Genomic DNA, 53,036 nt, shown 5'->3' with positions numbered 1-53,036 from the left:
ATCCGGCGAGAGTGGCCGGCGTCGTGGTCAGGGTGCGGTCGATCAGGACCTGGACGACCTCAGGGAAGCGAAGGCTTCCGTAGGCCAGTAGCGGCGCCGGGTCCGCCGATAGCTGGGCCGTCCGGCCAGAGGCCAGCGAGGTGGGTCGGTGTGAGGGGTCGCTGGTAGGCGGCACGTAGGGTCTGCTTCCGGATCTCGGGGTCTGCCTGGTCTGCGAGGCTCACCCACCAGTCGATCCCGGCCGGGTACGACCATAAGTAGGAGCGCAGCAAGGGGTTCGAGCCTCGATCGGCGAGCATGTCACCGATGTCGTCACCGGTCCAGAACGGTACTCGGTTCTGGGTGTACTCCGTGCATTCGGCAATCGAGACCCCGTTGTTGATCGCCAGATGCACCTCGCCGCGGATGGGCTGGAGGTAGTGCGCCAGCCTGACGCGGGCAATGACCTGAGGGTCGTCCGGGCACTCGGCATGCCGCCCGGTGTTCGCGTAACCCCTGTTGCAGCAAGGCCATACGACCTCCGGCACGGCGGCGTGACTCTCTGGCTGAACTCCGGAGTGCCCTCCCCTGAGGTGGCGCGGCGGGCGGGACACAGCGTGGATGTGCTGCTCAAGATTTACGCGGGCTGCATCGACGACGGGGCCGGCGAAGCCAACGGGAAGATCGACAAGGCGTTGGCAGACTGACAACCACACATCTCACGACTGGGCCGGGACGGGCATACGTTCCGGCCCTTCGTCTGTCCTGGGACACAGCGCTTGATCGGGTCGGCCGACACCTAGGCCCTGACCTGCGGAAACGTTTCTCTCTCAGCACCCGGTCTGGGACACACATGGGACACAGGCAGTGGCTCAAGGCTGCTTTTGGCGGCATCCGGTGGCACTCACCGGCAGTTGGAGGGAAAGGTTAAACGCGCTGGTCAGAGGCCGAATTTGCGGTCTGACCTGGGTGCCCCCGAGAGGATTCGAACCTCCGACACACGGTTTAGGAAACCGATGCTCTATCCCCTGAGCTACGAGGGCGGCCCGAACAGCCTAGCGCACCCGCTGGCGAACGAGATCTGCCCAGGTCAGAGCGCTCCACGGATCACGGAGTCCTCAGACCTAGACTCCGCCCATGCCGAAGCTGATGGTCTACGCCGGTTCCGCGGCCCCCGATGCGCCCGGTACTCGTACGGGCGGCGTTCCGCTTGCCCCGGCGGGGTTCACGTGGCCTATGTGCGCGGCTTGCGGGGGGAACATGCAGTTCCTGGCGCAGATTGCGCTCGGGGAGGGGCTGTTGTCGGTGTTCATGTGCCAGAACGATCCGGGGTTGTGCGATGAGTGGGACGCGGTAGCGGGCGGGAACCGGGCGTTCGTGTTTACGGGGGAGCTGGCGGCTGTAGGGGTTCCGGCGGTTGGCGAGGTTCAGTTGGGTGAGGTCTCGGCCATCAAAATTGTGGACGTAGCTGCTCCCGACTACGACGAAGCTCGCCGGCGCTTCGGTAGCGAGGAGGGGGTAGGTCAGCGGGTGGTGTTGGGGCAGCTTGGCGGGGAGCCGAGTTGGCTGCAGGGGGAGGAAACGCCGGATTGTGGTGATTGTGGGAAGGCGATGACGTTGGCTGCTCAGCTGGAGGAGGGGCACCAGTACGAGACCGGCGCCAACTTCGGTGGGGGCTGCGCCTACGCCTTTCACTGCTCCGGTTGCCTGACCGCGGCCTTTCTCTGGCAGCAATAGGTCTTTGCGCAGGTCAGGGATGGGTGCACACTCAGCTCATGACAACGTCTGGGGAACGTTCGAAGTACGCCGTGAGCCTGGCCGAGCTGGAGAGCTCCGCCCGTGTGCCGCTCGAGGAGTGCGTGACCAGTGAGGTCGCGACGCATGCTGAGCCGGCGATCAACGAGTACGACCAGAAGCTGGCCTACCTTCTGAGCATCCAGCACGCCGGCTGAGCGGGTGGAAACGCCGCTTTGTGTACACATGGCACCAGGGGTACGTGATGTACGCAATCGGGTGATGGCTCGGCCCGCTCTGGGTTGACGTAGCGGCAACGTGGCCCGGCCAAGAGGGTTGAATCCTGCTCGTGGGGCGTGGTGGTCCAATGGGCATTGCCGTCGGTGCCGCGGGTTGGTGAACGGCTGGCTTGCTCGACGCCGAGGCCCGTCAGCTCGAAGAGGTGCTGCTGCGGTCCCGGGCTGATCGACCCGTCAGGGGACCGAGGGTGGGCGATCCGGAAGTTAGTCCGCGAGGTGGGCGAGGGCGGCGCGGACCATGGGCTCGGAGGGGATGTGGCCGGGCTCGGGCTGCTCGTTGAGCACGGCGCCGGGGATGCGGGCGGCGATGATCTCGGCGGTCGAGTAGGGCACCTGGTCGTCGAGGCGGGAGTGCCACAGGGTGACGGGGGTGGTCAGGGTCTCGAGTTCGAAGTCCCACTCGCGCTGCTGCAGCACGGCCTCGCGGCCGGGGCCGGCGGCGCCGTTGGCGCAGGAGTCGGTGAGCGGGCGGCGGAACGGGTGGTCCTCAGGCATGGTGGCCAGGCCGACGGCCATGCTTTCGAACCAGTAACGGCGGACGTCGGCCTCGGGTTGCTCGGCGAACATCTCGAACGCTCGCTGAGACTCTTCGGGGTAGAGCTCGCGGGTCTCGGCCTCGTTCACCTTGCCGAGGCCGGCCAGGACGGCGACGCGCTCGAGGCGGTCGGGCAGGCCCGCGGCCAGGGCGTAGCAGTAGGGGGCGCCCGCGGAGATGCCCAGCGCGCTGAACTTGGTCAGCTCCAGGGAGTCGGCCAAGGGGGAGAGCAGCGCAGCCCACTCGCCGATCGACTTCATCACCAGGGGCGTGGAGCGGCCGTAGCCCGGGCGGGCCACGACGATCAGGCAGAGCGATGCCTCGGCGGCGAGTTTGCCCCATTCCGGGGAGATTCCGGCCGATCCCAGCAGGCCGTGGTGGATGAAGACCGGCTTGCCCTGGGGGTCGCCGTGGCGTTCGTATTCCAGGGTCACGTCGTCACGGGTGAAAACCGGCATGCAGTCAACCTAGCTGGCGAGGGCCTCGGCCGCTGAGACGGGGCAGTTCAGAACTGTTCTGGATGAAGATCCGGATGTCGGGTATCAGAAGTCCTTCCAGGTCCAGCGGCCGCCCAGCAGGGTGCCGGCCGCCGGCAAGGTGCGCAGATCGTCTACCGGCAGGGTGCTCGGGTCGTGCTCCAGAACGATCAGGTCGGCGGGTTCACCGGCGGCAACTCGCCCCGAGCGCTGACGTCGAGGGCGACTGAGAGCGGCACCCGCTGCTCCGGATGCCAGGCCTCGCGCCCGTCGCGATTACGGCCGACAGCGGCGGCGATGGCCAGCCAGAGGTCGAGGGGAGCGACCGGAGCATCCGAGCCGAAGCGCAGTACGGCGCCGGCGTCGTGCAAGGGAGCGGAAGGCAAAAGCCCGGTCGGTGCGGCCTTTCCAGTAGTGGTCGGCCACGTCGCGGTCGTCCATGGCGTGTTCCGGCTGAATGCTGGCCACCAGCCCGAGAGAGCCGGAGCGGGCGAAGTCCTCAACCACCGCGCCCACCCCGGTGGCTCCTGACCGCCCAGGCGACCCGCCCGTCTCAAATTCGCCCTCTTGCGGTGGTCAATTCCCCGAAAGACGCGAAAAGCAAGGCTGAGTGCGGTTTGCGTGCCGGTTTGCCAGAGATTCGGCTGCGTACTTAAGGTTTGGGGGCGCAAGGTCCCGTGGTCGGCCGACTGGCAGACAAAGGAGTCACCAGATGCAGCGCTCAACTCGCTCCAGGCTCGTCGGTCTCGCACTCACCGCCCTGCTGGTGGCGGCCTGCGGCGGCCCGGCCTCGTCGGACAGCAGTGCCGACACCGGCACCCTCACCGCCGTGATCGGCTACGGCAACAACCAGAGCTGGGATCCCACCCAGACCGCCTCGGCGTTCTCGATGGCCGCCTTCACCAACGTCTACGAGCCACTGGTCTCGGGTGACCCGATCACCCGGGAGCCGGAGGCCGGCCTGGCCGCGGTGCCCACCGAGACCGACGGCGAGACCATCACCTTCGAACTGCGCGAAGGGGCGAAATGGTCCGACGGGCAACCGGTGACGGCGCAGGACGTGGTGTTCACCTACGACCGGATCCTCGATCCGCAGGAGAACGTGCAGCTGCGGGCCTTCTTCTCAGGCTGGCTGGAGGAGGTGGTGGCGGCGAGCGACACGAGTGTCGAGTTCCGGCTCAAGCGCCCCTTCCAGTACGCGCTGGCCCGGGTGCAGACCGCGATGATCGTGCCCAAGCACGTCTTCGACGGGAAGTGGGAGGAGGCGGCGGCCGGTAAGACGCTGGGCTCGGGCCCGTACAAGATCACCGAGCAGGCCGCCCTGGACCACACCACGTTCGTGAAGAACGACCAGTACAACGGCGAGCACCCGGCCCAGTACGACACCCTGGTCTGGCGCTCCATCGTCGATGCGGCGCCGCGGGTGGCGGCCATCTCCGGGGCCCGGCCGGGTGCCCAGATCGCCGACAACATCCCGCCGGCCAACATCGAGCAGCTGCGCAAGGACGGCCGGGAGGTCGAGGCGGTCCAGGGCCAGAACAACGTGTTCCTGATGTTCAACACCACCAAGAAGCCCTTCGACGACAAGCGGGTACGGCAGGCGCTGCACTACGCCATCGACAAGGAGAAGGTGGTCCAGGTCGCGCTGAAGGGCGAGGGCGTGGGCGCCACCTCGTACCTGAACCCGGAGCTGGAGGCCTATCAGAAGGCCGCCACCGACTTCGCCTACGACCCGGACAAGGCCCGGCAGTTGCTGCAGGAGGCCGGGGTCAGCAACCTCAGCATCACCCTCGGTTCCACCAACACCTCGCTGGTGGCCGACACGATCAACGTGATCAAGGAGGGCTGGGACGCGGTCGGGGTGAGCACCACGCTGAACCCGCAGGACACCAAGGCCCTGTTCTCCAAGCTCGACGGCGGGGAGGACTACCAGGTGGTGGCCGCCTCGGGTAACCCGCAGCAGTTCGGCAACGACCCGGACCTGATCCAGCGGTTCTACTACAGCCCCGAGTCGCTCTGGTCGAACACCTACGCCCGGTTCGCCGGCCCCGAGGCCGAGGCGCTGTACGCGCAGATGGACAAGGCGGCCTACGCGGCCGACGAGGCCACCGCCACCACCGAGAACAAGAAGGTGCTGGACGCGATCGCCGAGGAGGCCGTGCTCTACCCGGTGGTGTTCACCCGGCTGGTCACCGCCTGGGTGCCGGACCGGCTGGAAGGGATTCAGCCGCAGGGCTATCCGGGCATCAACCTGATCCGGGCCCAGAGAGCCGACGGGGAGTGACCGTTGTAGCGCGGATGCTGCTGCGGCGTCTGCTGCTCTTCGTCCCGCTGGTGCTCGGCGTCATCCTGTTCGTCTTCGTGGTGATGCGCTTCGCCCCGACCGACCCGGCCCTGGCCGCGTTCGAGGGGGGAAGCGCCACCTCGGAGCAGCTGGAGGCGTTCCGCGAGGCGAACGGGCTGAACGATCCGCTGCCGGTGCGTTACGTGGCCTTCGTGGGCGATCTGGTCCAGGGCGACTTCGGCACCTCGCTGATCACCCGTCAGCCGGTGCTGGACACCATCCGCACCGCGCTGCCGCTGACCGTGCAGCTCACCGCGCTCGGCATCGTCATCGCGCTCACCGTGGCCACCCTGCTCGGGGTCACCGCCGCGGTGTTCCGCGACCGCTGGCCCGACCAGCTGATCCGCCTGGTCAGCCTGGTCGGGGTGGCCGCCCCGCCGTTCTGGGTGGCGCTGCTGCTGATCCAGTGGCTGGCGGTGGGCCGGGGCCTCTTTCCCACCGGTGGCTACGTCAACCCCTCCGAAGGCCTCGGGCCCTGGCTGAATTCACTTGCTCTGCCCGCCTTCTCGCTCGCCCTGCCGGTGGCCGCCCAGATGACCCGGATCATCCGCACCTCGGTGGTGGAGGAGCTGGACAAGGACTACGTGCGCACGGCCCGCGGGCTGGGTCTGCCGCCGCTGGTCGTCATCGGCCGCAACGTCCTGCGCAACGCCCTGGTGAATCCACTGACCGTGCTGGGCCTGCGGATCGGCTACATGCTCGGCGGCGCGGTGGTGATCGAGACCATGTTCGCGCTGCCCGGGATGGGGCAGAACATGATCCAGGCGGTCGGCGACGGTGACATCGCCAAGGTCCAGGGCTTCGTGCTGACCATCGCGATCGGGTTCCTGGTGGTGAACCTGGTGGTCGACGTGCTCTACCTGATCGCCAACCCCCGGCTGCGGACCGCGTCGTGAGGCCGCGGCTGCTCGACCTGGCCCGCCCGGGGATCCGGTTGCGGCGCGGTGGTGCCTACGCGGCCCTGGCCGTGCTGGTGCTGCTGGTCCTGGTGGCGCTGCTGGCGCCCTGGATCTCGCCCTACGACCCGAACGAGATCAGCGCGGACACCGGCGGCCCGTCGGCGCAGCACTGGCTCGGGGTGGACGACAACGGCCGCGACGTGTTCACCCGGCTGCTGCACGGCACCCGCTGGTCGCTGGCCATCGGCCTGCTCGCCACCGCGTTCGCCCTGGCCTGCGGGGCTGTGCTGGGGGCGTTCACGGCCACCGCCGGCAAGCGGGTGGACGAACTGGTGATGCGGGTGCTCGACGTGGTGATGGCCTTCCCCGGGATCGCGCTGGCCGCGGTGCTGGTGGCGGTGTTCGGGCGGGACATCCCGGTGCTGATCCTGGCCATCGGCTTCCTCTACGTCCCGCAGGTCACCCGGGTGGTCCGGGCCAACGTGCTGGCGCAGTACGCCGAGGACTACGTGTCCGCCGAGAAGACCATCGGGGCCCGGCGTTTCTACACCCTGACCCGGCACGTGGCGGTGAACTGCGCGGCGCCGGTGCTGGTGTTCTGCACGATCCTGGTGGCCGACGCGATCGTGTTCGAGAGCTCGCTGTCGTTCATCGGGGCCGGCATCCAGCCACCCGAGCCGTCCTGGGGCTCGGTGCTGGCCGACGGCAAGGACCTGGTGCTGATCGGCGGCTGGTGGGCCACGTTCTTCCCCGGCCTGCTGATCCTGATCACCGTGCTGGCGCTGAACATCCTGGCCGAGGGCATCTCCGACGCCTGGGCGGCACCCTCGGCCCGGCCGCAGGCCCAGCAGGCGGCCGAGCAGGACCTGGCCCGCGCGGCCGCCGAGAACCGGCCGCCGCAGCTGCCGGAGCAGGCCCTGCGCGAGGTCGGGGCGCGGCTGCGGGAAAGGCACCGGGAACCGGGCGAGTTCGTTCTGGAGGTCGAGCACCTGTCGATCAGCTTCCCGCAGCGGCATCGCGGCAGCGCCGTGGTGCAGGACATCTCGTTCGGCGTGCGGGCGGGTGAGGTGCTCGGCCTGATCGGCGAATCGGGCTGCGGCAAGTCCCTGACCGCGCTGGCGATCATGGGTCTGCAACCGCCCGGAGCCGTACTGGGCGGCCAGATCCGTTTCCACCAGCGGGATCTGCGCACCCTGCCGGCCAAGGAACGGCGCCGGCTGATGGGCCGCGAGATCGCCATGGTCTACCAGGACGCGCTCTCCTCGCTGAACCCCGCGCTGACCGTGCGCAGCCAGCTCAAACAGGTCACCCGGCGCGGCGGCCGGCGCTCGCCGCAGGAGCTGCTGCAGCTGGTCGGGCTGGACCCGGAGCGCACCCTGCGGGCCTACCCGCACGAGCTTTCCGGCGGGCAGCGGCAGCGGGTGCTGATCGCGCTGGCCCTGGCCCGGGACCCGAAGCTGATCATCGCCGACGAGCCCACCACCGCCCTCGACGTCACCGTGCAGGCCCAGGTGATGGAGCTGCTGCTGAACCTGCAGGCCGAGCTCGGCTTCGCGCTGGTGCTGGTCTCGCACGACCTGGCGCTGGTGGCCGAGCTCACCGACCGGGTGGTGGTGATGTACGCCGGGCAGGTGGCCGAGACCGGCCGTACCGCCGACATCGTCGGCGGACCGCGGCACCACTACACCCGCGGGCTGCTGGCCAGCGTGGTCTCGATCGAGCAGCAGGAGCAGGTGCTGGCCCAGATCAAGGGCGTGGTGCCGGCCCCGGCCGACTTCAACCAGGGCTGCCGCTTCGCCGATCGCTGCCCGGCCGCGCACGCGGAGGTCTGCCCACTGCAGCTGCCGCCGGTCGAGGCCGAAGGCGATCACCTGGTGGCCTGCCACTACCCGGTGGGGGTGTCACGATGAGCGAACTCATGCAGCTGGACAACGTTTCGGTGGTGCACCGGATCCGCGGCAAAGGGCTCTTCGGCAGTGCCTCGGTGTACGCGCTGACCGAGGCCGACCTGACCGTGCGGGCCGGGGAGACGGTCGGCGTGGTCGGTGAATCCGGCTGCGGGAAGACGACTCTGGCCCGGGTGCTGGTCGGTCTGCAGAAGCCCACCGGCGGCACGGTCAGCTTCCGCGGTCAGCCGTTGTGGTCGATGTCGGCGGCCGAGCGGCGCAAGACGTTCGGTGCCCGGATCGGCACGGTGTTCCAGGACCCGTCCACCGCGCTGAACCGCCGGCTCAGCGTTCAGCGGATCATCGCCGACCCCCTCGTCGTCCACCGCCGGGGCGACCGCGCCGCCCGGGCCACCCGCGTCCGTCAGTTGATGCAGTTGGTCGGCCTGCCCGCCGCCGTGGCCGACGCCGTGCCCGCCCAGCTCTCCGGCGGTCAGCGGCAGCGGGTGGCCATCGCCCGCGCGCTCGCCCTGGAGCCCGATCTGCTGGTGGCCGACGAACCGACCTCGGCGCTGGACGTCTCGGTCCGCGCCCAGATCCTGAACCTGCTCGACCGTCTGCAGTCCGAACTCGGTCTGGCCATGGTGTTCGTCTCGCACGACATCCAGACCGTGCGCCGGATGTCCGACCGCATCGTCACCATGTACCTCGGCCGGATCGCCGAGGAGGCCCCGGCCGGCCAGGTCGAGACCGGCGCCCGGCACCCGTACACGCACGCACTGTTCTCGGCGACCCCGCGCCTGCTCACCGCTGCCCGCCCGATCCCGCTCAGCGGACGCGTCCCTTCCGCCACGAATCCGCCCTCGGGCTGCAACTTTCGGACCAGGTGCTGGCGCGCCACCGACGAGTGCGCGGCCGGGTTGCCGCCCCTGTCCACCGAAGAGGGCGGCAGCTACCGGTGCATCCATCCGATCCGTACGGCCGAGGATCTGGTTCAGACCAGGGACGGGGTGGGCGGCTGAGCTCGGTCAGCTGTTGGCTATCTGCTCGAACTGCTCGCGCAACGCATCCCCGCTCAGGCCGCGCATCAGGCAGAGGATGAGCAGGATCCGCGCCTTCACACCGGTCAGGTGCCCGCCCCAGATCAGGCCGCGCTCAAGCAGATCGATCTCACCGCCGGGGTAGCCGTAGGTCCGGCGCAACGTGGGCCCGGCTCCGGCCCGGCTGCACAGGACGACCGGCAGCGGGCAGTTCTCCACCGCGCTGACTGCTCGCGCGGCCACGTGCCCGCCACCCATCCCCTCCAGCACGACGCCGCCGTACCCGAACCCGGCCAGGCCCGGCAGAATCCGCAGGTCGTCGTCCACCCCGGTGCTGAGCAAAGCGACTTCGGGCGCGTCGACGTCCAAAGGCACCTTGAGGACGGGGGAGTCACCGGCCGACAGCGGCAGATGCACCTCACCCTCCCGTACCAGTCCGAGGGCACCCCATGGCGAGGCGGTGAACGCGTCCGCATGCACCGCGCTGTCCTTGCGCACCGTGCGACCGCTGAAGATCCGGTCCGCGAACACCACCAGCACCCCGCTGGCCCGCGGCGACGACGCCACGTGGACCGCGGCCACCAGATTCGCGGCGCCGTCGGCACCGGGGGTGTCCCGATCCCGCATCGCGCCGGTCACCACCACCGGGCGCTGCCGCCCGGCCCCGAGCACGTCCAGGAAGAAGGCGGTCTCCTCCAGCGTGTCGGTGCCCTGCGAGACCACCACGCCGTCCACTTCCCGAGCCTCGGCGATGTGCTCCAGCAGCGCGAACAGGTCGGCGAAGCCCAGCGAGGGCGAGGGCAGCAGCCGCAGCTCGTGCGGCACTACCTGCACGTCGGGCAGCCACGGGGCGAGCTGGCCGGCCAGCTCGTCGGCACCACTGCGCGGCACCACACCGGGGGTGTCCCCGGCCCCGGACGAGCTGATCGTGCCGCCCAGGGTGATCAGCAGAACCTTCTTCATGGCGGCAATCTGTCGGGTGTAAACCCGGTGCGTCGAATCGGGCGGGTGGGGCAGGCTGACCGGATGACTGCCGCAGCGCCGCAGCTGGCCGATGCCATTCGGGTGAAACTGACTTCCGAGGGCGTTCTCGGCGAACGACCGTTCGTTGTGGCGATCGACGGACGCTCGGGGGCCGGGAAGTCGACGCTGGCCGGGGCGGTGGCCGGGTTGCTCGGAGAATGTCTGGTCATCGACGGCGACGATTTCTACGCCGGAGGCTCGCTGGAGGAGTGGGCCGGACGTTCCCCGGCCGCCAAAGTGGCCGAGGTGATGGACTGGCGGCGCCAGCGCGAACTGTTGACAACGTTACGAGCGGGCAAGAACGGAACTTGGTTCGGCTACGACTGGGAGGCCTTCGACGGCCGCCTGAGCACCACTGCGACGGTGGCCGAGCCGGCCCGGGTGATCGTCCTGGAAGGTGCCTACAGTGCCCGCCCGGAACTCGCCGACCAGCTCGACCTGCGGGTTCTCGCCGAGGCTGACCTGCCCACCCGGCGCCGGCGGCTGCGCGAGCGCGACGGCGAGCAGTGGCACGACGCCTGGTTCGACCTCTGGAGCCAGGCCGAGGACTTCTACTTCGGCCGGATCGTGCCGGCCGCGGGCTTCGATCTTCGCCTGGCGACCTGACCCGGGCGGATCCGGGCACCGCAGCACTGCTGCACCTAGCTCGTTCCGTCGTTGCCAGCTACCGCGGGCCGCGTGAGAATTCAGGGAGCGCTGATGCGTACGGGCGCGTGCACCACGGCGAAGGCGCGCCCGTGACACTGGTTTCTGTCTTGACGGGGTGCGGCGGTGCTGATTCAGGATGTCGATTTCCAATGTCCGGAGCAAGATTTCAGGTCTGCTCCAGCCTCCGGATTGATCCCGGAGGCGCGCGGGCGCGGGGTTGAGGTGGTCCGGCTGCAGGAAGCCGACTGGCCGGCTCTGCGTGAGGCCCGGCTGATGGCCCTGCGGTCGTCCCCGGATGCCTTCTGCGGGAGCTACTCCCAGGAGCGGCTGGTGCACCGGCGGGCCTGGCGGCGCCGGCTGCGCACCGGTTCCTGGACGGTGGCCAGATCCGGCGGCCGGCTGGTCGGCCTGATCGGGATGCTGCCCGAGCCGGATCCGGTGGGCGGCCCCAACGCGCCCTTCGGGACCCGCTGCATCGAGTCGGTCTGGGTGGCCCCGGACTTCCGGGGCCACGGGGTGCTGAAGCAGATGCTGGCCTCGGTCGAGGAGCAGGCGCTGCGCCAGGGCGTCGGGGTGCTGGTGCTCTGGGTGCTGGAGTCCAACCCGGTGGCCACCGAGGTCTACCGGCGGCTGGGCTACCGGCACACCGGGATCGCCCAGCCGATCAGCGTGCGCCGGCACTGGGACGTGGAGAACCGGTTGATGAAGAATCTGCTCTGAGTTCGTCCTGGCCAGGTGCGGGTCCGGCCCGCACCTGGCCAGAAGTTAGTACGGCCTAAGCCTTCCCACGGCCATGAGTTCGTCGTCTCGGTGTCACTCGTTGATGTCTTCGTGGTCCCCGGCAACGGCCAGCCTGAAGGTCATGCCCACCAACGACTCCGTGTCCCGGCGCGGGATGCTGCGCGGCGCCCTCGGCGTCGCCGGCCTCACCGCCACCGGCGTCATCGCCCCGGCAGCCTCTTCCCCGGCCGCTTCGGCCGCTCTGATCAGCCGCGGACGGCCGGTCATCACGCACGGCATCCAGGCCGGCGACGTCACCTCGAACAGCGCTGTGGTCTGGACCCGTTCGGACCGTCCGGCGCGGATGTTCGTGCAGGTGCCCGGCGTCGGCACCTACCGCGGCCCGGTGCTCACCGGCAAGAGCGACTTCACCGGCCGGGTGCAGCTCACCGGCCTGCCCGCGGGCGAGGCGCTCGACTACCGCGTCGTCCTGGCCGACCCGGACGCCCATCGCCCGGTCGGCGAGCGCGCGGACGGACTGCTGCGCACGGCCGCCAGAAGGCCCAAGGACATCAGATTCCTCTGGAGCGGTGACCAGAGCGGCCAGGGCTGGGGTCGCAACCCCGACCTCGGCGGCTTCCCGATCTACCGGCCCATGCTGAAACGCGACCCGCACTTCTTCCTGCACTCCGGCGACTCGATCTACGCCGACAACCCGATCACCGGCGACGTCGCCCTGGCCGACGGCCGGATCTACCGGAACGTTCTGGACGAGAGCAAGTCTCACGTTGCCGAGACGCTGGCCGACTTCCGCGGCGCGCACCGGTACAACCTTGGCGACGAGGCGATGCGTGCCTTCCTGGCCCGCACCCCGATGGTCTCGCAGTGGGACGACCACGAGGTCAGCAACAACTGGTACCCGGGCGAGATCCTCGACGACGAGCGCTACACCGAGAAGGACATCGAGGTGCTCAAGCGCCGGGCCTACCAGGCCTGGGCCGAGTACCAGCCGCTCAGCCCGCGCACCGTGCGTGAGCACCAGATCTACCGCAAGGTCTCCTACGGGCCGCTGCTCGACATCTTCATCCTCGACATGCGCACCTACCGGGACAGCAACACCCCTGGCCAGGAGAAGGGCGGGATCTCGCCCGACGGAGGTATTCTCGGCACCGAGCAGGCCCGCTGGCTGGTCCGGGAGCTGGACCGGTCCAAGGCCACCTGGAAGGTGATCCAGGCCGACATGCCGATCGGCCTGATCGTGCCGGACGGTGACAACATCGAAGCGGTCGCCCAGGGCCGGGCCGGTAGGCCGCTGGGCCGCGAGCGGCAGATCGCCTGGATCCTGCGGGAGATCAAGCGCCGCAAGGTGAAGAACACGGTGTGGCTGACCGCCGACGTGCACTACACCGCCGCCCACCACTACGACCCGGCCCGCGCGGGGTTCTCCGACTTCGACCCGTTCTGGGAGTTCGTCAGCGGGCCGCTGCACGCCGGGGCGTTCGGGCCGAACAAACTCGACTCCACCTTCGGCCCGAAGGAGGTGTTCGTCGCCGCCCCACCGGCCGCCAACACCTCACCGCTGGAGGGCTACCAGTTCTTCGGCGAGGTCGAGATCGACGCGCACAGCCAGGATTTCACCGTCTACCTGCGGGACATCAAGGGTAAGTCGCTCTGGTCGAAGACGCTCCGGAGCGCCTGAGCGAGGGCCGGCGAGGTGGTCAGCGGATCCTGATCACCTCGCTGGTCGCCCGGGTGATCGAGTAGGTGCGGTTGCTGTTCAGCGGCGACTTGTTCACCCCCATCAGCGCGAACGTGTAGCGCGCCCCGCGGGGTAGGCCGGACACCGTGGTGTTCATCTGCGCGCATCCACCGACCGGCTTGACCGAGGTGAACTTCTTCGGGGGCTGCGGCACATTGCGCGAGTAGTTGAACTGGTTCACGTACTCCGGCACCGCCACCACCTCGTAGGTCTGGGTGTCCGGGTCGCCCATGTCCCACCAGCGCACCGACACGTTTCCGCCGCCGGTGGCCGTCACCGCGAAGTTGTGGGCGATCGAGACCGGGTTGTGCGGCTGCATGCAGTCGTCCGGCGGTTGCAAGCTCACCACCGGCATCGGGGGAGGCCCGTTGAAGAGCACGCGGTGCGGATGCTCAGGGGGAGCGATCCGGGGACGCGCGGGCTCGGTGGGCTTGGAAACCCGGGGAGCCTTAGGTACGCCGCGGACCTGCGACCACTCCGGCACGTCCTCGTAGTACATCCAGTCCACGACCTTGCCTGCGTTGAGCTGCTCAGGCTGGCCCGAATCGGCCTTCGCCTGGACCAGGGCGACGGTGTCGTGGATAAGGGGGTCGAGCGCCCCCGTGGTGAAGAGACCGCCGAAGACGGCCAGAAATCCGGCCGAGGCGGCTAAGAGTGTGGTCCGGTCCTTCTTGCGGGCGCGCGTCGGTCTCGTACCTGAACCCCCAGCAACGGACGGTGTGGGCGCCTTGGCGCCTCGGGTCGCTGGGGACGGCTGGTTGGCTTGGGACCCACTGCGGTGCGTACCCCGTCCGTAATTCTTCCCCCGTGCCACCCGCGCGCCCTCCCTGGCCGACCGTCTCTCCTTGCCTCACGCCTGCATCGGCAGGAGGGTGATGTACCTGGTCAGCGCCCCTGCGCTGTCACCCAGGCGGACGTCACCCGACCGGCGGTTCACCCGGTCTCAGGAATGGCGCGTAAGGTACGTCGACGCACGAACTCGCCGGATCTGATGACGAGAGGCAGGCATGAGGCCGACCCGGTACAAGCGCTCCTTGGCCGCGGCAGGTCTTGCCGCCGTCGCTGTGTTGGGTGGATCACAGGCCGCCGTCGCCACCACCACGCCCGAGGCCGAGCCTTCGGCCAGCGCCACCGAGACGCCCAAGAAGAAGGCGGCCAAGAAGAAGCCCAGCTGGAAGCTGCGCAGCGAGGTCAACTTCAACGGCTCCAGCCTGCCCGAGGGCTGTGTGCGCTACTCCGGCAAGTACGCGGCCGGCAGCAGCGCCTGGTCCGAGGACAACGCCACGATGAAGGACGGCATCCTCCGGCTGAAGGTCGAGAAGAAGAAGACCGACAAGCAGGACTACACCACCGGCGGGATGGGCTGCTGGAACTGGCCCCAGACCTACGGCAAGTTCGAGGTCAAGGCCAAGGTGCCGGCGGGCCAGGGGATCAACAGCTACATCACCCTGTCGCCGACCAAGGACAACAGCGCCAACGCGATCACCAGCCTGGAGCTGCTCGCCCCGGACACCGCCACCGCCTACGTCAGCAACGGCTACGGCAAGAACTCCGAGCAGGCGCACTCCGAGCAGGACTTCGCCAAGAAGTTCCACACCTACACGATCGAGTGGGCGCCCAAGCACCTGCTGGTCCGGCTGGACGGTGAGGAGATCTTCTGGTCGGACAACGCCTACAAGGGCTCGCGCTGGCTCAGCATGGCCACCACCACCGGTGACTCGCTCAGCGGGAAGCCGGACAAGAGCTCCAAGCTGCCGAAGAACTTCGAGATCGACTCGATGAAGATCTACGAGTACACCAAGGTGCAGCCGGAGCCCGGCGAGACCCTGACCGTGGGCACCGACACCGCGGTCGCGACCCCGACCCCCGAGGCCACTGCGTCCTCCGGGGCCACGCCGAGCGAGACCGCCTCGGCCACGCCGATCCCGGCCGAGAACACCTCGAGCGGCGGCAAGCTCACCGGCGGCATCTGGCCCTGGCTGATCGGCGGCAGCGTGATGGTCGCCTCGGCCGTGGCGATCCTCAGCTACCCGGGCCGGCGCAAGCCGAAGAAGACGCCCCCGCCCTCGGAGACTTCCTACTCCCGGCCTTACTGAACCGTCTCGGGCTCGACCGTCTCGGGTTCGGCCTCGAGACTGCCCAGATCGGCCTGGACCGGTAAGAGGTCCCGGCCGGTGGCGGTGACCAGCAGGCCACCCGCGCTCAGCGGCAGGGCCACGGCATCACCGCGCGTGTCGGCCCGGGCCGCGGGCAGATCGGTGCGCACCAAAGTCGAGATCACCCGGGTCCCGCCGACCGCCACCACCGCAGAACGCAGGGTGTGCCGGAGCACCGGCGAGCCGTCGCGGGTGATCACCGTGCGCCCCGCCCACGCGCCCGGCCCTTCGTAGGCCCGCCCGAGCAGCACCTGCTCCATCAGCCGGGCCTGCCCGTCGCCGGTCAGGCTCAGCGTGGTGCGGTTCTCGTGCTGCGCACCCTGACACACCACGGTCGGCTCGGTGGCCAGATCCAGCCAGCTGCCCTCGTCCACCCGCAGGTTCAGTTCCATCACCGAATCCGGGCGCAGCCGACCGGGCTGAATGATCGTCGCGCCCGCGCTGCGCACCTTCAGACGGGCCCCGGGCTGCACGTGAACATCCACCACCGCCCGGTCTCCGCCCAGTGGCCCGGCCGCCGTGCCGACCAGATGCACCACGCCCTGGCCGGTCTGCCGCGCCGCGAAATGCCCACCGCCCCGGATGCTCTGGACAACCGTTCGCCCGTCACGAGCAACCGCGACGATCTCGATCCGCGAATCCACTTAGGCGCTGACCGCCGCCGTACGGTCCAGCTGAGCCAGCACCCAGTCCGCCACCGCACTCGCCCGCGGGTCCTCGCGCAGCGACTGCAGCACCACCGGCTGCGACCCCCGGACCTTGTGCGCGTCCCCGGCCATCACCTCCAGGTCGGCGCCGACCAGCGGGGCCAGATCGGTCTTGTTGATCACCAGCAGATCGGCCGTGGTCACCCCCGGCCCGCCCTTGCGCGGCACCTTGTCGCCCCCGGCCACGTCGACCACGAAGATCTGCACGTCCACCAGGCCCTTGCTGAACGAGGCGGTCAGGTTGTCGCCGCCCGACTCGACCAGCACCAGGTCCAGCGGTTCCAGCCGCTCCACCAGGTCGTCGATCGCGTCCAGGTTGGCGGTGATGTCGTCGCGAATGGCGGTGTGCGGGCAGCAACCGGTCTGCACCGCCACGATCCGCTCGTCCGGCAGCACCGCGTTCCGCCGCAGGAAGTCGGCATCCTCGGTGGTGTAGATGTCGTTCGTCACCACCCCCAGCTGCAGCCGCTCGCCCAGCACCCGGCACAGCGCCGCCACCAGCGCGGTCTTGCCTGAGCCGACCGGCCCGCCGATGCCCACCCGCAGCGGTCCGTTCGCCCCGGAGAGGCGGCCCGGCCCGGACAGATGCTCGTGCGGATCCTCGCCCGGCAGTTCGTGGGGTAGCGCGGCCGGACGGGGTACGCCGAGCCGGGCGCCGCCGTGGGCGGAATCGGTGAGGTAAAGGTCAGGACGCAAAGAGGCGCTCCTCTCGGGCGGCGTGGCGCTCGGCCAGCAGATCCAGCAGGGGGTCGGAATCGTCGGGCAGAAGAGCAAGATCGAGAACGTCGGCCGCACCTTGGTCGGGCCCGGTGGACACGGCGGCGGGGTCGGCTTTCGTGAGGTCGAGTTGCTGGGGCGGGGTGGCCCCGATGGGCGGGCCGGGTGGGGTGTGGGCCGGAATGTTGTGGCCGGCTTCGGCGGTTTTCGTTCGGTTCGTTCCGGGGTGGCTTTCGGGTTGACCGGAATCTGGCGAACCCCAGCTGAGCAGGGCCGCAGCCGCGATCTGTTCGATGGCCGGGCCCAGCCTGACCGTGACCGCGGCGACCGAGACCGGGTCCAGGGCAAGCAGGCGCTGGGCGGCAGTGGAGGGCGCGCTGACCGAGAGGTAGGCGGCGGCCAGGGCGGCCCCCTGGGCCGAGACCCCGCCGGCGGCGCAGGCGCAGCCGAGCACGACCGGGTGGTGCGGCCGGGCACCGAGATCGGTCCAGCTCAGCGTGGTGGAGGGGGCGGCCCAGGCAGCCTTTGCGGTACGTAGCAGACCTCGGCCCTGGGCGCGGGAGGCGATGCGCTGGGCCGGTGAGGGGGTGCGAGCGTCGGCCTCGGCGTCGAGCTGGGCCAGGTGGGCGGGAGCCTGAGGCGAGGCGCTGAGCACCGTCGCAGCGGCGGCCAGACCAGCAGTGACCAGCCCGGTGGTGCGCAGCCGGCGCTCCAGGAAACGCTCCAGGCCGGCTACTTCGGTGACCAGGCCCTCGGTGATCGCCTGCTCGATCCCGCCGGAGTGCACGTGACCACCGCTGGGCAGCCGCTGATCGGCCAGGGCCAGGAGCGAGGCGATTCCGGGGACGAGCACCGCACCAGCCTAGATCGCCCGTGTTACAGACAATGTCGTTTCGGCCGGCGGTGTGTCCGGGTCGCCGATCGGCCGGCCGGCGTCCTGCGGAGGCCCCTGAGGAGTGGATCGTCGGGCGGGTCCTACGCTGACCGATGTGCCCGAAGTTCCTGATGACCATGAAGATCGGGCTCGAGGTCCTTGGCCCTGGCTGATTCTGCTCGTCCTGACCGGCGTGTTCTCGCTGCTGCTGTGGTGGGCCGGGTTGCCTTCGCCGGCCCTGTTCGGCTCGCTGGCCGCCGGGCTGCTGTACGCCCTGGTGGCGCCGCGGGTGCCTGAGCTGCCCGGGCCCTCGCTGACTTTCGCGCAGGCGGTGCTGGGGGCGGCGATCGGGGCGGCGCTCAATCCGGGCACACTCACGGCGATGCGGCAGGACTGGCTTCCGGTGCTCCTGGCCTGCCTGGCCACCCTGCTGATCAGCGTGGTGGCCGGGTACCTGCTCTCGCTGCGGCCGGGGGTTTCCCGGGCCACCGGGGTTTTCGCGATGATTGCCGGTGGCGCCTCGGGAGTGGTGGCGATCTCCCGGGACCTGGGGGCGGACGACCGGGTGGTGGCGGTGGTGCAGTACCTGCGGGTGCTGATCATCATGCTCGGGATGCCGCTGGTGGCTCAGACGATCTTCGGCCCGGGCGAGGGCTCGGCGGTCACCTACGGGATCGAGATCTTCGACCCGGACGAGGTCACGATGATCGGGCCGTTCATGGTCGGCCCCGGGGACCTCGGCCCGATCCTGGCCGGCCTCGCGGTGACGGCATTCTCACTGGTGATCGGGCTGGCCCTGGCCCGGTCGATCAGGATCCCGGCGGGAGCACTGATCTTTCCGATGGCGGTGGCCGCAGTACTGGCCGCCACCGGGTTCGGGGCGGATGTGCCGTCCTGGCTGCAGAGCGTCGGTTTCGCCCTGATCGGCCTGCAGGTGGGCCTGCGGTTCACCCGCGAGAGCCTGAAGGCCGTCCTGGCCCTGCTGCCACTGGCCACGCTCACCATCGTCGCGCTGATCGTGGCCAGCGCCGGGCTCGGCGTGGTGCTGGCCGACGTAACCGGGCAGAGCATGCTGGACGGCTACCTGGCCACCACCCCCGGCGGCCTCTACGCCGTCCTGGCCACCGCGGTGGGCAGCGGCGCCGACGTCACCTTCGTGCTCATGGTCCAGATCGCCCGGTTGTTCGTAATGCTCTTCTGTGCACCGCTTCTGGCCCGGCTGATCGCTGGTCCGAAAACCTGACAGGCCGGTTGCGCCCTAGGATGTTCGGGCCAAAGCTGGGTGACGGCTGTGTCTGACGTGACGGTAGCCGCCTACCGTCACAGGCATGCTGAGAAGACTCGGGGGAGTCTCGGTGATCGTCGCCGGGCTGGTCCTCACTCCACTGACATCGACCACAGCGCTCGCGGTCCCGCCGGAAGTCGTCGAGTCCGGCGCTGCGGACGTCACCACGGCCGCAGCCGACTGCAACTTCACGCCGCGCTCGGTGGTGCTCAAGGGCCGGCCCAAGTCCCTGAAATTCAGCGTGCCGGAGGCCACCGACTGGAACGTGCGGATTCCCGACGCCAATGTCGACGCCGCGCCCGGCCGCCGGGTCAAGACGTTCTACCCCAAGGACTTCGCGAACTCGGACGCCGGGCTGCATCAGGCCACGGTCAGCCGGGGTACCGAGAGCTGCGCCAGCAACTTCCGGCTCCGCCGCGGCAGCCTGCTGACCCTGCTGGTCACGCACAAGCACCCCTACCGGTTCGTCGGCGGCTCGGTGCAGCGGTTCAACCTCGGGCCCAAGGGTGGGCGCAGCTTCCTGCCCGGCGCCCGGGTGGAACTGCAGCGGTGGACCAAGGACGGCTGGGTGACGCACCGGATGCTGACCACCAACAAAAAGGGCATCTTCGTGACCCGGCTGAAGATCGGTAAGCGCGCCTGGCGCGCCAAGTTCACCTCGACCAGCACCACTCAGGGATCGGTCTCGCGCACCGCCCGCAACGAGAGCGAGCTCTAGAGCTAGGACGCGGCGCCGGTGATCTCCGCCGGGGAGGCACCGGCGACCGCGTTCTTCAGGGCCGGGGTGAGATGCTCCAGCACGTACTGCAGGCTCGGCGGGGTGACGAAGTACATCGCGCCGGACAGAACCGGGTCGGTGTACACCGTGCGCTGCTCCTTCACCACGTCCAGCGCGGTGTAGGTGGGCACCTTCTCCAACGCATCGATGTCCGAGGCCTTTTCCGCCGCGATGACCAGCACGTCGGTGTCGATCACGTCCAGTCGCTCGGACGAGATCGCCGCCTGCTCGCCGGGTTTGGCCAGGGCGGCCAGGTCCGGGTTGACGGTGAAGCCGAGCAGTGACAGGAAGTCGGTGCCCAGGTCGGCCGGGTAGACGTAGATCAGCCCGTCGTAGAAACCGTTCTGGCTGAAGGTGGCCACCTTCCCGGCGAACTCCGGATTGGCCGAAGCCGCCTGGGCGTAGCCGTCCTTCACGTCCTGAATCAGCTTCTGGCCCTCCGCTTCCAGGCCGAGCGCCTGGGCCACCAGCAGCGTCTGGTCCTCCCAGGGGGAGAAGTAGTCGGTGCCGCCCTTGACTCCCGCAACGGTCGGGGCGAAGGCCGAGAACTTCTCGAAGTCGGCCTCTTTCATGCCCGAGTTGGTGCCGATGATGAGGTCCGGCTGCAGCGCGGCCACCTTCTCGAACTCGAAGCCGTCGGCGGTGCTGAGCACGGTCGGCTCGGCGTCGCCGAGCAGGTCCTGGGCCCAGGGCCAGACCGCGTAGGGCTGGTCGCCGTACCAGTCGGTGACGGCGATCGGGGTCACGCCCAGGGCCAGCACGATGTCCTGCTCGGACAGGCCGACGATGACGACCCGCTCGGGCTTGGCCGGGACCTCGGTGGTGCCGAAGCGGTGCTCCACGGTGAGCGGGAACCGGCCGGCGGAACCGGATGATCCGGAAGGGCTCGAGGAGCCTGAAGAACCCGCAGCGCCCGAGGACGCGGAAGCGCAGGCCGCCAGGGCCGCCCCGCCGAGCACCGAGGCGCCGGCGAGCAGGGCTGAGCGCCGGGTGAACTCGGCGGAGCTACGCGCGAAGGGCGGACGGCGTTGCGTGGTCATGACGCGGAAGGTAGCAGACCGAAGGTAAGCCTCACCTAACTATTTCGCCGTACGGTCGCCTGCGCACGCCGCAAGACCCACCAAACCGGACAGTTGCCGCGTCCCAAAGTGAAAACCCGATCAGAACATGAAGTATCGCTGCGCCATCGGCAGTTTGGTCGCGGGCTGTTCCTCCCAGACGTCGCCGTCGATCCGCACCGTGAAGGTGTCCGGATCGACCTTGATGTCGGGCGTGGCGGTGTTCTCCGGCATGTCGGCCTTGCCGCGCTGCCGCACGTTCTCGACCGCGACCAGACGCCGGTCCACGTTCAGGCGCTGGGCCAGGCCGTCGTCAATCGCCTGCGGCGCAACGAAATGCACGCTGGTGGCTGCGGCCACCGGGGCAGCGGCGCCGAACATCGGGCGAGGCAGAATCGGCTGCGGGGTGGGGATCGAGGCGTTGGCGTCGCCCATCTGCGCCCAGGCGATCATCCCGCCCTTGATCGTCAGGTGCGGGCGGACCCCGAAGAACGCCGGGTCCCAGAGCACCAGGTCGGCCAGCTTGCCCTTCTCGATCGAGCCGATCTCCTGCTCCATGCCGTGCGCCACCGCCGGGCAGATCGTGTACTTGGCGATGTAGCGCCGGGCCCGCAGGTTGTCGTCGTGCACGTCGCCCGCGAGCAGACCCCGCCGGGTCTTCATCACGTGCGCGGTCTGCCAGGTGCGCAGCACGACCTCGCCGATCCGGCCCATCGCCTGTGCGTCCGATCCGATCATCGAGATCGCGCCCAGGTCGTGCAGCAGGTCCTCGGCGGCGATCGTGCTCGGCCGGATCCGGGACTCGGCGAACGCCAGGTCCTCCGGGATGCTCGGCGAGAGATGGTGGCAGACCATCAGCATGTCCAGGTGCTCGGCCAGGGTGTTGACGGTGTGCGGCCGGGTCGGGTTCGTGCTCGAGGGCAGGATGTGGCCGTAGCCGGCGACGGTGATGATGTCGGGCGCGTGCCCACCCCCGGCGCCCTCGGTGTGGTAGCTGTGGATCGCCCGCCCGTTGATCGCGGCCAGCGTGGACTCCACGTAGCCGGCCTCGTTCAGGGTGTCGGTGTGGATGCTGGCCTGTACGCCGGTCTGGTCGCAGACGGTCAGGCAGGCGTCGATCGCGGCCGGGGTGGTGCCCCAGTCCTCGTGCAGCTTGAACCCCGAGGCGCCGTTGCGCAGCTGCTCCCACATCGCCTCGTGCGAGACGGTGTTGCCCTTGCCCAGCAGTGCGACGTTGACCGGCAGGCCGTCCATCGCCTCGAGCATCCTTGCGAGGTACCAGGATCCGGGGGTGACCGTGGTTGCCTTGGTGCCCTCGGCCGGGCCGGTGCCGCCGCCGATCAGCGTGGTGATGCCGTTGCCGAGCGCCTCGGGCACGATCTGCGGGCAGATGAAGTGCACGTGGCAGTCGATCCCGCCGGCGGTCAGGATCTTGCCGTTGCCGGCCAGGATCTCGGTGTTCGGGCCGACCACCAGATCGGGGTGCACGCCGTCCATGGTCTCGGGGTTGCCGGCCTTGCCCAGAGCCACGATCCGGCCGTCCCGCACGCCCACGTCGGCCTTGATCACGCCCCAGTGGTCCAGCACCAGGGCGCCGGTGATGATCAGGTCGGGGGTGCCCTGGGCGCGGGTGGCCCGGCCCTGGCCCATTGACTCGCGCAGCACCTTGCCGCCGCCGAACACGGCTTCCTCACCGGCCCGGCCAGGTCCGCCGCAGAGATCCTCGGTGGGGGAGATGAACAGGTCGGTGTCGGCCAGGCGGACCTTGTCGCCGACGGTGGGGCCGTAGAGCTGGGCGTAGCGGGCGCGGGAGAGGTCCAAGCCGGATCTGCCTTCCTTTGAAACCAGGGGACGCCAGTGGCGCCTTGGAGCAGGACTGTCGCCGACGTCCGTTGGTTGCCGAACTACCGGCGGACGTTCGTGGCGCCTTCGAGCGGGACTGTCACCGACGTCCCTAGTTGGCTTTTCAGTCGAGCGGGCCGGGAGCCGGGAGACTCAGCCCCGGCACCACCCGCGAGCCCGCGATCGGCACCAGGGTGACCTCGCGATCGACGCCCGGCTCGAAACGCACCGCAGTACCGGCGGCGATGTCCAGCCGCCGGCCGTGGGCCAGCTCGCGGTCGAACTCCAGGGCCGCGTTCGCCGAGGGGAAGTGGAAGTGCGAGCCCACCTGAACCGGCCGGTCACCGGTGTTGACCACCCGGATCGTGATGCGCTCGGCACCCTCGTTCAGGGTGATCTCACCGTCGGCCGGGATCACTTCACCGGGAATCATGCGCAGCTCCTAGGCGATCGGCTGGTGCACGGTGACGAGCTTGGTGCCGTCCGGGAAAGTGGCCTCCACCTGGACCTCGGGCAGCATCTCGGGCACGCCCTCCATCACGTCGTCGCGGCCCAGCACCTCCCGGCCGGCCTGCATCAGATCGGTGACCAGACGGCCGTCGCGAGCGCCCTCGAGGATGAACGAGCTGAGGATCGCGACCGCTTCGGGGTGGTTCAGCTTCAGGCCGCGGTCCTTGCGCCGCCAGGCAAGATCGGCTGCGTAGGAGAGCATCAGGCGTTCCTGCTCGTGCGGGGACAGCTGCATGAAGCGGTTCCGTTCGGTCTCGGACGGGTGAACTTCCTGGACTGCCGGGCACGATAGCGAGTGTGTGTTACAACCAGGCGCATTCGGCGGCCCGGGATCGGCGGGTGGCCACCGACGTCCTCAGGTTCGCCGGGCCCTGCCTCCCGGGCCCGGGCTCACAGAAAACTATGTGAAACTTGAACTTGTTCTGGGGTCCGTGCTGGTGTAGCGGTAGCGTGGCCGCGACTTACGTGCACGATCCGGAACTGAGGCTCTTCGCCGCGCGTATGCACCTTGTCGACGACCAGCTCCCTTGTACCCGAGAGGCACCACACCGTCATGACCAACGCCAGGAAAGCCCGGCAGGCCACCGCGGAGAAGGCGGCGAAGCTGCGCGCCGAGCAGGCGGCCAAGGAGAAGCGCCGCCGGATCGGCCTGGTCGCCGGTGCGGCCGCGATCGTGCTCGCCCTCGGTGGCGGGATCACGGCGATCGTGATGACCGCGCAGTCCCAGCAGAAGGAGGAGGACGCCCGGCTGGCCGCGACCAAGCTGGACGGCCTCAAGGAGTACGAGGACCTCGACGCCAACCACGTCGAGACCCCGGTCACCTACGAGCAGACCCCGCCGGTCGGTGGCAACCACAACCCGACCTGGCTGAACTGCGGCATCTACGCCGAGCCGGTGCCGAACGAGAACGCGGTGCACGCGCTGGAGCACGGTGCGGTCTGGATCACCTACCGCGACGACGTGCCCGAGTCCCAGGTCGAGCAGCTGAAGGACGAGGTCGGCAACCAGACCTACATGCTGCTCTCGCCGTACCCGAGCCAGGAGAACCCGATCACGCTCTCCTCGTGGGGTACCCAGATGTCGGTGGACACCGCTGACGACCCGCGGATCGAGAAGTACATCAAGGAGTACAAGCAGGGCCCGAAGACGCCGGAGCCGGGTGCCGCGTGCACCGGTGGCGTGGGCACGCCGGAAGGCTGATCCGCGTGGTGGTGTCGGGTGAGGCCGGCCCGGCCGAGGTGACGCAGGATCCTGAGCCGGACGAGCCGTCACGGGAGTTCTGGCTCAGCGGGCGGGTCCTGATCCGGATGGCGATCGGGGCGCTGGTGCTGCTGGTCGCCACCCTGCTGCTGGTCACCTACATCCAGGGCCCGGCCAAGCCCGCGGACAACTCCGCGGCGGCCGGGTTCGCCCGGGACATGATCGATCACCACGCCCAGGCGGTCGACATGGCCACCATCGTCCAGCGCCGCACCCAGGACGAGGACGTCCGGTACCTGACCACCGACATGGCGCTGACCCAGTCCAACCAGATGGGGCAGATGCAGGGCTGGCTGAACGTCTGGGGCCTGACCGTGGGCCGCAGCGGGGCGCCGATGGAGTGGATGGAAGGGCACGAGGCCGAGCACGAACTGGCCGGCCTGGACCCGGAGGACATCCCGGAGGCGGGCAGCAGCCTGATGCCGGGCATGGCCACCCAGGCCGACGTGAACAAGTTGCGCACGCTGCCCACCGGCGAGGCGGACGTGCTGTTCCTGCAGCTGATGATCAAGCATCACCGGGGCGGGGTGTCGATGGCGCAGGCCGCGCTCAAGCTGACCGACGAGCCGGTGGCGGTCAACCTGGCCCAGACCATCGTCAAGGCCCAGCAGTCCGAGATCGACCTGATGGAGAACATGCTCGCCGAGCGTGGGGCCGAGGCGAGCTAATACCGTTCGTCTCATGGCGACTCCTGAGTTCATCCTCGCCCTGCGCGAGAAGATCGGGCACGACGAGCTGTGGCTGCCCGGGGTGACCGCCCTGGTGCGGGACGCCTCGGGCCGGGTGCTGCTGGGGCAGCGTTCCGACAACGGGTTGTGGACGCTGCCCAGCGGGATCTCCGAGCCGGGCGAGGCGATGGCCGCCAGCTGTGTCCGGGAGGTGCTGGAGGAGACCGGGGTCACGATCGAGGTGACCGGGCTGATCTCGATCAGCACCACCGAACCGGTGATCTACTCCAACGGCGACCGCACGGTGTACGTGGACCACTTCTTCGCCTGCCGGCCGACCGGTGGGCAGGCGCAGGTGGGCGACGACGAATCGCTGGCGGTGGGCTGGTTCGACGTCTTCTCCCTGCCCGAGCCGTTGGCTCCCTCGGTTCCCCGGCTGCTGGCCGAAGCGGAGAAGTTCGAGGCCACCGGCCGGACTCTTTTCGACGGCTAGGCCCCAGGAACACGACCTGGCACTCTGGGGGGCTTGTCTGCCAGGGCCCTTGTGCCGCACCGTGTGATCACGTGCGATGGGGCGCCCGTGTGCGGCCGCCTGGGGCGAGAAGCCGTATTCGGCGTCCCTTGTCGGAGGGAGCTGGCATGTCGGACCCGAACAGTAACCCGCTCAACCAGCCACTGAACGTCGAGATCGCGCCTTATCAAGGCGGTGACGATCTGCTGAGCGGCTTCGTCGTCAGTGGACGCTGGCCGTCCTCCACCCGCGAGTGGGCGCAGTTCCTCACCTTGGCGGTCCGGCTCGCCGCGGTCCCCGGGCTGGTCCCGACCACCACGGTTTTCCGGGCGGTCGAGGACACGCCGGACGGGCCGATGCCCGGTGCGGTCGGACTGGTGACGTCCGCGGGACCGGTACTGGGTAACGGCGCCCCGGCGCCGGGCGAGTTCCGTCGCCAGACCCCACCGGCGTTGCTCCTGCTGCACCCCCCTTCCGAGAGCCGGCCTTCGATTCCGGAGGCTTCGGAGGCGGCGTCGGGCTGTGTGCTGCTTCCGGGCATCCCACATCTGGGCCTGGATCACCGGGCCTCGTGGGTGGAAGCAGAGCGTGACGGAACGATCACGAGATTGGTCAGCAAGGTCGGAGTGGACCCGGCGCAAGACCCTGACACTGCAGTCTTGGCGATGTTGTTGGCCGCCTGAACGATGTCGCTCCGGTCACACCCCCGGCCCGCCGCCGGCTCGGTAATCGGCCTGTGACCAGGCTTGTTACTCGTCTGTCCGGTGGGCCGGGGCGGTCCTGCGATCGGCTGCCGGGAGCACCGGGCTTCCGGCGCGCCGGGGGCGGGTTCGGCTTCCGGAGTGCCGTGCGAGCTAGCGTTGGGTGGTGCCCGAGCAGTCCGCCGGGGGGTCGCTGACCGAGCGATCCCTGACGCCCCAGATCGAGCGCCCGGTGGAGTCGTCGGGCGCTCCTGGCGCCACCCCGGAACGCGTCGTGGCCGCCGCCGAGGCCTGGCGCCGCGCGCTGGCCGGATCGGGCCTGCCCGACACCCTGCTCACCACCGGCCCCGAGGCCCGGGCCTCCTGGCTGGACCTGACCCACGCCCACCCCTCCGGCCTGGCCCAGCTGTTCGCCGGCCGGCCGACCCGGCTGTCCGCGCTGTTCCGGGAGCCCGAGGCGCACGACGTGGCCTGGAACCAGGTCCGGATGATCCGGCGGGCGGCGATCGTGCTGTCGGCCCAGCGCGGGGTGCAGGCCTCCTGCCTGTCGATCGGGGTGGCCACCTGGCGCCCGGCCGGATCCGCCTCGGGCGAGCTGGTCAACGCCCCGGTCGTGCTGCGCGCCTGCTCGATCCGCCCGCGTGGCGGGGAGAGCGACTTCGACCTGGACCTGGACGACTCGGTGCTGATCAACCCCGAGCTGGTGCGCACCCTGGTCGAGGACTACGGCATCGAGGCGGACGGCGCCGAGCTGGCCGCCGCGGCGCACGGTGAGAAGGGGTTCGACCCGCGCCCGGTCTACACCTGGCTCGAGCGCAACTGCGCCGGCCTGGACAGCTTCGCCATCGAGCGCAGCCTGGTCCTGGCCACTTTCGCGGCCGGTTCCGGGGCGGTGCTCGCCGATCTGGACGCCGCCGTGCCCGCGATCGCGGCGAACGAGCTGCTCAGCTCGGTGGCCGCGGCCGGTGCCCCGCGGGTGGTGCGACTGCCGGACACCGACGAGCCACCTTCGCTCATCCCGCAGCAGAAGCCGGTGGTGGGTGAGCCCGAGTCCCGCCGCCTGGCCGTGGTCGGCCGGCTGGGGCCGCGCGGGGCCCGGCCGGTGAGTCCGCCGCCCGAGGCCGACCCGGCCGACGAGCTGCTGGTGCTGGACTGCGACCCGGCCCAGACCGAGGCCGTGGCCACCGCCCTGCGCGGCGAGCACCTGGTGATCGAGGGCCCGCCCGGCTCCGGCGCCACGCACACCCTGGCCGCTGCGATCGCCGGACTGGTGGCTGCGGGCCGCCGGGTGCTGGTGCTCAGCCCCCGCCGGGCCAGCACCGAAACCCTGCTGAGCCGGCTGCATCAGGCCGGCATCGGCGAGCTGGTTCTAGACCTGAGGGACTCGCCCGGCGGACGTCCGGCCACCCGCACCGGTGCGCTGACCGCCACCCTCACCTCGGCGTTGACGGCCGCCACCAACGGCACCACCGGGCAGCTTCCGCCGCTGGGCAAGGCCGCGCTGGACGACGAGTCGGCCGAAGCCATCCGCCAGGCCCGGGTCCTGCTCGACGGTGACGTCATCGCCCTGCACGAGGTCCGCCAGCCGTGGGGAGTCAGCGCCTACGACACCATGACGGCGCTGGCTGAGCTCCCGGGCTCGGCCCGCGGGCAGGTTCGGCTGGGCGTTGAGGTGCTGAAGAGCCTGGACGGGGCCACCCGCGAGCGGGTGCGGGCGCATCTGCACGCCGCGGCCGCCGCCGGGGCCTTCACCCTCACCCGGGTCGACACCCGGTGGTACGACGCTCAGGTCACCACCAACACCGACGCCCGCAAGGCGCTGGAGGCCGCGCTCGTGCTGCGGGCCGGCCTGCGTCGCACCCGGATCGCGATGGACGGGGTTACCGCGGCGGCCGGGCTGCGTCCGGCCACCAGCGCGGAAGAGTGGCTGCCGCTGCTGAACCTGCTGCTCGGGGTGCGTTCGGTGGTGGATTCGATGCTGCCCCAGCTCTTCGACGCGCAGCTGGACGACCTGGTGGTGGCTACCGCCCCGCGCGGTGAACGGCCCACCGACGGCCCGGGGCGGCTGGAGCGGCGGCGGCTGAAACGTCAGGCCCAGGCGCTGGTCCGGCCCGGGGTCAGCGTTCCCGACCTGCACCGCACCCTGCGCACCGCCCAAGAACTGCTCTCCCGCTGGCAGAATCACGCCCTCACCCCGTCCAGCCCGAGCGTGGTGGTCGGGCTCACCGAGACGGCGGCCAGCGTCACCTCGGCGATGAATGCGCTGGCCGTGCTGGCCGGGACGTTCTCCGGCACACCGGCTCCCCAGCTGGGCTCGATGCCCCTGGACGACCTGGAACAACGCGTCGCCGACCTGGCCACCGACACCCAGGGCATCCTCGGCCAGCCCCGCCGGGCCCGGCTGCTGCAGGCCCTGCGCGACGCCGGGCTGGGCGACCTGGTCGGCGACCTGAAGGAACGGCGGATCGGCCCGGACGCCATCGACGCCGAGTTCGACCTGGCCTGGTGGTCCTCGGTGCGCGAGCGCATCGTCCAGTCGGACGAGCGGCTGGCCAGGCACGACCCGCAAACCTTGCGACGGGCCGCCCACACCCTGCGCACCGCCGAACTGGCCCGCGTCCAGGCCGGTTCCGCGCTGGTACGCACCGCCGTCACCAACCGTGCAGCCAAGGCCCTGACCGCCCAGCCCGAGCAGATGCGCACCCTGCGGACCTGGCTGACCCGCGACGACGCCCGGCCCCGCCTGTCCGACTTGGTACGCCGCTGCGGGGACGTGCTCTCCGCGCTGACCCCGGTCTGGGTGATGAGCCCGGACACCGTGGCCGCCTGCCTGGCCCCGGCCGATCCGAAGGTCAGACCGGTCGTGGACACGGTGGTTGTGGACGACGCCGGGCACATCGGTCTGCCCGAGGTAGTAGCTGCGCTCGCCCGCGGCGGTCAGGTGATCGTGGCCGGTGACCGCCGCCGGCTGGCCCCGCCGGACGGCAGCAAGTCGGTGGTCGAATCCCTGGCCCCCTTCACCAAGGTCTGCCGCCTGGACCGCGACCACCGCAGCAGCGACGGCCGCATGCTCCTACCCCTGGCCCCGCGATATCCCGAGGGCTGGCAGCAGACCCCGGGCACGGGCGTCCAGGCGCCGCTCTTCCTCGAGGCCGTGGCCGACGGCATCGCCATCCCGCCGCCCGGTGAAGAGCTGCCGGTCAGCGCGGACAGCGAGGTCGCCCGGGTGATCGACCTGGTCGAGCGGCACGCCCTGCAACAGCCGGAGCTGTCGCTGATCGTGATCACGCTGAGCGAACGGCACGCCGAGCGGATCGAGGAGTCGCTGCGGATCAGCCTGCCCGAGCGGCCGGTGCTGGCCCAGTGGCTCAGCCAGCAGCGCCGCACCGGCCTGGCCGAGCCCTTCACGATCCGCCCGGTGCAGCGGCTGCTGGGGATCGAGCGCGACACCGCCATCGTCTCGATCGGCCTGGCCCGCACCCCGCACGGCCGCGTTCTGCACCGCTTCGGCGTGCTCGACGGGGACAAGGGGGCGGCGGCGCTGACCACCGCGGTCAGCCGGGCCCGCTACCGCACCACCGTGGTCTGCTGCTTCACCGCCGACGACCTTCTGGTTGACCGATTGCGGACGGCGGGCGCGCGTTTGCTGCGCGATGTCCTGTTGGCCGCGGGTGGGCGAAACCCCGGCAGCGTCGGCCGGATGCCGAAGAACTCGGACGCGCTGGTCACCGAGCTTCGCGAACGGCTGTCCGCGGCGGGGCTGCCGGTACGGGACCGAGTGGGTGACGGTGCCTGGCCACTGGATGTCGCCGTGGCCGATCCGCGGGTGCCGGGCCGGATGCTCGTGGCCGTGGACCTGGACGGGCCGGCGTTCGCCTCACGCAACACCCGGGAGCGGGAACGGCATCGCCCGGCGCGCTGGGAACGGGCCGGCTGGGCGTACTGCCGGATCTCCGCGATGGACCTGGCCGCCGACCCCGACCGGGAGATCGCCCGGGTACGCGAGGTCTGGGAGGCCGCGATGGCCCAGCCGCTGCCGCCCGAGGCGTACGAACTGCCCGCCGGGTTGTCGCTGGACAGCCTCGACGTGGTCGAGACGGTGAATGCGGGCCTGCTGGAGGACGCGGTGCTGGCGGCCGCTTCCGGATCGGTAGGTGACGCTGTGCTGAACGCTGGGATACCGGATGGCACGGTGCCCGAAGCCGGGGCGGGACAACCGGTACCGTCTGATTCCGTGGGCATTTCTCTGGGACCTGAAGACGACGAACCCGCCTTCCCGGACCGTTCGGACGACGACCGGGACGAGGGCTGGGGCGAAGAGCGCTCCGGCTCGCGCGACGACGACCTGATTCGTGAGCGGCCGCCGCACTGGGGGTGATTTCTCCGGATTCGGCTGCAACCGGGGTTCCGCCTCGGGCGTGAGTGCTGTTGTAAGCAACGCACGCCCGATCCGGAGGAACCCGAAATGCTGATCTCCCGCCGTACCCAGGTCGTCGCCGCGGTTACCGGGGTGCCCGTCGTCGCGGCCGGTCTGTGGCTGGCCGCCAGCGGTCCGGCCCAGGCCGCGGAAAAGCCTTCTTCTTCTGCGGTTTCCGGGGCCTCGGCTGCTCCGGCTGCGGCCAAGCCGAACACTGAGGACCCGGTGCTGATCAAGGCCGGCAAGTTCCAGGGCAAGGACCGGATCCTGACCGTCGAGAAGGGCGGCAAGGTCTCGCTGAAGCGCTCCACGCCGACCAAGTCCAACGGCCTGTCCACCGAGGGCACTGCGATGAAGCTGACCAAGGTCGGCAAGAAGTACCAGATCATGAGCCTCAACGACAGCCACGAGATCGATGCCTACTGCCTGCAGGAGAAGCAGAACGGCACGGTGAACATCGCGCTGTGCGACGCCAAGAAGAAGAACCAGCTCTTCACCCTCGCCCCGGCCGGGAAGAAGTTCACGATCGACGGCAAGTGGGGTCACCTCGAGGTCTACAAGCGGACGATCTCGCACCTGCCGGGTGAGCACGCCGGCCCGGCGGCCAAGTTCTCGATCGTCGCCCAGTAGTCCTGGTCCGAGTTCTCTCCGACGCCGGTCTGGGCCCGGCTCAGGCTCCGGGCCCAGATCCGGCTCAGGCACGGCCCAGACCTGGCTCGGGCTCCGGGTTCAGACCTGGCTGAAAAATTTCTTGGGTTCTTCCGAACTTTCCCGCCGAAGGCCGCATCGAACGTAGTGAGAAGCAAGCAGAAGAACTACTTCGCTTCAACTGCAACGGATTCGGCGCCCCGAGGCGTGGTTGTGGTTGACGCCAAGTGCCAGCCGACCCGGAGGAATCATGTTCACCGCCCGCCTTTCCCGCCGTAGCAAGGTCGCCACCGCCGTCCTGGGCGTCCCCGCCGTCGCCGCCGGGATGTGGCTGTCCGCCGGTACCGCCCAGGCCACCTCGCAGGCCGAGCCGATCAGCGGCAAGCCGGTGCTGATCAAGGCCGGGACGTTCCAGGGCAAGGACCGGATCGTCTCGATCGGTGGCGACGGCAAGGTCGACCTGAAGCGCTCGAAGCCGACCAAGTCCAACGGCCTCTCCAGCGAGGGCACCACGATGGTGCTGAAGAAGGTCGGCAAGAAGAACCCGATGTACCAGATCATGAGCTCGAACGACAGCCACGAGATCGATGCCTACTGCGTGCAGCAGAAGAAGAACGGCAGCCTGAACATCGCGGTCTGCGACAAGAAGAAGGCCAACCAGCTGTTCGACTTCGCGCACAGCGGTGCCGAGTTCTCGATCGAGGGCAAGTACGGCTACGTCCAGGCCGCCAAGCGCAGCCTGCGGCTGTACGACGACAACAAGGACTCGATGACGTACTTCTCGGTGACCAAGGTCAAGTAGTTCCCTCCAGTGGGGGGCGCGGTGCCGGATCGAGGCGCCGCGCCCCCCACTGCTGTTTGCCCGGATGAGGGTGGGACTCAGCGCTGCGGACCCTGCTCGATCGGCCGGTCGCGCAGCAGGTCGCGGATCTCCTGGAGCAGCAGGATGTCCTCGGCGGGGGCGGCCGGCTCGGGCTCTTCACCGCGGCGACGGCGCTCCATCAGCGCGTTCATCGGGGCGATGATCAGGAAGTAGACCACCGCCGCGACGAGCAGGAAGTTGATCGCCGAGGTGAGCAGCTCGTTCACCTGCACCTCGGTGGCCGGATTGCTCGGCCGGATCCGGAAGTTGAGCCCGCCCACCTCCTTGGAGCCGAGCGAGGCGATCAGCGGGGTGATGATGCCGTCGGTGAACGCACTGACGATCTTGCCGAACGCCGCGCCGATCACCACCGCCACGGCCAGCTCGATCACGTTGCCGCGCAGGATGAAGTCTCTGAAGCCCTTGATCATGTCTGCTGTGCCCTTCGAGGGGTGGGGGAAACGGGGCAGAGGCGAGGTTAGTGCGGCCCGGGTGAGGTTGCCCGCCAGCGACGTCACCGGTGCGGTTCCGGAAGGTGAACGCCGCGTGAGCGATCCCGTACCGAACCAGTTGGGCTGCCCGAACCGATCGGCCTGCCGAACCGGATGGGCTGCCCGAACCGGCTGGGCGGCCGAACCGGTTGGACGGCGGAACCGGCTGGGCGGCGGAACTGGCTGGGCGGCGGAACTGGCTGGGCGGCGGAACTGGCTGGACGGCGGAACCGGCTGGGCGGCCGAACCGGCTGGGCGGCCGGATCGGCCTTGCGGTAGGCCCCGGTCTGCCGGATCGGCCTTGCGGTGGGCCCGGTCTGAGAGGGCAGCCGAACCCCGGGCACCCGGGCGACACGATCGAGGCCTGAACCAGCACCCACCACGGCAGCACCACCAACCAGTGCCCGCTACGGCAGCACCACCACCGAGACCTGCGCCCCGGTGGTTGCCCCCACCAAGCCGCTGACCTCCGACGCCGGAACCGCCAGTACCAGCACCCCGCCGTGCTCCTCGCCCGAATAAACGCTCAGCACCAGCGCATTTCGCGCAGCCTGCTCGGTGCTCGACGGACTCAGCGAAGAACTACCTCCTCCCGCTTCGGCCGACCAACTAGCCGCCGTACTGGCCAGCACATTTACCCGGTCTCCGGGACGCACCAGCGCAGCACCCGCCGGATCGCTCAGCCGAATCGGTACGGCCACGCTCTCGGCCGGTAAGCCCCGCAGGATCCCCGGGCCCAGCACCCTGGTGTCGGTTATCGGCTCACCTTCGCGAACCGGCGTGGCCAGAACCCGGCCGACCACCGAGTCGAGGCCCGGCAACGACTGACCCGGGCCGTTCTGCTCAACCGTCCTCAGATCCTCGGACGTGAGCCGGTGCCCGGCGGGAAGATCCTGTGCAGCAACAAGAACCGTGACCAGCTCGGGCGGCGCCGGGCCGGCCGCGCGGACGGTGAACCAGATCGCGAACAGCAGCACCCCGACCGTGAGCTTGGTGCGGTGCCGGGCAATCGTGAGGCGGGTCGTTCGGCTGCGCCCGCTGCCCAGCCGCGGCGGATGGCGGAGCTCGCGATACTGCCGCAGCGCGTCCGAGCCCTCAATTCGGCGAAAGGCCTTGCCAAGAAAGGTGTTCTCGCTCCGCCGACCTGGTGGAGAGCTGCTCGGCGGCGGGTTCCAGTGAGGTAGGCCATCGTGGCTGGTCGAAAACTCCTTCTGGGGCTTAAAGTTCGGCTCGAAGAGAGGGATCTCTGGCTCGGGTAGGGTGGCGATGGGATGAGCGGGGAACGCACCTGGCGCCGGAGCCGTACGATGCGGCGGAAACCACTCCAGCGGAGTCGGATTCGGTTCGATCGGATCCGCGCGTCGAGAAGCGGATTCCGCCGTTGGCTCGGGTATGAAGGCACCGGCTGAGCTAGAGCTGGACGTGCCCGTCGATTCGGAGGCGAATGTTCCCGCCGCCCGTGCCGGATCTGGTTCCGCGGCTTGATCGCCCTGGTCAACAGGGGCGTCGCTGGCTGGTCCGGATAGCAGCGTGCCTAGCGAAAACGCTTGTGGCGCATCACTAGCTGACTCCACCGGCCGCCGGGCCCTTCGACCGGTACGCCGGGCATCGCCGCCCGCCACCACCCCGGTCGAACCAACCGCAGAAGCGGGAGGCCCGAACCGGCCGGGCACCCAGCCGCCGGAGAGCAGTTCTTCGCGATCGGGGGCATCGGCTGGCATGCCGGTAAAGCTAGCCAGCCCCAAGTGCCCGAATCAGATCAGCCGAACCACCTGTGGACAAACCGGCCTTCGTGCCTGCTGTGGAAAACACAAAAGCGCCGACCGAGGTGATCGCTCACCCCGGTCGGCGTAGATCCAGAACTCAGGCCGCGCTACCGCTGGAGGCGGCCGAACCCGAAGAGCTGCTCTTGCTCTCGCCCGACGAGGACGACGAGGACGTTGACTTGCTCTCCGAGGACGAGCTCGAAGAGCTGCCCGAGTCCGAAGAGCCGGTCGACGAGGTCGCCGAGGGGGAGGTCGAGGTCGACGAACCGCGCGAGTCGTTGCGGTAGAAGCCCGAGCCCTTGAACACGATGCCCACCGAGTTGAACACCTTGCGCAGCTTGCCCGAGCACTCCGGGCAGGTGGTCAGCGCGTCGTCGGAGAACGCCTGCTGCGCCTCGAAGCCGTGGTTGCACTCGGTGCACGCATAGACGTACGTGGGCACGTCGTCCTCCTGATTAGCGGCTGGCACTCTCTAGTCTTGAGTGCCAATAGTAATGCACCCGCGGGTGTCGCCCGCACGGCTGACCGGGGGAGCCACCGGAACCGAGGAGACGGACTGCAATGGCGAACGAGGCTGAGATCCAGGCGATGCGGCAGGCGATCAGGCTGGCGGCCCGGGGCCTGGCCACAACTCTGCCCAACCCGGTGGTGGGCTGTGTGCTGCTGGACCCGGACGGAACGGTGGTCGCCGAGGGCTGGCACGAGCAGGCGGGCGGACCGCACGCCGAGGTGATGGCACTGAGGGCAGCCGGGAGCCGGGCACGGGGCACCACGGCGGTGGTCACGCTGGAGCCGTGCAACCACACCGGACGCACCGGCCCGTGTTCTGAAGCATTGCTGGCCGCGGGCGTCCAAAAGGTCGTTGTTGCAGTTCCGGATCCGACCGACGCCGCTTCCGGCGGGGCCGCGCGGTTGCGGGCCGCGGGCCTCGAGGTCGAGACCGGAGTGCTGGCCGAGGAGGCCGAGCGAGGTCTGGAGCCGGGCGAGGGCAACGAGGTCTGGCTCACCGCGGTCCGTAAGCAGCGGCCATTCGTGACCTGGAAGTTCGCCGCGACGCTGGACGGGCGGGTGGCCGCGCAGGACGGCACCAGTCAGTGGATCACCAGCGTGGAGGCCCGCAGCGACGTGCACCGGCTGCGTGCCCAGGTGGACACCATGCTGGTCGGGGTGGGTACCGTGCTGGCCGACGATCCGCTGCTGACGGTGCGCGATGCCGACGGCAACCCGCTGGCCCGGCAGCCGTTGCGGGTGGTGGCCGACACGCACAACCGCACGCCGGCGAACGCCCGGATCCGCGGGAACGACGCCCCCACCTGGATCGCCACGGGCGCGGAGGTGGGCACGATCGAGAGCCGATTGAGGACGGTCGCCGCACCGAACGCGGCTGGCTCGCCTCAGGGGAGTGGCGGGCAGGAACTGGGGACGAGCGGCGCACCTTACGCGGGCGGCACCCCCTACGGCGGTGGGCGGCGGGAGTTGGACCTGCACGCCCTGATGCGTCAGCTGTATGCCCGCGAGTGCAGACACGTCTTGCTGGAGGGCGGCCCGCGGATGGCCGGGGCGATGGTCGAGGCCGGACTGGTCGACCGGGTGATCGCCTACCTGGCCCCGTCCTTGCTCGGCGCCGGCCCGAACGCCCTGATGGACGCCGGGATCACGACTATTGCTGACGTCTGGCGCCTGGATCTTGTGGACGTGCGCCAGGTCGGAGGCGACGTACGAGTGCTTGCGCGGCCCCGGGCACGGTGACCCCGGGGGCATCCGGCGGGAAGTTCGGGCGGGCGGCCGCACCGGTAGCAACCCCGCCCGTGCCCGGCGCCCCAGCCGAGCCCGAACCATTGCCAGAACTGATGGGCCCACCCGGGTTCGCCGAGACGCGGGCCCGGGTGGTGCGTCCGGCGTCCTTGCCGTCCTTGGAGTGCCAGGCCGACAGCTTGCCGCCCAGGCTGACCGCCTTCAGCCGGTCCTCCGTGGCCTTGCGCACCGCCGCCGGCGTGACCACGATCAGGTCGTCGCGATGCCGCAGCGCAGTGCGGTTGTCCGGCACGATCGCCTCACCGTCGCGCAGGATCAGCGTGACGTTGGCACCGGGCGGCAGCCGCAACTCGAAGATCTCCACGCCGTGCAGCCGCGACTCCGGCCCGACGTGCGCCTCCAGCACCTCCGCCCCCTGCGCCCCGAGCGGCACCGACTCCACGTCCAGCCCGACCGTGGGCGAATCGTCCGAAAGCCCTAGCCGTTTGGCCACCCAGGGCAACGTGGGGGCCTGGACCAGGGTGAAGATCAGCACCAGGCAGAAGACGATGTCGAAGAGCTGATTGGCGTTCTCCACCCCCTGCGCCACCGGCACGGTCGCCAGCACCACCGGGACCGCTCCCCGCAGCCCGGCCCACGACAGGAAGGCCTGTTGCCGCAGGGGGATGCGGAACCACGACACCGCCAGCAGCACCGACAGGGGGCGGGCCAGGAGCAGCAGCACCAGGCCGATCAGGAAGGCCGGGCCGAGCGCGGCGGGCAGCCGTTCCGGCGAGGCCAGCAGCCCCAGCAGCACGAACAGGCCGATCTGGGCGATCCAGCCAAGCCCTTCGGCGAAGCCGCGCACCGCCACGCCGTGCGGCAGCCGGGAGTTACCGATCACCAGCGAGCACAGGTAGACCGCGATGAAGCCGGAGGCATGAATGGTGGCCGCCGCACCGTACGAGCCGACCGCGAAGGCGAAGACCGCGATCGGGTAGAGCCCGGAGGACGGCAGGGCCACCCGGCGCAGCACCACCGCGGCCAGCCAGCCGGTGCCCAGCCCGATCAGGGTGCCGACCACCAGCTCGAAGCCGGCCTCGTAGAGCAGGTAGCCGATGCCGTGGGAATGCTCGCCGTGCGCCACCGCGGTCAGCGCGATCACGATGATCACGACCGGGGCGTCGTTGAAACCGGACTCGGCCTCGAGCATCCCGACCAGGCGGGGCGGCAGCGGTACCCGGCGCAGCACGGAGAACACGGCGGCGGCGTCGGTGGAGGAGATCGCGGCACCCAGCAGCAGGGCCAGCGGCCATTCCAGGCTGAGGATGTAGTGCGCACCGACCCCGGCCACGGTGACCGAGACGCAGGTGCCCAGGGTGGCCAGCAGCGCGGCCGGGGCGACCGAGGGCCTGATCGTGGACCACTTCGTGGTCAGGCCGCCCTCGGCGAGGATCAGCACGAGTGCCGCGTAGCCCAGGACCCAGGCCAGCTCGGCGTTCTCGAACTGCAGGCCGAGGCCGCCCTCGCCGATGATCAACCCGAGCGCCAGGTAAAGAAGGAGTGACGGGAAACCGGTCCCCACGGAAAGCCGCACCGCAGCCACCGCGACGAGCAGAACGGCCGGACCGGCGAGCAGCGCTAGGTTGAGCTGCTCAATCGTCAAATTATTGGCCCTTCGTGGCGCACAGACACTTCCCAGGCCGTCATCAGCCTGGGCCGATCCTATCGGTCACCGACCGTCGTTCCACGGACCGCAAGTGCAGTCAATCCCCGAACAGTGGCTATTGTTCCTGCCGTGACCCGTCGCCGTGCCCTCCGTTTAACGGCCGTCGGCTCCGCTGTCGTTGCCGTGATCGCCGTCGTAGTCGTCGCCGTGCTGCTGGTGACGGTGGTTCGCCGGCCGCTGCCCGATCGCGGCGGTGAGGTGTCGATGCCCGGCCTGACCGGGAGCGCCACCGTGATCCGGGACGAACGCGGTGTGCCGCAGATCTTCGCCGACAACGCCGCGGACCTTTTCCGGGTCCAGGGCTACGTCAGCGCGCAGGACAGATTCTTCGAGATGGACCTGCGCCGGCACATCACCGCCGGGCGCCTGAGCGAGCTGGTCGGCGAGAACGAGGATGCGCTGACCGCCGACAAGCTGGTCCGCACGCTGGGCTGGCGGCAGGTGGCCGAGCAGGAGTACGAGAAGGCCACCGACTCCACCAAGGCCTACCTCGAGGCCTACGCGGCCGGGGTGAACGAGTACATCAAGGACCGGTCCAAGGCCGAGCTGAGCGTCAGCTACTCGATCCTGGAACGCAGCAACAGCCTGGCCGACATCGAGCCCTGGACCCCGGTCGACTCGGTCGCCTGGATCAAGGCGATGGCCTGGGACCTGCGCAGCAACTACGACGAGGAACTGCAGCGCGGCCAGGCGATCAACACCGTGCGCAACGTCGAGCGGGTCGAGCAGCTCTTCCCGGACTACCCCTACAACGAGCACACGCCGATCATCGACGGCCCGGCGAACGCCGGTAACCAGCCCGGATCCGGCGCCAACAACCGCGCCAACGCGAACAACAACGGCGCCGCCGACGCCGACGCCGACGCCGACGGCAACAACGGCGCAACCGGGGACGCTCCGGCGAACGGCTCGCAGAGCACGCCGAACCCCTCGGACTCGGCCACCCCGAACGGCACCGGCACCCCGACCGGCGAAGCAGCGGTCGAGGAGACCTCCGCCTCGCTGATCCCGAAGCACACCGGCAAGCGCGCCGACAGCAGCACCCCGCTGGCCACCCCGGCCGCGCAGCAGGCGCTCAGCGCCGCCACCAATGCGCTCGACAGCCTGCCCAGCGTCCTGGGCGGTTCCGACGAGGGCAACGGCTCGAACTCCTGGGTGGTGGCCGGCGACCTGACCGAGACCGGACTGCCGCTGCTGGCCAACGACCCGCACCTGGGGGTGTCCCAGCCGAGCATCTGGACCCAGGTCGGGCTGCACTGCAACAACCCCTCCGAGGAATGCCCGTTCGACGTCTCCGGCTACACCTTCGCCGGCCTGCCCGGCGTGGTGATCGGCCACAACTCGCGGATCAGCTGGGGTCTGACCAACCTGGCCCCCGACGTCAGCGACTTCTTCCTGGAGAACGTCAACGAATCCTCGTACCTGGTCGACGGCCGCAGCGAGCAGCTCGAGACCCGCACCGAGACGATCAAGGTGGCCGGCTCCGACCCGGTGACCATCACCGTCCGTAAGACCAAGCACGGGCCGCTGGTCTCCGACGTCCTCACCGACGTGGCCAAGGCCGGCCAGACGTCTCCCGTCCCGGGCGAGAAGGTGCTGCGCGGCAGTACCTACGCGGTGGCGCTGAACTGGACCGCACTCACCCCGGGCACCGCGATGGACGCGATCCTCGAGCTCAACGTGGCCCAGGATTTCAGCTCGTTCCGCAAGGCCGTGCAGCGCCTGGACGCCCCGGCCCAGAGCGTGATCTACGCCGACGTCGACGGCAACATCGGCTACCAGGCCCCCGGCCGGGTGCCGCTGCGCGGTCAGGGCGACCCGCAGGCCAAGGTTCCGGCCGACGGCACCTGGCCGCAGATCGGCTGGGACTCGCGCTACGACTGGGACGGCTGGGTCAAGAAGAAGGACCTGCCCTGGGTGGAGAACCCCAGCAGCGGCTACATCGTCGCCGCGAACCAGGCGGTGACCGGCCCGGACGGCACCGCCCAGCTGACCACCGACTGGGACTACGGCTACCGCTCGCAGCGGATCCAGGAGCTGATCGAGCAGGCCCGGGCCGAGCGCCCGATCACCGTCGACGACATGCGTGAGGTCCAGACCGACACGTACAACCCGATCGCCGAGCTGCTGGTGCCGGAGCTGCTGGAGCTGGCCCCGACCACCGACGAGTTCACCCAGAGCGGGGTCGAGCTGCTCGAGGGCTGGGACTACCGCCAGCCCACCGACTCGGCCGCCGCGGCGTACTTCAACACCGTCTGGGCCACGCTGCTTGACCTGACCTTCTCCGACGAGCTGCCCGAGGGCTTCCGGCCGGACGGCGGCGACCGCTGGTTCCAGATCGTGCGGACCCTGATGGAGGACCCGAAGGACGAGTGGTGGGACGACGGCCGCACCGACGACGTGGTCGAGTCCCGCGACGAGGTGCTGCGCCGGGCGATGACCACGGCCCGGCTGGATCTCACCCAGCGGCTGGGCAAGGACCCGTCCAAGTGGCGCTGGGGCAAGCTGCACCGGGTCACCCTGGAGCAGTCCCCGCTCGGTGCCGACGGGGTCCCGCAGATCATCAAGAAGCTGGTCAACCGCGGCCCGTACGAGGCCCCCGGCGGTTCCTCGATCGTCAACGCGTTCTCCTGGGACGCCTCGGCCGGTGACTTCTCGGTGACCGCGGCGCCCTCGATGCGGATGATCGTGGACATGTCCGACCTGGACAACTCCCGCTGGGTGAACCAGTCCGGGATCTCCGGGCACCCGTGGGACAAGCACTACGACGACCAGATCAGCGCCTGGCTCAAGGGCGAGGACTTCGCCTGGCCGTTCACCGCCGACGCGGTGCGCGCCGCCTCCGAGGAAGAGCAGACGTTCAAACCGGGTAGCTAGAAGAACAGAGTCCGGGACGGGGTGAGCACGCCGGCCACACGCTGGTCGTGGGGTTCGGCGGGTACCTCGTCCACCAGTTCGTCGTCGTGCACGATCGCGATGACCAGGGCCTTCGGGCTCAACCGGGTCAGCGTTGCGTCGTAGTACCCCCGTCCGCGCCCGAGACGTAGGCCGGTTCGGTCCACGGCCATCGCCGGGATCAGTAGGACGTCGGCCTGGGTAGCGGCGTCCGGTCCCAGCCGTTCCCCGGTCGGTTCCAACAACTTGAGGTCCCCCAGCCCCGAGGGGGCCGGGAGGTGCCCCCAGCCCGTGGGCGCCAGTCCTCCGGCGTCCAGCGCCCAGTCCAGAGTGGGTCGGCTCGCCGACTCCAGAACCACCGGCAGCAGTACACGCACTCCCATTGCACGCAGCCCAGCGCGCAGTTCACCGGTGCCGGGCTCGTCCGGTAGCGAGGCGTAGACCGCCACACAGGACGCCCCCCGCACCTGTGCCAACTCCAGTGCGGCCCGGGCCACGGACGTCTCAACTTGGTGCTTGTCGGCCTCGGGCCGCCGGGCCCGGGCCGCTCGCACGCGCTGACGCATCGCCTTCTTGCCGACGTCCGGGGTCACGATCGCTCCTCGCGCTACTCTCGGTGTGTACCCGTTTACGGGCGGTTGTCTTCAGGGTCCGACTGGCACCACCTTGCACCACCGTCTCGACCGGCCCTTGAGCAACTGGCGTAGTCCGGCGCAGTACCAGGGCATGACCAAGATGGGACCACATGACCAGGCCGACGGAGCCGACGGAGAATTCGACCCAGGCCCGGATGGGCCGGTTACGCAAACGTCTGGCCGTCGCCCTGGCCGTGGTCGCCGTGGTCCCGTTGCTGGCCGGCGCCGTTCTGCTGGGCCTGCTGGCCCCCGCCCACGCTCGGTCGGCGGCCACCGGCGCCGCCGCCCGCGACGCGGACGCAGCTGCCGTGACCCTCTCCGGCAGCTGCGATGCGCTACGGGCCAGCACTCGCGTCGCCGCCGGCGAAGTCGCCGCCTTTGCCACGCGCAACGCCGGCACGGTCACCCGCGAGGCCGCCCAGACGTTCGCCGACCGCGCCGTGGCCCGCCGGCCCGGCAGTGCGGTCGCCGTGTTCGACGCCCAGGCCCGACTGCTGGCCGGAGCTGGGCCGTTGCCCGCCCGGGAAATTGCCGAGAGCATCGGCGCGCAGGGTTTGGACACCGGCCCTTCGTGCGCCGCCGGCCGGGCCGCCACCGTGGTCGACGACGCCGGGCTGGCCGAGATCTCGCCGGTCCTGATCAACCCGGCCGGTACTACCGCCAAGGTGGACGTGGCCAGCGTGGTGATGTGGCTGCCGCTGAACCAGGCCTCGCTGTCCACCCTCGGCGCCCGGCTCGGCACCTCGAGCGAGCTGAGTGTGCTGGCCGCGGCGGGGCAGCCGGTGGTGCTGGCCTCCACCGTCGACGGGCCGGACCTGGCCCGGCTCCTGCGCCGCCTGCCCACCAGCGGCGCCGCCGAGGGCACCTACGAAGGGCTCGGGTACCGCCTGACCGAGGCCGGTCCCGGCGTGCCGTACCGGGTTCTGGCCACCAACCAGGTCGGGGGTAGCGGGCTGCGGCTGCTGGGCTGGGGGTTGCTGGCGCTGGCCCTGGTCGCGCTCGGGCCGCTGTGGTTCGTGCTGGTCCGGCTCACCCGGCCGGTCAGCGACGAGCTCGACGCGGTCGGCGACGAACTGGAGGCCGGGCGCCTGGCCCTGGCCGACAGCCTGGACCGCTTCGGCGAAGTGCTGGCCCACACCCACGACCTGAACGAGCTGCTCGCCACCGTGACCGGCGCGACCCTGTCCGGCACGAACGCGGCCGCGGCGGCGATCCTGCTGGTGGCCGACGAGGTGGATCCCTCGCCCCCGGTCGTGCCGAACGGCCGGCGTAGTGCCGAAGCCGGTCGCCGGGGTTCGGACCAGGCCGAGGCCCGGCCCGGCGACCGGCTCAGCGTGCACGCCGAAGCCGGCCGGCCGGACACCCGGGGGGAGCGGGCCCGGGCGGTCTTACCAGCCTTTGCTGAGCGACACTTCGCCGAACTCATGGCCAAGCCACAGGTTTTCGAGCCCACGCTGATCGACCTGCCCGGCGCGGGCCCGGTCGCGGCGATCGGCGTGGGGGTGGATTCGCTGCCGGTGGAGAGCTCCGCCGAGCGGGTCGCCGGGCGCCGTCGGCTGATCGGGGTGCTGGTGGTGGCCCGGGGTGAGGGCGGCCCCGCGTTCGACGCGCTGAACCTGACCCGGCTGCGCGCGCTGGCCGCCCAGACCGGCTCGGCGATCACCAACATCCGGCGCTATCTGGAGGTCCGCCGGCTGTCGATGACCGACACCCTGACCGGCCTGGGCAACCGCGCCCAGCTGGTCAGTGCGCTCTCCCGGGAGATCGCCGCGGCCAGCCGGGGAGAGGGCGTGCTGACCGTATTGATGCTGGACATCGACCATTTCAAGCAGGTCAACGACACCTGGGGGCACGGCTTCGGCGACGTGGTGCTGCGCGACTTCGCCGACCGGCTGCTGGCCTGCGTGCGCGAGGCCGACACGGTGGCCCGGTACGGGGGCGAGGAGTTCGTGGTGCTGCTGCGCGACACCGACGTGGACGGTGGGTGCCGGGTGGCGGAGCGGGTTCTCGATGCGGCCCGGTCACGACCGTTCGAAGAGGCGGATGTGAGCCAGCCGGTCACTGTGTCCATCGGGGTGGCTGCCTACCCCCGGGACGGACGGAGCGCGGATGACGTGCTGCAGGCGGCCGACTCCGCTCTGTACGCGGCTAAACGTGATGGTCGTAACCGTTGGAGAGTCGCCGAACCGAGTCACAACGCGCCGATTCCCTCGTTGCCTGGGTAGGTTTTGACCATGACGGAACCGAGCATCTCCGCTGACCTCGCGCCTCTGGGCGACGGCGCCCCCGGGCCCGCCGTGGTCAAGGCCGTGATTCCCGCCGCCGGCCTGGGTACCCGCTTCCTGCCCGCCACCAAGGCCACTCCCAAGGAGATGCTGCCGGTCGTCGACCGGCCGGCCATCCAGTACGTGGTGGAGGAGGCGGTCCGGGCCGGGCTGTCCGACGTCCTGATGATCACCGGCCGCGGCAAGCGGTCCCTGGAGGACCACTTCGACCGGGCCTGGGAGCTCGAGGCCGCGCTCGAGGCCAAGGGCGACAAGGACCGGCTGGAGCAGATCCGCGAGTCCGCCTACCTGGCCGACATCCACTACACCCGCCAGGGCGACCCGCGCGGTCTGGGCCACGCCGTGCTCTGCGCCGACCACCACGTCGGCGACGACCCGTTCGCCGTGCTGCTCGGCGACGACCTGATCGACGAGCGCGACGAGCTGCTCACCCGGATGATCGGCGTGCAGCGCCGGACCAAGGGCAGCGTGGTGGCGCTGATGGAGGTCGACCCCTCGCAGGTGCACCTGTACGGCTGCGCGGCGGTCGAGACCACCGGTGTGGACGACGTCGTGCGGGTCACCGGGATGGTCGAGAAGCCCGACCCCAAGGACGCCCCGTCCAACCTGGCCGTGATCGGCCGGTACGTGCTGCACCCGCGGGTCTTCGAGGTGCTGAAGGAGACCAAGCCCGGCCGAGGCAACGAGATCCAGCTGACCGACGCGCTGCAGGACCTGGCGCAGAGCCCGGACCAGGCCGGCGGCGGCGTGTACGGCGTGATCTTCAAGGGCCGCCGCTACGACACCGGCGACCGGCTCGACTACCTCAAGGCCGTGGTCCGCCTCGCCACCGAGCGCGAGGACCTGGGCCCGGACCTGCGCTCCTTCCTGCGCGAGTTCGTCGCCGAACTGCCCGCCGAATGATGCGCTCGGTCGACGAGCATCTCGCGGCCTGCCTGAGCGTCCTGTCGCCGCTTCCGGTGGTGGAACTTCCACTGCTGGAGGCGGTCGGCTGCGTTCTGGCCCAGGACGTGGTCTCGGCCATCGACATGCCGCGCTTCGACAACTCCTCGATGGACGGCTACGCGGTCCGGGCCGCCGAGGTGGCCCGGACCCCGGTCACCCTGCCGGTGCTGGGCGACATCCCGGCCGGCCGGGGAGACGCCCTGGAGCTCGCGCCCGGCACCACCATGCGGATCATGACCGGCGCCCCGGTACCGGCCGGGGCCGACGCCGTGGTTCAGGTCGAGGCCACCGACGGGGGCACCGAGACCGTCCGGATCGACCGCTCGTCGCAACCTGGGCAGTTCATCCGCCGGGCCGGCGAGGACGTGCGCGAGGGGCAGACCGTGCTCACCGCCGGCACCCCGCTGACCGCCCGGCACATCTCACTGGCCGCCTCGGTCGGCGCCGAACGGCTCAGCGTTCACCCCCGGCCGCGGGTCCTGGTCCTGCCCTCCGGCAGCGAACTCGTCCCGCCGGGAAAGGCGCTGCAGGCCGGGCAGATCCACGACTCCAACGGCTACGGCCTGGTCGCCGCCGCCCTCGAGGCCGGAGCGGTGGCCCGGCACGGCGGCATCATGGCCGACACCCCGGAGCAGGTCGGCCCGGCGCTGGAAAAGGCCGCTGCCGAGGCCGATCTGATCATCACCACCGGTGGGGTCAGCGCCGGCGCGTACGACACGGTCAAGGCCGTGCTGCGGGAACTCGGCACGGTGGAGTTCGTCCCGGTGGCCATGCAGCCGGGCAAGCCGCAGGGCTTCGGCACGATCGGGCCGAAGCGCACGCCGCTGTTCACCCTGCCCGGCAACCCGGTCAGCTCGCTGCTGTCGTTCCAGGTCTTCATCGTGCCCGCGCTGCGCCGTCTGGCCGGCCGGCCCGATGCCGAACCGCCGCACCGCAAGGCCACCGTGGTGGAGGGCTGGCGATCCCCGGCCGGTCGCCGTCAGTTCACCCGCTGCCTGCTCACCGTCACCGCGGCCGGGCCCACCGTGCGCCCGGTCGGCGGGCAGGGCTCGCATCTGGTGGCCGACCTGGCCGGGGCGAACTGCCTGGTCATCGTGCCGGAAGAGGTCACCGAGGTGAGCCCGGGCGACGAACTGGTCTACATCGTGCTGGAATCTGGCTCATGATGTGCCGGTGACTTCGCAACACCAGATTCCCCGGCTCACCCACGTCGACGACACCGGCGCGGCCCGGATGGTCGACGTCTCGGCCAAGCCGGTCACCGCCCGCGAGGCCACCGCCAAGGGTGTCGTCACCTGCTCCCCGGCCGTGATCGAACTGCTGCGCGGGGCGGGCGTGCCCAAGGGCGACGCCCTTGCCGTGGCCCGGATCGCCGGCATCCAGGCGGCCAAGCGCACCCCCGACCTGATCCCGCTGGCCCACCCGATCGCGGTGCACGGGGTTCAGGTCGACCTCGAGGTGCTCGACGAGGGCGTGGAGATCACCGCCACGGTCCGCACCGCCGACCGCACCGGCATCGAGATGGAGGCCCTGACCTGCGTCGCGGTCGCCGCTCTGGCCCTGGTCGATATGATTAAAGCGGTTGACAAGCTGGCCGAGATCGGCCGGATCCGGGTGGTGGCCAAGAGTGGTGGACGTTCCGGGGACTGGCGTCGTGACTGAGTCACGCCGCGCCCTGGTGGTCACCGCGTCCAACCGGGCCGCGGCCGGCGTCTACCCTGACACCAGCGGCCCCCTCCTGGTCGAAGGCCTGAACCGGCTGGGTTTCTCGGTCGACGGGCCGAAGGTGGTGCCCGACGGCGAACCGGTCGGCCAGGCCCTGAAGGCAGCCGTCACCGATGGGTACCACGTCGTCCTCACTACTGGGGGCACCGGCCTCACCCCCACCGACCGCACTCCCGAGCACACCCGTCCTCTGCTGGATCTGGAGGTGCCCGGGCTCGCGGAGGCGATCCGCAATCGTGGCGCAGCACAAGGGGTGCCGACCGCGATACTCTCCCGCGGGCTGGCCGGAGTGGCCGGTCGCACCCTGATCGTCAATCTTCCCGGTTCCCGCGGCGGCTGCCGCGACGGACTGGCCGTGCTCGAAGGAGTCCTGGTGCACGCCGTCGACCAGATCCACGGCGGCGATCACCGATGAGCGAACTCGGCGCCGGCGTCGGCTGGCCGATCGAACTGTCGGACGGCCTGATCACCCTGCGGCCGCTGCGCCGCCGGGACGCCCGGTCCTGGAACGCGGTCCGCTCGGCGAACGCGGAATGGCTGGCTCCCTGGGAGGCCACCCACCCCGAAGGCGGCGGCCGCCCGCTGACCTTCGGCGCGATGGTCCGCAGCTTCGATCGCGAGGCCCGCGCCGGGCGGATGATCCCGCTCGCCGTGCAGGTGCACGACCGGCTGGTCGGCCAGGTCAGCGTGAGCGGCATCGTCTGGGGTTCGCTGCGCTCCGGGCAGATCGGTTACTGGGTGGACCGGAACGTGGCCGGGCAGGGCATCACCCCCACCGCCGTCGCGATGATGGTGGACCACTGCTTCTTCGGCCTGGGCATGCACCGCCTGGAAGTGAACATCCGTCCGGAGAACACCGCCAGCCTGCGCGTTGTCGAGAAGCTCGGCTTCCGCCCGGAAGGCATCCGCCGGCGCTACCTGCACATCGACGGTGCGTGGCGCGATCACGCCAGTTTCGCGGTCACTCCGGACGACGTACCGGGCGGGATGCTCACTCGGTGGCGCCGCTCGCAACGCGTTCTGGCCGCCCAGGAACACGAGCAACATACTCGCTGGTCAGAACAGACCTAACCCTTAACCTCTACCTGAGGGTGACGACACACCTCTGTCGTTACGTGATCATTTGGGTGGGGCACCGTACCGTTTGTGCGTGCAGCCCAGCAGCCTGATCCTCCTCGCCATCGTTGTGGTGTGGGCTGCCTATCTGGTGCCGCAATGGGTAAGGCGTCGTGACGAACTGTCACAATCGCGCGCCGGGGACCGGTTTTCCGGGGGTCTGCGGGTCTTGAAGCGCCGACAGCGCACGCCCCGCAACGGACGTTCGGGCGACCCCCTGCTCACTTCCCCCCGGGTAATCGTCGACACCGACGGTGAACTCCTCTACATCCCCGCCGACAGGTTGCTGGCCGAACGCCTCGCCGGCTCCTCCCTGAGCCTTCCGCAGAGCGCGCAGCCCGGCGAACTCCTGGCGAACGAAGCCGCCGCCCGTTCCAAGCCGCAGTCCCCTGAGGGTCCTCCCGCGTCGGAGTCGGCCCCGGCGGGGGAAGCGGAACGCCCGGGGTGGATCGGTGGGCCTGGTTCGGTCTTCGACCAGGCTCTTTTTGATCGCCCGGCCTTCGACCGAGAAGCAGAGGACGGTTTCCACCGCTCGGGCGCCCGGGTCACCAAGCCTTCGAGAGACTCCTCGACAACCAAGGACGTTCAGGTTGCCTCCGCCGGCGAAGTCGCCGCCGCTGGTGGCCGGGTTACCGGTGGGAAAGGCCGCAGCGACGCTCAGGCGGCTCAGGGCACCGGGACGACTGACGCCGGCCAGGACGTTCGCGGCCACAACACAGTTCCGGGTGCTCCGGTCGCTGGTGATGGCCAGGCCGCTCGCGGTAGCCGGTCTGCTGGCGACAGCGCTGCAGTTCCGGCTACTCCGGCTGCTGACGGCGGCAGCCAGTCTGTTGGTGGTGGCCAGGCTGCTCGCGGTAACCGGTCTGCTGGCGACAGCACCGCAGTTCCTGGTGCTCCGGCTGCCGACGGCGGCCAGGCTCCGCGAGGCAACCGGTCTGCTGGCGGTGGCCCGGCTGGCCGAGGTGGCCAGCCCGTCGATGGTGGCGAGGCGGTTCGAGGTGGCCGGGCTGTTGGTGGCGGTAAGGCAGATCGGGGTGGCCCGTCCGTCGGTGGTGGCCAGGCCGCTCGCGGTAGCCAGTCGGTTGATGACGGTGAAGTCGTTCGTGAGGGTCGGGTCCTGCGCGGCGAGGTCGTTGCCGATGGCCGGACCGCGCGGGGTGGCGAGCCTGGTGGTGGCCGGGTTGTCCGCGGCGAGTTGGTTGGCGACGGTCAGGCGGCTCGAGGCAGTGAGGTCGCGCGCGGCAAGACGATTGGTGGTGAAGTTGTCCGCCGTGGAGAAGTAGCTCAGACCGGTGAGGGCGCTCGCGTCGAGGGGCGAGTTTCTCGCGGTTCGGGCCAAACCGGCTCTGGCGAGGTTGTTCGCGGCGGCCAGACGCGGGTAGGTGAAGCGGCTGGCAGTGGCCGGGGAGCTCAGGGCCAGGATGCTGCTGCCTCTGGTGCTGCTTCGGCCGACGCTGCGATGGCCGAACTCGAGGCAGGCCTGCTGGCCGGGTTCGGTCTCAGCGCTCCTGGTGCCCCTCGGGCGATCGAGGCGTCTTCTGCTGACCGGCCCGCGGTTCCCCGTGTGCAGGCCGAAGTCATGCCGACCGTGCAGCCTCCGCAGTCCGAGCCGATCCGCGCCAACCCCGCCAATCCCGGGAAGGCCGCCAAGTCCACCCGGGCCGAGGCCGCCGATCCCACCACCTCTGCAGCCAACACCGGTGCCACCACGGCCCCCGACCAGAGCGCGGCCGCCGAGAAGAGCCGGGCCGAGGAGATGGCGGAGCTGGAAGCTGGTCTCCTGGCAGGCTTCGGCCTGGCCACCCCAGCGCAACCGGCTGCCGCCGAGTCAGCCTCGCCGAACCCGGCTTCCCCGAACCCGGCCTCCCCGAACCGGACCGCTTCGAGCCAGGTCACCAAGAGCCAGGCCGCCGCGGACCAAGCCGCCAAGGGTCGGACCGCCGCGGATCAGGCCGCCAAGGGTCGGACCGCTGCGGATCAGGCCGCCAAGGGTCGGACCGCTGCTGACCGAGTCGCTTCGGACCGAGTCGCTAAGAGGCCAGCCGATTCGGACCAAGCTGCCAAGAGCCGAGCGACTGCGGACCAGACTGCGTCGGACCAGGGCCCGGCCCGGCATTCCAGCGAGGTCTTCGACAACCAGGCCGAAACCCCGCACACCCCAGCCCGGTCCACGTCATCCCCGGACTCTCGGCAGCCCGCTGCCGCGGAGGCCGCTGCACCGGCCACCCGCCCCGAGGGCAAGGCCAGCCAGGCCAACCGCGCTGACCGAAACCAGGCCACCCGAAAGGCCGGCCCAACTCGTTCACCCGCGGACTACGTCCCCGGTTCCAAAAACAGCCCCGGAGAATCCCAAAACGCGCACGGCGACGAAGAACCCGCGTACGTGGTCGAGCGCCCCGCCGCAGCCCGGGTGACCATCCCGGTGACCACGTCGGCGCCGATCTCGGCAAGTTCCGAGGCCGCGCAGGAGTCGTTCCAGGAGCTGATCGGGCGGCCGGGCAACCGCAACGCCCCCGAACCGGCCAGCCCTGAAACCACCGGTGAGGAAGACCCGGACGAAGCGCCGATCCCCGAATACACCACCACGCACGCGGATCTGGATGCAGCTCGGCTCAATGCCCGCCTGGCCGCCAGCCGCCGCGCCCGCAGCATGATCGTCCTGCTCGCGGCAACCAGTGCGGCGTGGGTGTTTTCGGTGATCGGCTCGGTCCCGGTGTTCATTCCGATCGCGGCCACGCTGCTGCTGTCCGCCCATGCCGTGGCCTCGCGCACCGCAGCGGTGCGCAGCCGGGAGACCCTGACCATGATGGCCGCGCACCTCTACGCAGCCGAAATGGCCCGGGAGCACGCCGAAAAGCGCCGCCAGGCCGCCGCCCGCACGCGGGCCCGCGCCGAGGCGCTGGCGGCCGCCCCGCCGCCGGAGTGGGTCAAGCGCCGGGCCGCGGCGGTGAGTGGCGATACGTGGGACCCGATTCCGGTGCCGCCGCCCACTTACCAGCTGAAGCCGGCCGTGCATCGACCGGCGCCCCCACCGCTGGAGAAGCCGGCGGAAAAGACCGAAGCAGCACCGGACCGGCAGGTCTCGCGAGGCTCCATGCCGCGCCGGGCTGCCGAGATCGAGCGGATCCTTCAGCTGGACCAGGACGCCCCCCGCGCAGTCAACGAATAAGGCCCTCGCGGCTGATCGGGAAGACAAAGCCACGCCATGGCGTGGCTTTGTCTTCCCGATCTCTGGTTTGCCTCCAAGCCGGACACAAGCGCACGGAAGCTGACAGAACCAGGCTTCAAGGACGTCCAAAATTTTCCGGCCCAACTTTATGCAACCTCATTGCATAAATAGCTGGCGACCGCTCATAGTCATGGGCAGCACTCCGGTTCCCTCAGCGCAGAAGGAAACACAGATGACCCCGAAGAAGTGGTTCGGTGCTCTGGCCGTCGCCACGGCCGCCTCGATCGCCCTGACCGGCTGCGGTCGCGCCGACAACACCGACGCCGAGCCCGAGGGCCAGTCCGCCGCGATCGGCGAGGGCCCGGCCACCGGCGACATCACGATCTGGGCGATGGGCCTGGAGGGTGAGTCGATGCCGGAGATCGCCCAGGCGTTCCAGGCCGAGAACCCGGACGCCAAGGTCACCATCACGGCGGTGCCCTGGGACGATGCCCCGACCAAGATCTCCACCGCGATCGCCTCCGGCCAGACCCCCGACGCCACCCTGATCAACCCCTCCGCCCTGGCCTCCTACGTGGCCACCGACGGCTTCGCCCCGGTCCCCGAGGGCCTGGTCGACGCGGCCGACTTCGACACCAACGCATTCCGGTCCACCGAGGTCAACGGCACGAACTACGCGGTTCCGCTGTACGTGGACACCCGGCCGCTCTTCTACCGCAAGGACCTGGCCGAGAAGGCGGGCGTAGAGGCACCGAAAACCTGGGACGAGTGGAACGGCTTCGCGAAGGCCCTCCAGGATGCGGGGGCGAAGGAGGGCATGCTGCTGCCCACCGGTGAGCTGGGCTTCACCGAGCAGGTGCTGATCCCGTTCCTCTGGGCGGCCGGCGGCACCCTGACCGACCAGGCGCAGAGCGAATTCACCCTGGACACCCCCGAGGTGGTGGCCGGCCTGACCCAGTACCGCTCGTTCATCGAGGACGGCGTGGCCAAGGACACCGGCACCTACGAGCCTTGGGGTTCGGTGGAGCAGCGCCTGGCCGACGGCGACATCGGCTCGGTGATCCAGGGTCCGTGGCTGGTGCCCGCGCTCAAGGAGATCCTCGGCGACGAGTACGAGGACAAGATCGGCGTGGCCACCCTCCCGGCCGGCCCGGCCAGTGGCGCCGCCTGGCTCGACGGTGGCCAGCTGGCGGTGTTCAAGGACGCCAAGAACGCCGAAGGCGCCTGGAAGTTCATCGAGTTCATCTCCGAGCCGGAGCAGGCCGCCGAGTTCTCCAAGCTCACCGGAGACCTGCCCGCCGTGACCGCGGCCTGGGAACCGGCCGGGCTGAACGAGGACCCGACCACGGCCGTCTTCAGTGACCAGCTCGCCGACACCGGCACTCCGCCTGCGGTGGCCACCTGGAACGAAGTTGCCCAGGTGATCGCCGGTTACGGCGAGAAGGTGGCGCGCGGCGCGGTCACCCCGCAGGACGCCGCCGAGCAGATGCAGAGCGAACTGAGCGGAATCGGCCTGGAATGACCGTCACCACCAAGCACGCCCCGGCGGCCGTGAACCCGGCCGCCGGGGGCAGCCCCAACCGCAAGCCGGCCTGGCGCCGCAAGCAGGCGATCGCGGCCTGGGTCCTGGCCCTGCCGTTCTCGCTGCTCTTCCTGGCCTTCATGGTCGGCCCGCTGATCGCCTCGCTGCTGATCAGCATGACCGACATGCGCGCCCGCGACCTGCGCAACCCGCTGGCGGTGGCGTTCGTCGGCCCGGGCAACTTCCTCGACCTCTTCGGCGACGAGAAGTTCCTGATCGCGATCCGCAACACGCTGTACTTCGCCGGGGTCGGGATGCCGCTGACCGTGGCGGTGGCCCTGCTGATCGCGCTGGCCCTGAACAACGGGATCAACCGGTTCCGCACGGTTTTCCGGGTCGGCTTCTACACCCCGGTGGTCACCAGCATCATCGCGATCGGGATCGTCTGGAAGTACATCCTGGAGCCGGACGGCCTGCTCAACCACGCGCTGGGCACGATCGGGATCAGCGGCCCGGACTGGCTGCACGACACCAGCACCGCGATGCCCTCGCTGATCGTGATGGCGATGTGGCGCAACATGGGCACACTGATGATCATCTTCCTGGCCGGCCTGCAGGGCCTGCCCCAGGACGTGTTCGAGGCGGCCCGGGTGGACGGCGCGAACGCCTGGCAGCGCTTCCGGCTGC

47 protein-coding genes and 1 tRNA gene (1 of these 48 running past the window's edge) are annotated in these 53,036 nt (G+C 70.1%); 30 read left to right on the top strand and 18 right to left on the bottom strand.

The features are described 5' to 3' along the window. Window positions 1–949 precede the first annotated feature (949 nt). Window positions 950–1,022, bottom strand: a tRNA-Arg gene (locus LR394_RS32785). Between the two features lie 94 nt (window positions 1,023–1,116). Here LR394_RS32785 and LR394_RS32780 point away from each other — a divergent pair. Further along, complete coding sequence (locus LR394_RS32780) at window positions 1,117–1,716, top strand: DUF1963 domain-containing protein (RefSeq protein ID WP_231448499.1); 600 nt, start codon at window positions 1,117–1,119, stop codon at window positions 1,714–1,716. A 38-nt stretch (window positions 1,717–1,754) separates the two neighbouring features. Next, window positions 1,755–1,931, top strand: coding sequence for a hypothetical protein (locus LR394_RS32775; protein ID WP_231448498.1), 177 nt, complete (start codon window positions 1,755–1,757; stop codon window positions 1,929–1,931). Between the two features lie 285 nt (window positions 1,932–2,216). On the opposite strand, the gene LR394_RS32770 is transcribed toward LR394_RS32775, so the two are convergent. Next, complete coding sequence (locus LR394_RS32770; RefSeq protein WP_231448497.1) at window positions 2,217–3,005, bottom strand: alpha/beta fold hydrolase; 789 nt, start codon at window positions 3,003–3,005, stop codon at window positions 2,217–2,219. 188 nt (window positions 3,006–3,193) lie between these two features. Next, entirely contained in the window at window positions 3,194–3,394 is a 201-nt protein-coding gene (locus tag LR394_RS32765; RefSeq protein ID WP_231448496.1) for a hypothetical protein, read from the bottom strand. 341 nt (window positions 3,395–3,735) lie between these two features. On the opposite strand from LR394_RS32765, the gene LR394_RS32760 reads away from it, so the two are divergent. From LR394_RS32760 to LR394_RS32745, 4 genes are read left to right on the top strand one after another with little or no spacing between them, the layout of a single operon-like run. Continuing rightward, window positions 3,736–5,307 (top strand): ABC transporter substrate-binding protein, encoded by a 1,572-nt coding sequence (locus LR394_RS32760; RefSeq protein WP_231448495.1) that lies wholly within the window; start codon window positions 3,736–3,738, stop codon window positions 5,305–5,307. Window positions 5,308–5,321: 14 nt separating this feature from the next. Further along, the gene (locus LR394_RS32755) at window positions 5,322–6,263 is read left to right on the top strand and encodes an ABC transporter permease (RefSeq protein WP_269330186.1); all 942 of its coding nucleotides are present in this window, start codon (window positions 5,322–5,324) and stop codon (window positions 6,261–6,263) included. After that, window positions 6,260–8,176: a dipeptide/oligopeptide/nickel ABC transporter permease/ATP-binding protein gene (locus LR394_RS32750; protein WP_231448493.1), complete on the top strand. Its 1,917-nt coding sequence runs from the start codon at window positions 6,260–6,262 to the stop codon at window positions 8,174–8,176. The genes LR394_RS32755 and LR394_RS32750 overlap by 4 nt, the downstream gene beginning before the upstream one ends. Continuing rightward, the gene (locus tag LR394_RS32745) at window positions 8,173–9,174 is read left to right on the top strand and encodes an oligopeptide/dipeptide ABC transporter ATP-binding protein (RefSeq protein ID WP_231448492.1); all 1,002 of its coding nucleotides are present in this window, start codon (window positions 8,173–8,175) and stop codon (window positions 9,172–9,174) included. Before LR394_RS32750 ends, LR394_RS32745 begins: the two co-directional genes overlap by 4 nt. A 6-nt stretch (window positions 9,175–9,180) precedes the next feature. Here the strand turns inward: LR394_RS32745 and LR394_RS32740 are convergent, their stop codons facing one another. Beyond that, entirely contained in the window at window positions 9,181–10,155 is a 975-nt protein-coding gene (locus tag LR394_RS32740; RefSeq protein WP_231448491.1) for an asparaginase, read from the bottom strand. Between the two features lie 63 nt (window positions 10,156–10,218). On the opposite strand from LR394_RS32740, the gene LR394_RS32735 reads away from it, so the two are divergent. From LR394_RS32735 to LR394_RS32725, 3 genes are all read left to right on the top strand, one after another. After that, window positions 10,219–10,821, top strand: coding sequence for a uridine kinase family protein (locus tag LR394_RS32735; RefSeq protein WP_231448490.1), 603 nt, complete (start codon window positions 10,219–10,221; stop codon window positions 10,819–10,821). 231 nt (window positions 10,822–11,052) lie between these two features. After that, complete coding sequence (locus tag LR394_RS32730; RefSeq protein ID WP_231448489.1) at window positions 11,053–11,583, top strand: GNAT family N-acetyltransferase; 531 nt, start codon at window positions 11,053–11,055, stop codon at window positions 11,581–11,583. Between the two features lie 142 nt (window positions 11,584–11,725). Continuing rightward, entirely contained in the window at window positions 11,726–13,282 is a 1,557-nt protein-coding gene (locus LR394_RS32725) for an alkaline phosphatase D family protein (protein ID WP_231448488.1), read from the top strand. A gap of 19 nt (window positions 13,283–13,301) precedes the next feature. Here the strand turns inward: LR394_RS32725 and LR394_RS32720 are convergent, their stop codons facing one another. Further along, window positions 13,302–14,156, bottom strand: coding sequence for a hypothetical protein (locus LR394_RS32720; protein ID WP_231448487.1), 855 nt, complete (start codon window positions 14,154–14,156; stop codon window positions 13,302–13,304). A gap of 193 nt (window positions 14,157–14,349) precedes the next feature. On the opposite strand from LR394_RS32720, the gene LR394_RS32715 reads away from it, so the two are divergent. After that, entirely contained in the window at window positions 14,350–15,438 is a 1,089-nt protein-coding gene (locus LR394_RS32715; protein WP_231448486.1) for a glycoside hydrolase family 16 protein, read from the top strand. On the opposite strand, the gene LR394_RS32710 is transcribed toward LR394_RS32715, so the two are convergent. From LR394_RS32710 to LR394_RS32700, 3 genes are all read right to left on the bottom strand, one after another. Further along, window positions 15,432–16,142 carry an urease accessory protein UreD gene (locus LR394_RS32710; RefSeq protein WP_231448485.1) on the bottom strand — a complete coding sequence of 237 codons (711 nt, stop codon included), beginning with the start codon at window positions 16,140–16,142 and terminating at the stop codon, window positions 15,432–15,434. The two genes, LR394_RS32715 and LR394_RS32710, sit on opposite strands and share 7 nt — an antisense overlap. Beyond that, window positions 16,143–16,817 carry an urease accessory protein UreG gene (gene ureG / locus LR394_RS32705; protein ID WP_407937175.1) on the bottom strand — a complete coding sequence of 225 codons (675 nt, stop codon included), beginning with the start codon at window positions 16,815–16,817 and terminating at the stop codon, window positions 16,143–16,145. A 73-nt stretch (window positions 16,818–16,890) separates the two neighbouring features. Then, entirely contained in the window at window positions 16,891–17,775 is an 885-nt protein-coding gene (locus LR394_RS32700) for an urease accessory protein UreF (protein WP_231448484.1), read from the bottom strand. Window positions 17,776–17,911: 136 nt separating this feature from the next. Between LR394_RS32700 and LR394_RS32695 the strand changes: the two genes are divergently transcribed. Together LR394_RS32695 and LR394_RS32690 are read left to right on the top strand one after the other, a co-directional pair. Further along, on the top strand, window positions 17,912–19,039 hold the full coding sequence (locus tag LR394_RS32695) for an AbrB family transcriptional regulator (protein ID WP_231448483.1): 1,128 nt from the start codon (window positions 17,912–17,914) through the stop codon (window positions 19,037–19,039). A gap of 85 nt (window positions 19,040–19,124) precedes the next feature. After that, window positions 19,125–19,799 carry a hypothetical protein gene (locus LR394_RS32690; RefSeq protein WP_231448482.1) on the top strand — a complete coding sequence of 225 codons (675 nt, stop codon included), beginning with the start codon at window positions 19,125–19,127 and terminating at the stop codon, window positions 19,797–19,799. A gap of 2 nt (window positions 19,800–19,801) precedes the next feature. Here the strand turns inward: LR394_RS32690 and LR394_RS32685 are convergent, their stop codons facing one another. The 4 genes from LR394_RS32685 to LR394_RS32670 form a co-directional block, all read right to left on the bottom strand. Then, window positions 19,802–20,899 carry an iron-siderophore ABC transporter substrate-binding protein gene (locus tag LR394_RS32685; RefSeq protein ID WP_231448481.1) on the bottom strand — a complete coding sequence of 366 codons (1,098 nt, stop codon included), beginning with the start codon at window positions 20,897–20,899 and terminating at the stop codon, window positions 19,802–19,804. A gap of 120 nt (window positions 20,900–21,019) precedes the next feature. Further along, complete coding sequence (locus tag LR394_RS32680) at window positions 21,020–22,738, bottom strand: urease subunit alpha (RefSeq protein ID WP_231448480.1); 1,719 nt, start codon at window positions 22,736–22,738, stop codon at window positions 21,020–21,022. A 145-nt stretch (window positions 22,739–22,883) separates the two neighbouring features. Further along, complete coding sequence (locus LR394_RS32675; protein WP_231448479.1) at window positions 22,884–23,192, bottom strand: urease subunit beta; 309 nt, start codon at window positions 23,190–23,192, stop codon at window positions 22,884–22,886. 9 nt (window positions 23,193–23,201) lie between these two features. After that, a complete protein-coding gene (locus tag LR394_RS32670) occupies window positions 23,202–23,504 on the bottom strand; it encodes an urease subunit gamma (protein WP_231448478.1) in 303 nt (100 codons plus the stop codon). A gap of 318 nt (window positions 23,505–23,822) precedes the next feature. Between LR394_RS32670 and LR394_RS32665 the strand changes: the two genes are divergently transcribed. The 7 genes from LR394_RS32665 to LR394_RS32635 all read left to right on the top strand — a co-directional run bounded on the left by LR394_RS32665 (window position 23,823) and on the right by LR394_RS32635 (window position 32,277). Next, window positions 23,823–24,470, top strand: coding sequence for a DUF3105 domain-containing protein (locus tag LR394_RS32665; protein WP_231448477.1), 648 nt, complete (start codon window positions 23,823–23,825; stop codon window positions 24,468–24,470). Window positions 24,471–24,475: 5 nt separating this feature from the next. Beyond that, entirely contained in the window at window positions 24,476–25,198 is a 723-nt protein-coding gene (locus LR394_RS32660) for a DUF305 domain-containing protein (protein ID WP_231448476.1), read from the top strand. Window positions 25,199–25,211: 13 nt separating this feature from the next. After that, a complete protein-coding gene (locus LR394_RS32655) occupies window positions 25,212–25,691 on the top strand; it encodes an NUDIX hydrolase (RefSeq protein ID WP_231448475.1) in 480 nt (159 codons plus the stop codon). A 146-nt stretch (window positions 25,692–25,837) separates the two neighbouring features. After that, window positions 25,838–26,392 (top strand): peptidase, encoded by a 555-nt coding sequence (locus LR394_RS32650; protein ID WP_231448474.1) that lies wholly within the window; start codon window positions 25,838–25,840, stop codon window positions 26,390–26,392. A gap of 184 nt (window positions 26,393–26,576) precedes the next feature. Next, the gene (locus LR394_RS43360; RefSeq protein WP_231448473.1) at window positions 26,577–30,788 is read left to right on the top strand and encodes an AAA domain-containing protein; all 4,212 of its coding nucleotides are present in this window, start codon (window positions 26,577–26,579) and stop codon (window positions 30,786–30,788) included. Window positions 30,789–30,875: 87 nt separating this feature from the next. Continuing rightward, window positions 30,876–31,457: a hypothetical protein gene (locus LR394_RS32640; protein WP_231448472.1), complete on the top strand. Its 582-nt coding sequence runs from the start codon at window positions 30,876–30,878 to the stop codon at window positions 31,455–31,457. A 268-nt stretch (window positions 31,458–31,725) separates the two neighbouring features. After that, window positions 31,726–32,277: a hypothetical protein gene (locus LR394_RS32635; RefSeq protein ID WP_231448471.1), complete on the top strand. Its 552-nt coding sequence runs from the start codon at window positions 31,726–31,728 to the stop codon at window positions 32,275–32,277. Window positions 32,278–32,354: 77 nt separating this feature from the next. Here the strand turns inward: LR394_RS32635 and mscL are convergent, their stop codons facing one another. The 3 genes from mscL to LR394_RS32620 form a co-directional block, all read right to left on the bottom strand. After that, complete coding sequence (mscL, locus tag LR394_RS32630; RefSeq protein ID WP_269330179.1) at window positions 32,355–32,768, bottom strand: large conductance mechanosensitive channel protein MscL; 414 nt, start codon at window positions 32,766–32,768, stop codon at window positions 32,355–32,357. Window positions 32,769–33,235: 467 nt separating this feature from the next. Next, on the bottom strand, window positions 33,236–34,549 hold the full coding sequence (gene cpaB, locus LR394_RS32625) for a Flp pilus assembly protein CpaB (RefSeq protein WP_231448469.1): 1,314 nt from the start codon (window positions 34,547–34,549) through the stop codon (window positions 33,236–33,238). Between the two features lie 142 nt (window positions 34,550–34,691). Further along, the gene (locus LR394_RS32620; protein WP_231448468.1) at window positions 34,692–35,036 is read right to left on the bottom strand and encodes an FmdB family zinc ribbon protein; all 345 of its coding nucleotides are present in this window, start codon (window positions 35,034–35,036) and stop codon (window positions 34,692–34,694) included. Window positions 35,037–35,155: 119 nt separating this feature from the next. On the opposite strand from LR394_RS32620, the gene ribD reads away from it, so the two are divergent. Beyond that, complete coding sequence (gene ribD / locus LR394_RS32615; protein WP_231448467.1) at window positions 35,156–36,343, top strand: bifunctional diaminohydroxyphosphoribosylaminopyrimidine deaminase/5-amino-6-(5-phosphoribosylamino)uracil reductase RibD; 1,188 nt, start codon at window positions 35,156–35,158, stop codon at window positions 36,341–36,343. On the opposite strand, the gene LR394_RS32610 is transcribed toward ribD, so the two are convergent. Beyond that, window positions 36,255–37,994 carry a potassium/proton antiporter gene (locus LR394_RS32610; RefSeq protein ID WP_231448466.1) on the bottom strand — a complete coding sequence of 580 codons (1,740 nt, stop codon included), beginning with the start codon at window positions 37,992–37,994 and terminating at the stop codon, window positions 36,255–36,257. The genes ribD and LR394_RS32610 overlap by 89 nt on opposite strands. A 186-nt stretch (window positions 37,995–38,180) precedes the next feature. On the opposite strand from LR394_RS32610, the gene LR394_RS32605 reads away from it, so the two are divergent. Further along, window positions 38,181–40,934: a penicillin acylase family protein gene (locus LR394_RS32605; protein ID WP_231448465.1), complete on the top strand. Its 2,754-nt coding sequence runs from the start codon at window positions 38,181–38,183 to the stop codon at window positions 40,932–40,934. Here the strand turns inward: LR394_RS32605 and LR394_RS32600 are convergent. After that, window positions 40,931–41,545 carry a 5-formyltetrahydrofolate cyclo-ligase gene (locus LR394_RS32600; protein ID WP_231448464.1) on the bottom strand — a complete coding sequence of 205 codons (615 nt, stop codon included), beginning with the start codon at window positions 41,543–41,545 and terminating at the stop codon, window positions 40,931–40,933. The two genes, LR394_RS32605 and LR394_RS32600, sit on opposite strands and share 4 nt — an antisense overlap. A gap of 152 nt (window positions 41,546–41,697) precedes the next feature. Here LR394_RS32600 and LR394_RS32595 point away from each other — a divergent pair, with 152 nt between their 5' ends. The 6 genes from LR394_RS32595 (at window position 41,698) to LR394_RS32570 (ending at window position 47,613) form a co-directional block, all read left to right on the top strand. After that, window positions 41,698–43,812 carry a GGDEF domain-containing protein gene (locus LR394_RS32595; RefSeq protein WP_231448463.1) on the top strand — a complete coding sequence of 705 codons (2,115 nt, stop codon included), beginning with the start codon at window positions 41,698–41,700 and terminating at the stop codon, window positions 43,810–43,812. A gap of 9 nt (window positions 43,813–43,821) precedes the next feature. Beyond that, complete coding sequence (gene galU, locus LR394_RS32590; RefSeq protein WP_231448462.1) at window positions 43,822–44,775, top strand: UTP--glucose-1-phosphate uridylyltransferase GalU; 954 nt, start codon at window positions 43,822–43,824, stop codon at window positions 44,773–44,775. Further along, on the top strand, window positions 44,772–45,983 hold the full coding sequence (gene glp / locus LR394_RS32585; protein ID WP_231448461.1) for a molybdotransferase-like divisome protein Glp: 1,212 nt from the start codon (window positions 44,772–44,774) through the stop codon (window positions 45,981–45,983). The genes galU and glp overlap by 4 nt, the downstream gene beginning before the upstream one ends. A gap of 67 nt (window positions 45,984–46,050) precedes the next feature. Next, window positions 46,051–46,479, top strand: coding sequence for a cyclic pyranopterin monophosphate synthase MoaC (gene moaC / locus LR394_RS32580; RefSeq protein ID WP_407937174.1), 429 nt, complete (start codon window positions 46,051–46,053; stop codon window positions 46,477–46,479). After that, a complete protein-coding gene (locus tag LR394_RS32575) occupies window positions 46,472–46,957 on the top strand; it encodes a MogA/MoaB family molybdenum cofactor biosynthesis protein (protein ID WP_231448460.1) in 486 nt (161 codons plus the stop codon). Before moaC ends, LR394_RS32575 begins: the two co-directional genes overlap by 8 nt. Beyond that, entirely contained in the window at window positions 46,954–47,613 is a 660-nt protein-coding gene (locus tag LR394_RS32570; protein WP_231448459.1) for a GNAT family N-acetyltransferase, read from the top strand. Before LR394_RS32575 ends, LR394_RS32570 begins: the two co-directional genes overlap by 4 nt. A 169-nt stretch (window positions 47,614–47,782) precedes the next feature. On the opposite strand, the gene LR394_RS32565 is transcribed toward LR394_RS32570, so the two are convergent. After that, window positions 47,783–48,997, bottom strand: coding sequence for a hypothetical protein (locus LR394_RS32565; protein WP_231448458.1), 1,215 nt, complete (start codon window positions 48,995–48,997; stop codon window positions 47,783–47,785). 120 nt (window positions 48,998–49,117) lie between these two features. Between LR394_RS32565 and LR394_RS32560 the strand changes: the two genes are divergently transcribed. The 3 genes from LR394_RS32560 to LR394_RS32550 all read left to right on the top strand — a co-directional run. Next, entirely contained in the window at window positions 49,118–50,827 is a 1,710-nt protein-coding gene (locus LR394_RS32560; RefSeq protein WP_231448457.1) for a hypothetical protein, read from the top strand. Between the two features lie 232 nt (window positions 50,828–51,059). Continuing rightward, complete coding sequence (locus LR394_RS32555; RefSeq protein WP_231448456.1) at window positions 51,060–52,349, top strand: extracellular solute-binding protein; 1,290 nt, start codon at window positions 51,060–51,062, stop codon at window positions 52,347–52,349. Beyond that, on the top strand, window positions 52,346–53,036 hold the 5' portion of the coding sequence (locus tag LR394_RS32550; protein WP_231448455.1) for a carbohydrate ABC transporter permease. It continues 254 nt past the right edge of the window; only the first 691 of its 945 coding nucleotides appear in the window; the start codon lies at window positions 52,346–52,348; the stop codon falls past the right edge of the window. Before LR394_RS32555 ends, LR394_RS32550 begins: the two co-directional genes overlap by 4 nt.

It is taken from the genome of Kineosporia babensis (assembly GCF_021129305.1).
GTDB lineage: Bacteria > Actinomycetota > Actinomycetes > Actinomycetales > Kineosporiaceae > Kineosporia > Kineosporia babensis.
Note: the sequence above shows the minus strand (reverse complement) of the source record. Positions and strands in the feature narration are given on the sequence as shown.

Excerpts from the sequence above, each read along its gene's own strand:
- LR394_RS32780 (WP_231448499.1), top strand. The coding sequence starts at position 1,117 with ATGCCGAAGCTGATGGTCTACGCCGGTTCCGCGGCCCCCGATGCGCCC.
- LR394_RS32775 (WP_231448498.1), top strand. The coding sequence starts at position 1,755 with ATGACAACGTCTGGGGAACGTTCGAAGTACGCCGTGAGCCTGGCCGAG.
- LR394_RS32770 (WP_231448497.1), bottom strand. The coding sequence starts at position 3,005 with ATGCCGGTTTTCACCCGTGACGACGTGACCCTGGAATACGAACGCCAC.
- LR394_RS32760 (WP_231448495.1), top strand. The coding sequence starts at position 3,736 with ATGCAGCGCTCAACTCGCTCCAGGCTCGTCGGTCTCGCACTCACCGCC.
- LR394_RS32755 (WP_269330186.1), top strand. The coding sequence starts at position 5,322 with ATGCTGCTGCGGCGTCTGCTGCTCTTCGTCCCGCTGGTGCTCGGCGTC.
- LR394_RS32745 (WP_231448492.1), top strand. The coding sequence starts at position 8,173 with ATGAGCGAACTCATGCAGCTGGACAACGTTTCGGTGGTGCACCGGATC.
- LR394_RS32740 (WP_231448491.1), bottom strand. The coding sequence starts at position 10,155 with ATGAAGAAGGTTCTGCTGATCACCCTGGGCGGCACGATCAGCTCGTCC.
- LR394_RS32735 (WP_231448490.1), top strand. The coding sequence starts at position 10,219 with ATGACTGCCGCAGCGCCGCAGCTGGCCGATGCCATTCGGGTGAAACTG.
- LR394_RS32725 (WP_231448488.1), top strand. The coding sequence starts at position 11,726 with ATGCCCACCAACGACTCCGTGTCCCGGCGCGGGATGCTGCGCGGCGCC.
- LR394_RS32715 (WP_231448486.1), top strand. The coding sequence starts at position 14,350 with ATGAGGCCGACCCGGTACAAGCGCTCCTTGGCCGCGGCAGGTCTTGCC.
- LR394_RS32690 (WP_231448482.1), top strand. The coding sequence starts at position 19,125 with ATGCTGAGAAGACTCGGGGGAGTCTCGGTGATCGTCGCCGGGCTGGTC.
- LR394_RS32685 (WP_231448481.1), bottom strand. The coding sequence starts at position 20,899 with ATGACCACGCAACGCCGTCCGCCCTTCGCGCGTAGCTCCGCCGAGTTC.
- LR394_RS32675 (WP_231448479.1), bottom strand. The coding sequence starts at position 23,192 with ATGATTCCCGGTGAAGTGATCCCGGCCGACGGTGAGATCACCCTGAAC.
- LR394_RS32670 (WP_231448478.1), bottom strand. The coding sequence starts at position 23,504 with ATGCAGCTGTCCCCGCACGAGCAGGAACGCCTGATGCTCTCCTACGCA.
- LR394_RS32665 (WP_231448477.1), top strand. The coding sequence starts at position 23,823 with ATGACCAACGCCAGGAAAGCCCGGCAGGCCACCGCGGAGAAGGCGGCG.
- LR394_RS32655 (WP_231448475.1), top strand. The coding sequence starts at position 25,212 with ATGGCGACTCCTGAGTTCATCCTCGCCCTGCGCGAGAAGATCGGGCAC.
- LR394_RS32650 (WP_231448474.1), top strand. The coding sequence starts at position 25,838 with ATGTCGGACCCGAACAGTAACCCGCTCAACCAGCCACTGAACGTCGAG.
- LR394_RS32640 (WP_231448472.1), top strand. The coding sequence starts at position 30,876 with ATGCTGATCTCCCGCCGTACCCAGGTCGTCGCCGCGGTTACCGGGGTG.
- LR394_RS32635 (WP_231448471.1), top strand. The coding sequence starts at position 31,726 with ATGTTCACCGCCCGCCTTTCCCGCCGTAGCAAGGTCGCCACCGCCGTC.
- mscL (WP_269330179.1), bottom strand. The coding sequence starts at position 32,768 with ATGATCAAGGGCTTCAGAGACTTCATCCTGCGCGGCAACGTGATCGAG.
- cpaB (WP_231448469.1), bottom strand. The coding sequence starts at position 34,549 with ATGCCAGCCGATGCCCCCGATCGCGAAGAACTGCTCTCCGGCGGCTGG.
- ribD (WP_231448467.1), top strand. The coding sequence starts at position 35,156 with ATGGCGAACGAGGCTGAGATCCAGGCGATGCGGCAGGCGATCAGGCTG.
- LR394_RS32595 (WP_231448463.1), top strand. The coding sequence starts at position 41,698 with ATGACCAGGCCGACGGAGCCGACGGAGAATTCGACCCAGGCCCGGATG.
- galU (WP_231448462.1), top strand. The coding sequence starts at position 43,822 with ATGACGGAACCGAGCATCTCCGCTGACCTCGCGCCTCTGGGCGACGGC.
- glp (WP_231448461.1), top strand. The coding sequence starts at position 44,772 with ATGATGCGCTCGGTCGACGAGCATCTCGCGGCCTGCCTGAGCGTCCTG.
- moaC (WP_407937174.1), top strand. The coding sequence starts at position 46,051 with ATGGTCGACGTCTCGGCCAAGCCGGTCACCGCCCGCGAGGCCACCGCC.
- LR394_RS32570 (WP_231448459.1), top strand. The coding sequence starts at position 46,954 with ATGAGCGAACTCGGCGCCGGCGTCGGCTGGCCGATCGAACTGTCGGAC.
- LR394_RS32560 (WP_231448457.1), top strand. The coding sequence starts at position 49,118 with ATGGCCGAACTCGAGGCAGGCCTGCTGGCCGGGTTCGGTCTCAGCGCT.
- LR394_RS32555 (WP_231448456.1), top strand. The coding sequence starts at position 51,060 with ATGACCCCGAAGAAGTGGTTCGGTGCTCTGGCCGTCGCCACGGCCGCC.